General features: G+C 61.9%; 49 protein-coding genes, 1 tRNA gene and 1 pseudogene (1 of these 51 running past the window's edge). 27 read left to right on the forward strand and 24 right to left on the reverse strand.

Translation table 11 applies throughout. The features are described from left to right. Nucleotides 1-249: 249 nt before the first annotated feature. Nucleotides 250-1,449, reverse strand: coding sequence for a tyrosine--tRNA ligase (gene tyrS / locus R6G97_RS00005; RefSeq protein ID WP_043210472.1), 1,200 nt, complete (start codon nt 1,447-1,449; stop codon nt 250-252). 213 nt (nt 1,450-1,662) lie between these two features. Between tyrS and R6G97_RS00010 the strand changes: the two genes are divergently transcribed. Together R6G97_RS00010 and R6G97_RS00015 are read left to right on the forward strand one after the other, a co-directional pair. Beyond that, complete coding sequence (locus tag R6G97_RS00010; RefSeq protein ID WP_090346178.1) at nt 1,663-3,093, forward strand: peptidoglycan DD-metalloendopeptidase family protein; 1,431 nt, start codon at nt 1,663-1,665, stop codon at nt 3,091-3,093. 3 nt (nt 3,094-3,096) lie between these two features. Then, a complete protein-coding gene (locus R6G97_RS00015) occupies nt 3,097-4,188 on the forward strand; it encodes an anhydro-N-acetylmuramic acid kinase (RefSeq protein WP_197852635.1) in 1,092 nt (363 codons plus the stop codon). Between the two features lie 61 nt (nt 4,189-4,249). Here the strand turns inward: R6G97_RS00015 and erpA are convergent, their stop codons facing one another. Together erpA and argC are read right to left on the reverse strand one after the other, a co-directional pair. Beyond that, complete coding sequence (erpA, locus tag R6G97_RS00020; protein WP_043210464.1) at nt 4,250-4,600, reverse strand: iron-sulfur cluster insertion protein ErpA; 351 nt, start codon at nt 4,598-4,600, stop codon at nt 4,250-4,252. Between the two features lie 166 nt (nt 4,601-4,766). Next, nucleotides 4,767-5,801: an N-acetyl-gamma-glutamyl-phosphate reductase gene (gene argC, locus R6G97_RS00025; protein ID WP_090346183.1), complete on the reverse strand. Its 1,035-nt coding sequence runs from the start codon at nt 5,799-5,801 to the stop codon at nt 4,767-4,769. Nucleotides 5,802-5,942: 141 nt separating this feature from the next. Between argC and hemJ the strand changes: the two genes are divergently transcribed. The 5 genes from hemJ to R6G97_RS00050 all read left to right on the forward strand — a co-directional run bounded on the left by hemJ (nt 5,943) and on the right by R6G97_RS00050 (nt 9,439). Continuing rightward, nucleotides 5,943-6,368, forward strand: coding sequence for a protoporphyrinogen oxidase HemJ (hemJ, locus tag R6G97_RS00030; RefSeq protein WP_043210459.1), 426 nt, complete (start codon nt 5,943-5,945; stop codon nt 6,366-6,368). 120 nt (nt 6,369-6,488) lie between these two features. Further along, nucleotides 6,489-7,271, forward strand: coding sequence for an SDR family NAD(P)-dependent oxidoreductase (locus R6G97_RS00035; protein ID WP_043210455.1), 783 nt, complete (start codon nt 6,489-6,491; stop codon nt 7,269-7,271). A gap of 64 nt (nt 7,272-7,335) precedes the next feature. Then, on the forward strand, nt 7,336-7,674 hold the full coding sequence (locus tag R6G97_RS00040; protein ID WP_009408519.1) for a histidine triad nucleotide-binding protein: 339 nt from the start codon (nt 7,336-7,338) through the stop codon (nt 7,672-7,674). 65 nt (nt 7,675-7,739) lie between these two features. Further along, nucleotides 7,740-8,387 carry a 2-polyprenyl-3-methyl-6-methoxy-1,4-benzoquinone monooxygenase gene (gene coq7 / locus R6G97_RS00045; RefSeq protein WP_043210450.1) on the forward strand — a complete coding sequence of 216 codons (648 nt, stop codon included), beginning with the start codon at nt 7,740-7,742 and terminating at the stop codon, nt 8,385-8,387. An 11-nt stretch (nt 8,388-8,398) separates the two neighbouring features. After that, nucleotides 8,399-9,439, forward strand: coding sequence for a DUF2157 domain-containing protein (locus tag R6G97_RS00050; RefSeq protein WP_182941893.1), 1,041 nt, complete (start codon nt 8,399-8,401; stop codon nt 9,437-9,439). A 37-nt stretch (nt 9,440-9,476) separates the two neighbouring features. Here R6G97_RS00050 and R6G97_RS00055 read toward each other — a convergent pair whose 3' ends face one another. Further along, a complete protein-coding gene (locus tag R6G97_RS00055; protein ID WP_317847670.1) occupies nt 9,477-9,899 on the reverse strand; it encodes an OsmC family protein in 423 nt (140 codons plus the stop codon). Nucleotides 9,900-10,089: 190 nt separating this feature from the next. Here R6G97_RS00055 and crp point away from each other — a divergent pair, with 190 nt between their 5' ends. Then, nucleotides 10,090-10,734 (forward strand): cAMP-activated global transcriptional regulator CRP, encoded by a 645-nt coding sequence (gene crp, locus R6G97_RS00060; protein ID WP_043210445.1) that lies wholly within the window; start codon nt 10,090-10,092, stop codon nt 10,732-10,734. Here crp and R6G97_RS00065 read toward each other — a convergent pair. The 4 genes from R6G97_RS00065 to R6G97_RS00080 all read right to left on the reverse strand — a co-directional run bounded on the left by R6G97_RS00065 (nt 10,731) and on the right by R6G97_RS00080 (nt 14,049). Beyond that, the gene (locus R6G97_RS00065) at nt 10,731-11,435 is read right to left on the reverse strand and encodes a lipoate--protein ligase family protein (protein ID WP_090346190.1); all 705 of its coding nucleotides are present in this window, start codon (nt 11,433-11,435) and stop codon (nt 10,731-10,733) included. The two genes, crp and R6G97_RS00065, sit on opposite strands and share 4 nt — an antisense overlap. A gap of 128 nt (nt 11,436-11,563) precedes the next feature. Continuing rightward, nucleotides 11,564-12,400: an indole-3-glycerol phosphate synthase TrpC gene (trpC, locus tag R6G97_RS00070; RefSeq protein ID WP_043210439.1), complete on the reverse strand. Its 837-nt coding sequence runs from the start codon at nt 12,398-12,400 to the stop codon at nt 11,564-11,566. Continuing rightward, nucleotides 12,397-13,446 carry an anthranilate phosphoribosyltransferase gene (trpD, locus tag R6G97_RS00075; protein ID WP_070571925.1) on the reverse strand — a complete coding sequence of 350 codons (1,050 nt, stop codon included), beginning with the start codon at nt 13,444-13,446 and terminating at the stop codon, nt 12,397-12,399. Before trpD ends, trpC begins: the two co-directional genes overlap by 4 nt. 9 nt (nt 13,447-13,455) lie before the next feature. Beyond that, a complete protein-coding gene (locus R6G97_RS00080) occupies nt 13,456-14,049 on the reverse strand; it encodes an aminodeoxychorismate/anthranilate synthase component II (protein WP_043210433.1) in 594 nt (197 codons plus the stop codon). Nucleotides 14,050-14,424: 375 nt separating this feature from the next. On the opposite strand from R6G97_RS00080, the gene estP reads away from it, so the two are divergent. Continuing rightward, entirely contained in the window at nt 14,425-16,290 is a 1,866-nt protein-coding gene (gene estP / locus R6G97_RS00085) for an esterase EstP (protein ID WP_317847671.1), read from the forward strand. Between the two features lie 193 nt (nt 16,291-16,483). Here the strand turns inward: estP and trpE are convergent, their stop codons facing one another. The 9 genes from trpE to R6G97_RS00130 all read right to left on the reverse strand — a co-directional run bounded on the left by trpE (nt 16,484) and on the right by R6G97_RS00130 (nt 27,390). Then, nucleotides 16,484-17,965 carry an anthranilate synthase component I gene (gene trpE / locus R6G97_RS00090; RefSeq protein WP_043210427.1) on the reverse strand — a complete coding sequence of 494 codons (1,482 nt, stop codon included), beginning with the start codon at nt 17,963-17,965 and terminating at the stop codon, nt 16,484-16,486. A gap of 70 nt (nt 17,966-18,035) precedes the next feature. Next, nucleotides 18,036-18,854 carry a phosphoglycolate phosphatase gene (locus R6G97_RS00095; protein ID WP_043210424.1) on the reverse strand — a complete coding sequence of 273 codons (819 nt, stop codon included), beginning with the start codon at nt 18,852-18,854 and terminating at the stop codon, nt 18,036-18,038. Further along, nucleotides 18,851-19,525: a ribulose-phosphate 3-epimerase gene (gene rpe / locus R6G97_RS00100; RefSeq protein WP_043210423.1), complete on the reverse strand. Its 675-nt coding sequence runs from the start codon at nt 19,523-19,525 to the stop codon at nt 18,851-18,853. Before rpe ends, R6G97_RS00095 begins: the two co-directional genes overlap by 4 nt. Nucleotides 19,526-19,704: 179 nt before the next feature. Beyond that, nucleotides 19,705-20,532: an ABC transporter permease gene (locus R6G97_RS00105; protein ID WP_043210420.1), complete on the reverse strand. Its 828-nt coding sequence runs from the start codon at nt 20,530-20,532 to the stop codon at nt 19,705-19,707. A gap of 11 nt (nt 20,533-20,543) precedes the next feature. Further along, the gene (locus R6G97_RS00110; RefSeq protein ID WP_043210418.1) at nt 20,544-21,791 is read right to left on the reverse strand and encodes an ABC transporter permease; all 1,248 of its coding nucleotides are present in this window, start codon (nt 21,789-21,791) and stop codon (nt 20,544-20,546) included. Between the two features lie 66 nt (nt 21,792-21,857). Next, a complete protein-coding gene (locus R6G97_RS00115) occupies nt 21,858-22,892 on the reverse strand; it encodes an ABC transporter substrate-binding protein (RefSeq protein ID WP_090346198.1) in 1,035 nt (344 codons plus the stop codon). Nucleotides 22,893-22,932: 40 nt separating this feature from the next. Continuing rightward, nucleotides 22,933-24,057, reverse strand: coding sequence for an ABC transporter ATP-binding protein (locus R6G97_RS00120; RefSeq protein WP_043210413.1), 1,125 nt, complete (start codon nt 24,055-24,057; stop codon nt 22,933-22,935). A 303-nt stretch (nt 24,058-24,360) separates the two neighbouring features. Beyond that, nucleotides 24,361-24,990, reverse strand: coding sequence for a response regulator (locus R6G97_RS00125; RefSeq protein ID WP_043210412.1), 630 nt, complete (start codon nt 24,988-24,990; stop codon nt 24,361-24,363). 12 nt (nt 24,991-25,002) lie between these two features. Further along, a complete protein-coding gene (locus R6G97_RS00130) occupies nt 25,003-27,390 on the reverse strand; it encodes a PAS domain-containing sensor histidine kinase (RefSeq protein ID WP_317847672.1) in 2,388 nt (795 codons plus the stop codon). 95 nt (nt 27,391-27,485) lie between these two features. On the opposite strand from R6G97_RS00130, the gene R6G97_RS00135 reads away from it, so the two are divergent. Then, on the forward strand, nt 27,486-28,484 hold the full coding sequence (locus R6G97_RS00135) for an alpha/beta hydrolase family protein (protein WP_090346203.1): 999 nt from the start codon (nt 27,486-27,488) through the stop codon (nt 28,482-28,484). A gap of 57 nt (nt 28,485-28,541) precedes the next feature. Here R6G97_RS00135 and R6G97_RS00140 read toward each other — a convergent pair whose 3' ends face one another. From R6G97_RS00140 to R6G97_RS00150, 3 genes are read right to left on the reverse strand one after another with little or no spacing between them, the layout of a single operon-like run. Further along, nucleotides 28,542-29,306: a TerB family tellurite resistance protein gene (locus R6G97_RS00140; protein ID WP_043210406.1), complete on the reverse strand. Its 765-nt coding sequence runs from the start codon at nt 29,304-29,306 to the stop codon at nt 28,542-28,544. 1 nt (nt 29,307) lies between these two features. Beyond that, the gene (gene murU / locus R6G97_RS00145; RefSeq protein ID WP_182941895.1) at nt 29,308-29,979 is read right to left on the reverse strand and encodes an N-acetylmuramate alpha-1-phosphate uridylyltransferase MurU; all 672 of its coding nucleotides are present in this window, start codon (nt 29,977-29,979) and stop codon (nt 29,308-29,310) included. Next, nucleotides 29,976-30,995: an aminoglycoside phosphotransferase family protein gene (locus R6G97_RS00150; protein WP_090346209.1), complete on the reverse strand. Its 1,020-nt coding sequence runs from the start codon at nt 30,993-30,995 to the stop codon at nt 29,976-29,978. Before R6G97_RS00150 ends, murU begins: the two co-directional genes overlap by 4 nt. 130 nt (nt 30,996-31,125) lie before the next feature. On the opposite strand from R6G97_RS00150, the gene R6G97_RS00155 reads away from it, so the two are divergent. The 11 genes from R6G97_RS00155 to R6G97_RS00205 all read left to right on the forward strand — a co-directional run bounded on the left by R6G97_RS00155 (nt 31,126) and on the right by R6G97_RS00205 (nt 45,153). After that, nucleotides 31,126-33,951: an LPS-assembly protein LptD gene (locus tag R6G97_RS00155; protein WP_317847673.1), complete on the forward strand. Its 2,826-nt coding sequence runs from the start codon at nt 31,126-31,128 to the stop codon at nt 33,949-33,951. Further along, nucleotides 33,932-35,251, forward strand: coding sequence for a peptidylprolyl isomerase SurA (gene surA / locus R6G97_RS00160; RefSeq protein ID WP_043210397.1), 1,320 nt, complete (start codon nt 33,932-33,934; stop codon nt 35,249-35,251). Before R6G97_RS00155 ends, surA begins: the two co-directional genes overlap by 20 nt. Then, a complete protein-coding gene (pdxA, locus tag R6G97_RS00165; RefSeq protein WP_317847674.1) occupies nt 35,248-36,237 on the forward strand; it encodes a 4-hydroxythreonine-4-phosphate dehydrogenase PdxA in 990 nt (329 codons plus the stop codon). The genes surA and pdxA overlap by 4 nt, the downstream gene beginning before the upstream one ends. Further along, nucleotides 36,234-37,040 (forward strand): 16S rRNA (adenine(1518)-N(6)/adenine(1519)-N(6))-dimethyltransferase RsmA, encoded by an 807-nt coding sequence (gene rsmA, locus R6G97_RS00170; protein WP_043210394.1) that lies wholly within the window; start codon nt 36,234-36,236, stop codon nt 37,038-37,040. The genes pdxA and rsmA overlap by 4 nt, the downstream gene beginning before the upstream one ends. Nucleotides 37,041-37,200: 160 nt before the next feature. Then, a complete protein-coding gene (apaG, locus tag R6G97_RS00175; RefSeq protein WP_043210391.1) occupies nt 37,201-37,581 on the forward strand; it encodes a Co2+/Mg2+ efflux protein ApaG in 381 nt (126 codons plus the stop codon). After that, on the forward strand, nt 37,581-38,420 hold the full coding sequence (locus R6G97_RS00180; RefSeq protein WP_043210389.1) for a symmetrical bis(5'-nucleosyl)-tetraphosphatase: 840 nt from the start codon (nt 37,581-37,583) through the stop codon (nt 38,418-38,420). The genes apaG and R6G97_RS00180 overlap by 1 nt, the downstream gene beginning before the upstream one ends. Before the next feature lie 40 nt (nt 38,421-38,460). After that, nucleotides 38,461-38,790: a thiosulfate sulfurtransferase GlpE gene (glpE, locus tag R6G97_RS00185; RefSeq protein WP_043210386.1), complete on the forward strand. Its 330-nt coding sequence runs from the start codon at nt 38,461-38,463 to the stop codon at nt 38,788-38,790. Between the two features lie 286 nt (nt 38,791-39,076). Continuing rightward, nucleotides 39,077-40,999, forward strand: coding sequence for a PrkA family serine protein kinase (locus tag R6G97_RS00190; protein WP_043210384.1), 1,923 nt, complete (start codon nt 39,077-39,079; stop codon nt 40,997-40,999). 133 nt (nt 41,000-41,132) lie between these two features. Continuing rightward, a complete protein-coding gene (locus tag R6G97_RS00195; RefSeq protein WP_043210382.1) occupies nt 41,133-42,404 on the forward strand; it encodes a YeaH/YhbH family protein in 1,272 nt (423 codons plus the stop codon). Beyond that, nucleotides 42,401-43,969 (forward strand): SpoVR family protein, encoded by a 1,569-nt coding sequence (locus R6G97_RS00200; RefSeq protein WP_043210380.1) that lies wholly within the window; start codon nt 42,401-42,403, stop codon nt 43,967-43,969. Before R6G97_RS00195 ends, R6G97_RS00200 begins: the two co-directional genes overlap by 4 nt. Before the next feature lie 56 nt (nt 43,970-44,025). Beyond that, a complete protein-coding gene (locus R6G97_RS00205) occupies nt 44,026-45,153 on the forward strand; it encodes a multifunctional CCA addition/repair protein (RefSeq protein ID WP_317847675.1) in 1,128 nt (375 codons plus the stop codon). Nucleotides 45,154-45,238: 85 nt separating this feature from the next. Here R6G97_RS00205 and folK read toward each other — a convergent pair whose 3' ends face one another. After that, nucleotides 45,239-45,757, reverse strand: coding sequence for a 2-amino-4-hydroxy-6-hydroxymethyldihydropteridine diphosphokinase (gene folK, locus R6G97_RS00210; RefSeq protein WP_043210376.1), 519 nt, complete (start codon nt 45,755-45,757; stop codon nt 45,239-45,241). Beyond that, on the reverse strand, nt 45,748-46,104 hold the full coding sequence (gene folB / locus R6G97_RS00215) for a dihydroneopterin aldolase (RefSeq protein WP_317847676.1): 357 nt from the start codon (nt 46,102-46,104) through the stop codon (nt 45,748-45,750). Before folB ends, folK begins: the two co-directional genes overlap by 10 nt. A gap of 74 nt (nt 46,105-46,178) precedes the next feature. Here folB and plsY point away from each other — a divergent pair, with 74 nt between their 5' ends. Continuing rightward, nucleotides 46,179-46,748, forward strand: a complete 570-nt coding sequence (gene plsY, locus R6G97_RS00220; RefSeq protein ID WP_043210374.1) for a glycerol-3-phosphate 1-O-acyltransferase PlsY — start codon at nt 46,179-46,181, stop codon at nt 46,746-46,748. Between the two features lie 23 nt (nt 46,749-46,771). Here plsY and tsaD read toward each other — a convergent pair whose 3' ends face one another. Then, nucleotides 46,772-47,797, reverse strand: a complete 1,026-nt coding sequence (gene tsaD, locus R6G97_RS00225; RefSeq protein ID WP_043210373.1) for a tRNA (adenosine(37)-N6)-threonylcarbamoyltransferase complex transferase subunit TsaD — start codon at nt 47,795-47,797, stop codon at nt 46,772-46,774. A 206-nt stretch (nt 47,798-48,003) separates the two neighbouring features. Between tsaD and rpsU the strand changes: the two genes are divergently transcribed. From rpsU to R6G97_RS00250, 5 genes are all read left to right on the forward strand, one after another. Further along, entirely contained in the window at nt 48,004-48,219 is a 216-nt protein-coding gene (rpsU, locus tag R6G97_RS00230; protein WP_003255575.1) for a 30S ribosomal protein S21, read from the forward strand. A gap of 284 nt (nt 48,220-48,503) precedes the next feature. Then, on the forward strand, nt 48,504-50,486 hold the full coding sequence (gene dnaG, locus R6G97_RS00235) for a DNA primase (RefSeq protein WP_090346221.1): 1,983 nt from the start codon (nt 48,504-48,506) through the stop codon (nt 50,484-50,486). A gap of 67 nt (nt 50,487-50,553) precedes the next feature. Beyond that, on the forward strand, nt 50,554-52,407 hold the full coding sequence (rpoD, locus tag R6G97_RS00240) for an RNA polymerase sigma factor RpoD (RefSeq protein WP_250034119.1): 1,854 nt from the start codon (nt 50,554-50,556) through the stop codon (nt 52,405-52,407). Between the two features lie 123 nt (nt 52,408-52,530). Beyond that, a complete protein-coding gene (locus tag R6G97_RS00245; protein WP_317847677.1) occupies nt 52,531-56,274 on the forward strand; it encodes an EAL domain-containing protein in 3,744 nt (1,247 codons plus the stop codon). A 15-nt stretch (nt 56,275-56,289) separates the two neighbouring features. Next, a tRNA-Ile gene (locus tag R6G97_RS00250) sits at nt 56,290-56,366 on the forward strand. Nucleotides 56,367-56,463: 97 nt separating this feature from the next. Here R6G97_RS00250 and R6G97_RS00255 read toward each other — a convergent pair. Continuing rightward, nucleotides 56,464-57,671, reverse strand: a pseudogene (locus R6G97_RS00255) (CDP-glycerol glycerophosphotransferase family protein) (its annotated part continues 10 nt past the right edge of the window); the annotation flags it as partial.

Genomic DNA, 57,671 nt, shown 5'->3' on the forward strand with positions numbered 1-57,671 from the left:
AACTGCCTTTTTCACCACTGCCGATCAGAAGACCGAAGCCCTTCCGATATTACCTGAAGCGTTCAACTCGTTGATTATCAAGGAGTTTTGCGTTTCGACTGCGTCGGAAGTGGGGCGCATTATAAGGAGATTCGAAACCCCGTCAACACTTATTTTCAAAAAACCTTAATCCGGCTGAAAAGCAAAACGGGGAGGCCTGACGGCCTCCCCGCTTCTATATAGCTACTCCCAAAAATTTGGAAGCCGCCCTTACTCGGCTTTCAAGGTAATGCGAGCGAAAGCTTTCTTACCCGCCTGGCAAACATGGGTCGCCCCGATGGCAAAGACGAAACCACGATCGACAACCACGCCATCCACCTTCACCCCACCTGCATTGAGCAGATCGCGAGCAGCGGCAGAGTTTTTCACCAGCCCCGCCTTGTTCAGCACCGCGGCGATCGGCATGTCTTCTGGTGCGGCCACCTCGATCTCTGGCAGGTCCTCCGGCAGCTCGCCATCCTTCATGCGGTTGCCCGCAGCACGATGGGCATTGGCCGCAGCCTCTTCACCATGGAAGCGCGCCACAATCTCTTCGGCCAGCTTGATCTTGATGTCGCGCGGGTTGGCACCCTTCTCCACATCGGCTCGGAACTGGTTGATCTCTTCCATGGAGCGGAAGCTCAGCAGCTCGAAATAACGCCACATCAAGGTGTCCGGAATGGAGACCAGCTTGCTGTACATCACCCCCGGAGCTTCCTGGATGCCGACATAGTTGCCCAGAGACTTGGACATCTTCTTGACGCCATCAAGCCCTTCAAGCAAAGGCATGGTGACAATGTTCTGCGCCTCCTGGCCATAGGCACGCTGCAACTCGCGCCCCATCAGCAGGTTGAACTTCTGATCGGTACCACCAAGCTCCACGTCCGCCTTGAGCGCAACCGAGTCGTATCCCTGCACCAGCGGATACAAGAATTCATGGATCGCAATCGGTTGGTTGCTGCTATAGCGCTTGTCGAAGTCATCGCGCTCGAGCATGCGCGCAACAGTGTACTGGGAGGCCAGTCGAATGAAGTCGGCCGGCGTCAGCTTGTCCATCCAGGTAGAGTTGAACGCGACTTCGGTCTTGGCCGGATCAAGGATCTTGAATACCTGCTGCTTGTAGGTCTCGGCGTTATCCAGCACCTGCTCCCGGGTCAACGGCGGGCGGGTCGCGCTCTTGCCACTCGGGTCACCGATCATGCCAGTGAAGTCACCGATCAGGAAAATGACCTGATGCCCAAGGTCCTGGAACTGGCGCAGCTTGTTGATCAGCACAGTATGGCCCAGATGCAGGTCCGGCGCAGTCGGGTCGAAGCCCGCCTTGATACGCAGGGGCTGGCCGCGCTTGAGCTTCTCCACCAGTTCCGACTCGACCAATACCTCTTCCGCACCGCGCTTGATAAGCGCCAGCTGCTCTTCAACCGACTTCATAGACAGACCCGCAAGGCTCAGATTCAAGGGGAGCCAACCATACAAGATCGGCCATCAATTACAAGTTTCGCAAAGGAATGTGACCCGGATGACGCATTGCGGCGTCTACGCGCCCTTGCGCGAAACCGGATTTGGTTATATTTTATACAGTTATTTCATCTTCATCATGTCATTCATCTTTTCCATTTCACCTTTTTCAAAGTCACCTCACCTATGACCAACGAGACGCCTAAAGCGCCCCCGCTTTATCCGAAAAGCCATTTGTTGGCCGCCAGCGGCATTGCCGCCTTGCTCAGCCTGGCTTTGCTGGTATTTCCCTCCAGCGAAGTCGAAGCCAAGAAGACCACCCTCAGCCTGGAGCTGGAAACGCCGGCCGAGCAGTTGAAGGACGAGTCCAAGGCCGCCCCGCTGGTTCAAGCCGAGAACGACGAAGGCTCTCCTTTTGCCCAAGTCGAAGAGGGCGAACCACCCACCAAGCAGGCTGAGCAACAAGCGCCAGCTACCGAGGAAAAAGCCAAGGAGACCGCCGAGGCCAAGCTGCCCGGCCATCGTGAAGTCGCGGTCGCGCGCGGCGATACCCTCTCCACACTGTTCGCCAAGGTTGGTTTGCCAGCCAACGTAGTCCATGACGTCCTGGCAAGCGGCAAGCAGGCCAAGCAGTTCAGTCAGCTAAAGCATGGGCAGGTCCTGCAGTTCGAACTCGACGAAGACGGCCAACTGGCCAGCCTGCACAGCAAGATCAGCAACCTCGAGACCATACGCCTGACCAAAACAGCCAAGGGCTACAGCTTCAACCGGGAAATCAGCAAGCCGGTGGTGCGCACTGCCTATGCCCATGGCGTGATCAAAAGCTCGCTGTCGGCTTCCGCCAAGCGCGCCGGCCTGTCCCACAGCATGACCATGGACATGGCCCGCGTCCTTGGCTACGACATCGACTTCGCCCAGGACATCCGCCCTGGCGATGAATTCGACGTGGTGTACGAGCAGAAGGTCATGGACGGCAAGGTGGTCGGCACCGGCAACATCCTGTCCGCGCGCTTCACCAACCGCGGCAAGACCTATACCGCTGTGCGCTACACCAACAAGCAGGGCAACACCAGCTACTACACCGCCGACGGCAACAGCCTGCGCAAAGCCTTCATCCGTACGCCGGTGGATTACGCCCGCATCAGCTCGCGCTTCTCCGCTGGCCGCAAGCACCCGATCCTCAACAAGATCCGCGCTCACAAGGGTGTGGACTACGCCGCACCACGGGGCACGCCGATCAAGGCCGCCGGCGATGGCAAGGTACTTCTGGCAGGCCGCCGCGGTGGCTATGGCAATACCGTGATCATCGCCCACGGCAACTCCTACAAGACCCTTTATGGTCACATGCAGGGCTTTGCCAAGGGCATCAAGACCGGCAGCTCGGTCAAGCAAGGCCAGGTGATCGGTTACATCGGCACCACCGGCCTGTCCACGGGCCCACATCTGCACTACGAGTTCCAGGTCAATGGCGTTCACGTCGATCCGTTGAGCCAGAAGGTGCCCATGGCCGACCCGATTGCCCGCTCCGAGCGCCAGCGCTTCCTGCAGCAGAGCCAACCCCTGATCGCCCGCATGGATCAGGAAAAGGCCACCCTGCTCGCCGCCAACAAGCGCTGAACCATGGCGCTTTATCTGGGTGTGATGTCCGGAACCAGCCTAGATGGTTTGGACATCGCACTGATCGAACAACGCGAGCAGACCCACCTGCTCGCCACTCACTACACCCCCATGCCTTCTGATCTTCGTCAGGCGCTGCTTGCCCTCTGTGCCAGCGGCCCTGACGAGATCGCGCGTGCCGCATTGGCGGAGAACCGCTGGGCTAGCCTCGCCGCCGAAGGCATAAAACAGCTCTTGGCACGCCAAGGCCTGGACGCCAGCGCCATCCGTGCAATCGGCAGCCACGGTCAGACCATCCGCCACGAGCCGGCCCGTGAATTCACTGTACAGATTGGCAATCCGGCGTTGCTGGCCGAGCTGACGGGCATCTGCGTTGTCGGTGATTTCCGCCGTCGTGACGTGGCCGCGGGAGGCCAAGGCGCCCCGTTGGTGCCTGCATTCCATGAGGCGCTGTTCAGCCACCTGGGGCAACGCGTGGCCATTCTGAACGTGGGCGGGTTCAGCAACCTCAGCCTGATCGAGCAAGACCAACCGGTCCGTGGTTTCGACTGCGGCCCAGGCAACGTGCTGCTGGACGCCTGGATCGAACGCAAGCGCGGCCAAACCTATGACGCCGATGGCGCCTGGGCCGCCAGCGGCCAGATCATCGATACGTTGCTGGACAAGCTTCTGGCGGACCCCTTCTTTGCAAGCAGCGGCCCCAAGAGCACCGGCCGTGAAGTGTTCAACCTTCCCTGGCTGGACGCCCATCTGGCAGCGCTGCCAGCCTATCGGGACGAAGATGTACAGGCCACGCTGCTGGAACTGACCGCCCGCAGCATCATTGACTCGCTGCTTGGCGCCCAATCAGGCACCGAGGCCCTGCTGGTCTGTGGTGGTGGTGCTCGCAATAGCGCATTGATGGGTCGCCTGGCAGCGCTGCTGCCTTGTGCCCAGGTCAGCAGCACAGCCGCCCATGGCGTGGACCCGGACTGGGTCGAAGCCATGGCCTTCGCATGGCTGGCCCATTGCTGCCTCGAACGCATCCCGGCCAACCGCCCCAGCGTGACCGCCGCCCGGGGGCTGCGCGTTCTCGGGGCGATCTATCCAGCCTGACGAACCTGCACAACGCAAAACGCCGCGCAATTGCGCGGCGTTTTCGTTGCAGGGCCCGGCCTCAGATCGAGAACGAGGAGCCGCAACCGCAGGTGGTGGTGGCATTGGGGTTCTTGATCACGAAACGCGAACCTTCAAGGCCTTCTTGGTAGTCCACCTCGGCGCCTGCCAGGTATTGGAAGCTCATCGGGTCCACTACCAGGGATACACCCTCGCGCTCGACGATGGTGTCGTCCTCGGCCACTTCTTCATCGAAGGTGAAGCCGTACTGGAAGCCAGAGCAACCGCCGCCCGTCACGAACACACGCAGCTTCAGGCGATCATTGCCTTCCTCGCTGACCAGGGTCTTCACCTTGTTCGCAGCACCTTGGGTAAATTCCAAAGCCGTGGGGGTGAAGGTTTCGACGCTCATGTTGACTCTCCCGGCGCAGTGTCGCCATAAAACTCGATGACGCGCATTATCCGCTTCTCCGAGAAAATTGGTCAACAATACGAAAGCTGCAAGTGACAAGCTACAAGCGGAAAGCCAATCCCGGCGTGCTCACTTGTAGCTCGAGGCTTGCAGCTTACCGCTGCGCTTAGGGCAGCAGACCCGCATGGGAGAGCCCCATGCGCTCGTCCAGACCGAACAGGATATTCAGGTTCTGTACCGCCTGGCCGGAAGCCCCCTTGACCAGGTTGTCGATCACCGACAGCACCACCACCAGGTCGCCCCCCTGAGGACGATGTACAGCGATGCGGCAGACATTGGCACCACGTACGCTGCGGGTCTCAGGATGGCTACCAGCCGGCATCACATCGACGAACGGCTCATCGGCATAGCGCTTCTCGAACAGCGCCTGTAGATCGACGGAAGTGTCGGCGACGGTCGCGTAAAGGGTCGCGTGAATACCGCGAATCATCGGCGTGAGATGCGGCACGAAGGTCAGCCCGACTTCCTTGCCAGCGGCTTGACGCAGCCCCTGGCTGATCTCCGGCAGATGGCGATGGCCCTTGACCGCGTATGCCTTCATGCTTTCGCCTGCTTCACAGAACAGTGAACCTACGGCTGCGCCACGCCCCGCCCCGCTCACCCCGGACTTGCAGTCCGCAATCAGTCGCGATGGATCAGCCAGGCCTGCCTCCAGCAGCGGCAGGAAACCCAGCTGAGTGGCGGTCGGATAGCAACCGGGCACTGCGATCAGGCGGGCCTGGCGGATCTTCTCACGGTTGACCTCTGGCAGGCCATACACCGCATCCTTGAGCAATTCCGGCGCACCATGGGGCTGGCCGTACCACTTGCCCCACTCCACGGCATCCTGCAGACGGAAATCCGCGGACAGGTCGATGACCTTGGTCCCGGCAGCCAGCAATTCGCCAGCCAGTGCGTGGGCAACCCCATGGGGCGTGGCGAAGAACACCACGTCACAGGCGCCCAAGGTCTTGCTGTCCGGCACGCTGAAGGCTAGGCCATCATAATGACCGCGCAGGTTCGGATACATGTCGGCGACCGCGACGCCCGCCTCGGAGCGCGACGTGATGACAGCGACCTCGGCCTGTGGGTGCTGTGCCAGCAGGCGCAACAGTTCGACACCGGTGTAACCCGTGCCGCCAACGATACCGACCTTGATCATAACGCTTGCCCCTTCTTCAACGAGCCCACTGGAAAGCGCACGATAATAGGGGTGCGGGGCCTCTGTAACAACTCTTCGGATGCCCCATTGGACGCTTGACCGTTACTATCTGACGACCGTGAATCCTGAAGGAACTCCCCCATGCTTTATCTATGGATCAAGGCCCTGCATATCGTCAGCGTGGTCTGCTGGTTCGCCGGGCTGTTCTACCTCCCGCGCCTGTTCGTCTACCACGCCCAAAGTCAGGACAGCCTCAGCCTGGACCGCTTCGTCACCATGGAACGCAAGCTGTATCGCGGCATCATGAACCCAGCGATGATCGCCACTTACGTCTTCGGCGCCTGGATGCTCTACCTCAATCCTGGCTGGCTGAGCCAGGGCTGGCTACACGCCAAGCTCACCCTGGTGGCGCTGTTGACCGTCTACCACCATATGTGCGGCGCCCAGCGCAAACGCTTCGCTGCTGGCACCAATACTCGCGGGCATGTGTTCTACCGCTGGTTCAACGAAGTGCCGGTGCTGTTTCTGCTGGGCATCGTGATCCTGGTAGTGGTCAAGCCGTTCTGAGCCCGAAGGATCATGTGCTGGCAGGCCCCTGAGGCTCGGGGCTGAGCCGGTAGCAAAAGGCAACACCTTCTCCGGCCACGCTGTACACTAGTCGCCCTTTTTCGGCCTCAGGAGCCTTGCATGACCCGTTACGCCATGATTACCGGTGCTTCCAGCGGCCTAGGGCTTGCCCTGGCGGAAGCCCTGGCACGGCGTGGGCGCAACCTGATCTTGGTGGCACGCCACCGCGAGACCCTGGAGCCGGTCGCCATCGAGCTGACCCAGCGCTTCGGCGTCGAAGTGCTGTTCCGGGCTTGCGACCTGAGCCAACCCCTACGCCTGTCGGGCTTCGTCCTGGAGCTCGAAGAAGGCGAGCGACACATCGACCTTTTGGTCAATTGTGCCGGCCAGCGGACCTATGGGCCGTTTCTCGCCCATGAATGGGCCGACGAACAAGACCTGCTGGAGGTCAACGTCCTCGCCCTGAGCCGCCTGTGTCATGCCATTGGCAACCTGATGGCTTTGCACGGAGGCGGACAAATCCTCAATGTCGCAGCCCTGGCCAGCGCCGCGCCCGGCCCGTGGATGGCCACCTACGCAGCCAGCAAGGCCTATGTGGTGAGTTTCTCCGAGGCGCTTCGCGAGGAGCTCAAGCGCACCGGAATCAAAGTCTCGGTCCTGTGCCCCGGGCCTGTGCGATCCTCGCGCCGACGCATCCCTCGGCTGGACGACAGCGCGCGCTGCCTGAGCCCGGAAGAAGTGGCGCTCTATACCGTACGCGCGCTGGACAAGAACCGCGCCCTGATCATGCCTGGACGACGCAACCGCTGGCTGGCGGCGATGCCTCGCCTGATGCCACGCTGGCTCACGCGCAAGCTGGCCGGCGTCATCCATCGGCGCTACTGCCCGGTCGGCGTCGAATAGCCACTGGGCGAGCGTCGTCGTGCTGGGTACACTCGGCCCGGACACTCACCATGGAGTACGAGCTGTGGAGACTATCTTCACCAAGATCATCAACCGGGAGATCCCGGCGAAGATCATCTACGAGGACGACCAGGTTCTGGCCTTCCACGATATCGCCCCGCAGGCACCTGTGCATTTTCTGGTCATCCCGAAAAAGCCCATCCGCACCCTCAACGACCTGACCGAGGAAGACAAAGGCCTGGCCGGCCATATCCTGTTCACGGCCCAGCGCCTGGCCAAGGAACTCGGCTGCGAGGATGGCTTCCGTGTGGTCATGAACTGCAATGAGCTGGGCGGCCAGACGGTCTACCACATCCACATGCACGTGCTCGGCCAGCGCCAGATGCACTGGCCGCCGGGCTGATCCAGGGCAACCGTCCCCTTCCCGATTGCGGTAAACTGTCGGGCACACTCTAGCGGAGGTGCCCGATGGCTACCGAACGTCACTACTCGCCGCTCGACCGCTTGTTGCTGCAGGCCGATACTGCCATGCGCACCTTGCTGCCCTTCAGCGGCCAACCTGCCCGCCCATCCCCGGCCATCGTCCAACCCGATGCCGAACTGGACGAAAGCCAAACCCGCCATATTGCCGGCCTGATGCGGATCAACCATACCGGTGAAGTCTGCGCCCAGGCGCTGTACCAAGGCCAAGCCTTGACCGCCAAGTTGCCTGAGGTGCGTAAGGCCATGGAGCATGCCGCCGAAGAAGAAGTCGACCACCTGGCTTGGTGCGAGCAACGCATCCGCCAGCTTGGCAGCCACCCGAGCGTGCTCAACCCGCTGTTCTATGGCATGTCCTTCGGCATCGGCGCCCTTGCCGGCCTGGTCAGCGACAAGGTCAGTCTCGGCTTCGTCGCAGCGACCGAACACCAGGTATGCAAGCACCTGGACGAGCACCTTGAGCAACTGCCCCAGGAGGATGAAAAGTCCCGGGCCATTCTCGAACAGATGCGTGTCGATGAAGAACAGCACGCCGAGTCTGCACTCGAAGCCGGCGGCTACCGCTTCCCAGCCCCTGTGCGCTTCGGCATGAGCCTGATGGCCAAGGTGATGACTAAAAGCACCTACCGCATCTGAAGGGCACGAACATGACGGAACGTTTCGACGCCAAGGACCTGGCTCGCGCGGTGGACGCAGGTGTTCTTCAACCGGGCCAGGACCAGGCCTTGTTAGCCTTCCTGCGCCAGCAACCGCATACCCGCGGTACTTTCCAGCTTGCCCATGTGGCGTTCTACTTCGGCGCATTACTGATCATGGGCGCCATGGGCTGGCTGCTCACCGAAGCCTGGATGAGCATCGGCGATTCGGCGCTGCTGGGCGTTTCCTCGCTCTACATCGCCTTGTTGACGCTGTTCGCCCTTAGGCTGCAACGCCGGGAGCAACCCATTGCCGCTGGCGTGCTGGCCGCAGTCGCCGTGAGCATCGTGCCCTTGGCAGTGTTCGCCATCGAGCGCCTTGCCGGTTGGTGGCCACTCGACGATACCCAAAGCGAGTATCACCAGTACTACACCTACGTACAGGGCGGCTGGGTACTGATGGAGGCGGCCACGGTGGTGGCGGGCTTGTTGATGCTGCGCCTGGTCCCCTTTCCCTTCATCGTGATGCCGATGGCCGTGGCCCTGTGGTTCATGTCCATGGACCTCAGCGAATGGTTCTTCGGTTCACCGTTCAGCTGGGAACAGCGTCGCACGGTCTCGTTGTGGTTCGGTCTGACGCTACTGGCGGTCTTCATCGTGATCGATGGGCGAACCCGCCGGGACTACGCAGGCTGGGGCTATCTGGCGGGACTGGCGGCATTCTGGGGCGGACTGACGCTGATGGACAGCGGCAGCGAGCTGGGCAAGGCGTTGTATTGCGTGGTCAATCTTGGCCTGATGGGCTTGGCGGTACTGTTGCGTCGGCCGGTGTTCATGGTTTTTGGTTCCATGGGCGTAGCGGCCTACCTGGGCTACCTCTCCTATGACGTGTTCGCCGAGTCGCTGCTCTTCCCGCTGGTGCTGACCGTGATCGGCCTGGGCGTGATCGGGCTGGGTTTGCTGTACCAAAAAAAGCGTGAGCAACTGAGCCAGTCGCTACGGGCACACCTGCCAAGATGGTTGCAGCAAGCGCTGCCCGCACTTCGTAACTGAACAGGCTTGGGGCTGCAAAGCAGCCCCGACCGGTCATTCAACCCAGCTCGACGATCTCGTAGCCGTGTGTGATTTCCACGCCAGCGCGATCGAGCATGATCGAGGCCGAGCAGTACTTCTCCGCCGACAGTTCCACCGCGCGCTTGACCTGAGCTTCCTTAAGCCCGCGCCCCTTGACCACGAATTTCAGGTGGATCTTGGTGAATACCTTGGGGTCTTCGCTGGCGCGCTCGGCTTCCAGGAAGGCCTCGCAGCTCTCCACGGCCTGGCGGGACTTCTTGAGGATGCTCACCACATCGAAGCTACTGCAGCCGCCCAGGCCGAGCAGCAACATTTCCATGGGGCGTACGCCCAGGTTGCGTCCGCCTGCCTCGGGCGGGCCATCCATGACCACGACATGGCCGCTCCCCGATTCGCCGAGGAACATCGCTTCACCGGCCCACTGGATGCGTGCCTTCATGTATCTGGACTCCAAGATGCTTGAGAAAGGTCGTCAGCTTAGTCTTTGTGGCGCTATCGGAAAAGCGCAATGCGAGCGCCATTAAAGCCATTGCAAGCGGCAGTGTCTGATAAGCTGACGCCAAATGACTGGCGCTCGTCGCCAACGTCCTATAAAAAGTGCAATGCCTCGCCCCGAACAGGATTTCGTGATGGTTGCCTCCGCTCTACCTGCCAAGATCAAGAATATCGACAAGCTGCTCGCCCACTGCCAGCGCCGCCGTTACGCCGCCAAAAGCAACATCATCTGCGCAGGCGACCGGGCTGAAACGTTGTCCTTCATCATCAAGGGTTCGGTGACCATCTTGATCGAGGATGACGATGGCCATGAAATGATCATCGCCTACCTCAATAGCGGGGATTTCTTCGGTGAGCTGGGCTTGTTCGAGTCCGCAGGACAAGAGCAGCAGCGCAGCGCCTGGGTCCGCGCCAAGACTGAGTGCGAGGTAGCTGAAATCAGCTACGACAAGTTCCGTGAACTGGCCCGCCAGGATCCAGACATCCTCTACGCCCTGGGCAGCCAGATGGCCCAGCGCCTGCGAAATACCACCCGCAAGGTGGGCGACCTGGCTTTCTTCGATGTCACCGGCCGCGTGGCCCGATGCCTGCTTGACCTGTGCAAGCAGCCCGATGCCATGACCCACCCGGACGGCATGCAGATCAAGATCACCCGTCAGGAGATCGGCCGCATTGTCGGCTGCTCACGGGAGATGGTCGGCCGCGTACTCAAGGACCTTGAAGAGCGCAGCCTGGTGCAGGTCAAGGGCAAGACCATGGTGGTCCACGGCACCCGTTAGTCGCGAGGGATCGCCGCGATCACCTCATTGTAGGCCTGACTCAGGCGCTCGAACCACGGCGCCTCGGGCACCACTTCGTGCAGAGCGATATGGCTGTCGGCACGGCAACGCTGCTCCAGATCACAGCATTCATTGAAACGGTTGACCGCCGCGACCATCGATTCTCGCTCGTTGTCCAGTAACAGCGCGCCGTGCACCAGCACCACCGCACGCTTTCCGCCTAAGCCCTGGCGCCAGCGCTGGGCAGTACCGACCAGCTTGCGACCATTGAGATTGACGTTATACCGACCGTCGCAGAACGCGCCGTCGATCTCGCCGACCGAAGCCACGCCGCCCCACTCGCGCAGCACATCGCACAGTGGTAGGCACAGGCGCTCATAGGCATTTTCGATGCGCCCGTGATCTCCTTCACTGCGCGGCGCAACGTAGACCAACGCCACATTCACTGTCGAATGGGACTGAGGCACCGGCTCGCCGCCCGTTTCGCGCAAGAGCACAGGCCACCCGGCAATGGCCAGCTCAGAGCAGGCGGCCTCGAAGTTGTCCAGGCGGCTCATGCGTCGAGGCATCACCAGGGCGTGGTCGGTCGGGCGCCAGAACAGCACACCCGCGTCACGCTCGCCACGGCATACCGCCGCCAGCAGCTCCTGCTCGGCGTGCAGGCCTTGTTCGACGGTCAGCGCCAGCGGTCGTTCGGTCATTGATCCACCTAAAGATGTTGGTTGCACAAACCCTTTCATGGGCAAACCCGCTCCCATGGGATTTTCGTTGCGTTCAGGCTGCGAAGAGCAGGCATACAAAAAAGCCGGCAAACGCCGGCTTCGATCGATCAGTCCAGTTCCTGAACCACGGTTTTCACCGCGCGCTCGGGGAAGAACAGTCGCTGCAGCTCCAGCCCAGGCTGCTCGGCACGCATGAACGCCTCACCGACAAGGAACGAATAGACCTCGTTGATTTCCATCAGCTCCACATCGGCACGGTTGAGGATACCGCTCTCGGTAATCGCCAGGCGGTCACGCGGAATGCGTGGTAGCAGGTCCAGCGTGGTCTCCAGGCTGACCTCGAAAGTATGCAGGTTGCGGTTGTTGACCCCGACCAGCGGAGTATCGAGGGTGTTCAACGCGCGCTCCAGCTCAGCAGCGTCGTGCACCTCGACCAGAACATCGAGCCCGACAGACTTGGCGGTAGCAGCCAGTTCAGCCATGCGTACGTCATCCAGCGCGGCGACGATCAGCAAGACGCAATCGGCGCCCAGGGCCCGGGCCTCGACCACTTGGTAAGGGTCGATGAGAAAGTCCTTGCGGATCACCGGCAGCTTGCATGCCGCGCGGGCCTGCTGCAGGTAGGCATCGCCGCCCTGGAAGTAATCCACATCGGTCAGTACCGAAAGGCAGGTCGCCCCGCCCTTTTCATAGCTGACGGCGATGTCGGCCGGAACGAAATGCTCGCGGATCACGCCTTTGCTGGGCGAGGCTTTCTTGATCTCGGCAATCACTGCCGGCTGCTTGCGCTTGGCCTGTGCGAGCATGGCGTTGGCAAAGCCTCTCGGGGCGTCGGCCGCCTTGGCCATTCGCTCCAGCTCGGCCAGGCCGACGCGGGCACTGCGTTCGGCCACTTCCTCGACCTTGCGGGCAAGGATCTTCTCCAGCACCGTCGGTACGCTCATGCTTCGTTCTCCTGCTTGAATACCGCGGTAAAAGCGCCCAACTCTTGCAGCTTCTCCCAGGCAAGGCCTGTGTGCAGCACGTCATGGGCAAGTTCTACACCGCTCTTGAGGCTCATGGCGTGGTCGGCGGCGTACAGCGCCGCGCCAGCATTGAGCACGATCATCTCGGCGGCCTTCTGGCCATTCTCGGTCTTGCGCCGGCCTAGGGCGTCACGGATCAGCTCCAGCGAGGCCTGCGGACCTTCGACAGCCAGACCGTGCAGGCTCTGGCTCTTCATGCCAAGGTCTTCGGGCTCGACCCAATATTCGGAGATCTGGTCATTCTTCAGTTCGGCCACGAAGGTCGGTGCAGCCAGGCTGAACTCATCCAGACCGTCCTTGGAGTGCACCACCAGCACATGCTTGCTGCCCAGGCGTTGCAGCACTTCGGCCAACGGGCGGCACAGGGCCTGGGTGAACACCCCGACCACCTGGTGTTTCACACCGGCCGGATTCGTAAGCGGGCCCAGCATGTTGAACAGGGTGCGCAGCCCCAGATCACGGCGCGGGCCGGCAGCATGCTTCATGGCGCTGTGGTGGGTCTGGGCGAACATGAAGCCGATCCCCAGGCTGTCGATGCAGCGGGCGACCTGCACGGGCGTCAGGTTCAGGTAGATTCCAGCGGCCTCCAGCAGGTCGGCACTGCCACTCTTGCCGGATACCGCGCGGTTGCCATGCTTGGCCACCGGGCAACCCGCTGCCGCGAGGACAAACGCCGACGCGGTGGACACGTTGAAAATATTGGCACCATCGCCGCCGGTGCCGACGATGTCGACCACACCGTCGAGGGTTTGCAGTTCTACCTTGCTGCACAGCTCACGCATCACCGATACGGCACCGACGATCTCGTCGATGCTCTCGCTCTTCATGCGCATGCCCATCAGGAAGGCACCGATCTGCGCCTCACTGCACTGGCCCGTCATGATCTGGCGCATGACAGCGCGCATTTCTTCGGTGGACAGATCCAGGTGGCCGACGATACGGCTCAACGCGCTCTTGATATCCATGTTCGCTCCTTAGCGATGGCCGCCGGTCTGCTTGAGGAAGTTGGCGAACAGTTCGTGGCCCTGCTCGGTGAGGATCGACTCGGGGTGGAACTGCACCCCTTCGATGTTCAGCGTCTTGTGGCGCAGGCCCATGATCTCGTCGACCGAGCCATCGGCATGGGCCGTCCAGGCAGTGATTTCCAGGCACTCGGGCAGGGTTTCGCGCTTGACCACCAGCGAGTGGTAACGGGTCACGGTGAGCGGGTTGTTCAAGCCGGCGAACACGCCCAGGTCGCGATGATGGACCGGGCTGGTCTTGCCGTGCATCACCTGGCGGGCGCGAACCACATCACCGCCAAAGGCCTGACCGATGGACTGGTGGCCCAAGCAGACGCCGAGGATCGGCAGCTTGCCGGCGAAGTGCAGGATGGCCTCGATGGAGACCCCGGCCTCGCTCGGCGTGCAAGGGCCAGGGGAGACGACGATGCGCTCGGGCTTGAGGGCTTCGATCTGGGCGATGGTCATTTCATCGTTGCGAATGACCTTGACCTCGGCGCCCAGCTCGCCCAGGTACTGGACGACGTTGTAGGTAAAGGAGTCGTAGTTGTCGATCATCAGTAACATCGGGCTGAACCTCTTGAATCTACTGACTTTGAATTCGAACCTTCCAATGCCGGTGCAAGCGCGGGCTGTCCCGCAGCGAGCGGTGGATGAAGCGACTGGAAGGCAAACGGGGGCGGGCCGGACGGGCCGGCAGGAGATAAAGTCAGGCGCGCCAACGCCAACGGGCGTGGGCCTTGATAACGCGCATCAAGAGTTTGCTGACGATCAACACAGAAGTAGGTCTCGCTTGTACGTCACGGCACAGTAGCCTACCGGGCCGGCGGGTGCAATATGCCCGTAAATACGGAGAAACGAATCCACTTGGATCGAATTCCCTCAGCTTTGTTAAGGTCAATCGGGCTGTTCCGACAAAAATAAAGAAAAGGACCTTCTCCAATGCGCAAAACACGCTTCATTCGTCCCCTGATGGGGCTTCTGGCCCTTTCCTGCAGCCAGGCCATGGCAGCGCCCTCGCCCTACTCCTCGCTCATCGTGTTCGGCGACAGCCTCAGCGATGCCGGACAGTTCGGGCTGCGCTTCACCAACCGCAATGCCGATGGCAGCTATGCACCGGTCACGCCGATGATCCTGGGGAACCGGCTGGGTGTACCCACCGACGAGCTCAACCCCTCCACTTCCATCGGCACCCGCCCCGACGGCAACAACTGGGCGGTCGGAGGCTACACAACGCAGCAGATACTCGACTCGATCACCGAGACCTCACGCACCATCATCCCGCCGGGACGTCCGGGTGCGGGTACGGTGCTGCGCGAGCGTGACGGCTACCTGGCCAATGGTTTGCGCGCCGACGCTAACGCTTTGTACTACCTGACCGGCGGCGGCAACGACTTCCTTCAAGGGCTGGTCAACACCCCGGGCGACGCCGCTGCCGCCGGCGCGCGCCTGGCAGCCAGTGCGCAGGCCCTGCAACAGGGTGGTGCGCGCTACATCATGGTCTGGCTGTTGCCGGATCTGGGGCAGACACCCAACTACAGCGGCACGCCATTGGAAGGCCCGCTGTCGCAATTGTCTGGCGTGTTCAATCAATCATTGCTGAACCAGCTCGGCCAGATCGACGCACAGATCATCCCTCTGAACATTCCAGCCCTGCTTCAGGAGGCCTTGGCGAATCCAGCCGACTTCGGGCTGGCCACCGGCCAGAACCTGGTCGGCACCTGCTACAGCGGCGAAGGCTGCGTGGGTAACCCGGTGTACGGGGCCAACGGCATCACACCGGATCCCACCAAACTGCTGTTCAACGATTCGGTGCATCCGACCATCGCCGGTCAGAAACTGATCGCCGACTACGGCTATTCGATCCTTGCTGCACCCTGGGAGCTGACGCTGCTGCCGGAAATGGCCCACGGCAACCTACGGGCCCATCAGGACGAGCTGCGCAACCAATGGCAGACACCCTGGCAGGCCGTTGGCCAATGGCAGCCCTTTGTCGCCACGGGCGCTCAGGACCTCGACTTCGACGACCAGCGCGGTGCCGCCAGCGCAGATGGACGCGGTTACAACCTGACCCTGGGCGGCAGCTACCGCCTCGACGACGCGTGGCGCATCGGCTTGGCGGCTGGCGTGAACCGGCAGAAGCTCGAGGTCGGAGAATACGACTCGGACTACAAGCTCGACAGCTATCTCGCCACGGTATTTGCCCAATATAGCCAGCACCGCTGGTGGGCCGACGCGGCATTGACCGCAGGGCACCTGGACTATCACGACCTCAAGCGTACCTTCGCGCTCGGCGTGGGGGAGCGCAGCGAGAAAGGCGACACGGATGGCGAGGCGTGGTCGGTCACCGGCCGGCTGGGTTACAACCTGGCGAGCGAGCACAGTGTCTGGCAGCTGTCACCCTTCCTCAGCGCCGACTATGCCCGGGTCAAGGTCGACGGTTACGAGGAAAAGAGCGGGCGCTCCACAGCCCTGGCCTACGATGACCAGGAACGCAGCTCGCGGCGTCTGGGGATAGGCCTGCAAGGTGGCTATCAGTTTGCGGCAGGTACCCGGTTATTTGTCGAAATCGCCCGAGAGCACGAATTCGAAGACGACCGCCAAGACCTGAGCCTGCACCTCACCAGCCTGCCAGCCCATGACTTCACACTCACCGGCTACACGCCGGACAGCAACCTGACCCGTGCCAGCCTGGGGCTGACCCATGAACTGGTGCCCGGTGTGCACCTGCGGGGCAACTACAATTGGCGCAAGAGCGATGCGCTGACCCAGCAAGGCGTCGGCCTGGCGCTGAGCTTGGACTTTTGAACGGAACTGGCGCCCTGCGGCAGATCCCGTTGCCTGTTTTGTGGGTAATCCCGCTCCTGCAGGACAGCGGACTCGTCAAAAGCACTCGAGAACCCGCGAAACAGGCCTGAGCGCCGCTGTCGCAACAGGCTCCGCACAGGCCCTCCAAAGAAGAACGGCGCCCCCAGGGCGCCGTTCACTCATCTACTGCCCGTCAGGCTTGTGGCGTCTGCTCCGCCAAGGCCACCGCGCGGAACATGGCCCGACGCTTGTTGATGGTTTCTTCCCACTCAAGCGCCGGTACCGAGTCAGCGACGATGCCGCCACCAGCCTGCACATGCAGCTCGCCGTCCTTGATCACCGCGGTGCGGATGGCGATAGCGGTGTCCATGTTGCCATTCCAGGCAAGGTAGCCCACGGCGCCGCCATAGACGCCACGCTTGACCGGTTCCAGCTCGTCGATGATTTCCATGGCACGGATCTTTGGGGCGCCCGACAGGGTGCCAGCCGGCAGGATCGCGCGAAGCGCGTCCATCGCGGTCAGGCCTTCACGCAGTTGACCTGTGACGTTGGAGACGATGTGCATGACGTTGGAGTAGCGCTCGATAACCATTTTCTCGGTCAGGCGCACGCTGCCGGTGGACGATACCCGGCCCACATCGTTGCGACCCAGGTCGATGAGCATCAGGTGCTCGGCGATTTCCTTATCATCGGACAGCAGATCGTCTTCCAGTGCCCGGTCGGCTTCTTCGGTGGCGCCGCGTGGACGGGTTCCGGCGATCGGTCGCACGGTGACCAGATTGTCCTCGACACGCACCAGCACTTCTGGCGAGCTGCCCACTACATGGAAGTCACCGAAGTTGAAGAAATACATGTAAGGCGTCGGGTTGAAGCAGCGAAGCGCTCGGTACAGGTCGATCGGCGCGGCCTTGAAGTCGATGGACATACGCTGGGACGGCACCACCTGCATGCAGTCACCGGCCAGGATGTATTCCTTGATGCGCCCGACCGCGTTCTCGTAGTCCTCGCGGGTATAGCTGGAGCGGAATGCGGGCTCGGCGGCGAGCGGGCCGCTCAGGTCCAGGCCGCGACGCGGGGTGATCGGCTCGCGCAGCTTGGCCAGCAGCTCCTGCAGCCGCGCCTGGCCTTGCTCGTAAGCCTGTTCCTCGGCCGGGTCCACTAGCACGATCGCGTGCATCTTGCCCGCGAGGTTATCGAACACCACCACGGCATCGGAGACCATCAGCAGGATGTCCGGTACACCCAGCGGGTCCGGGTTCGGGCAGGCACCCAGGCGCTTTTCCACGTAACGCACGCAGTCATAGCCGAAGTAACCGACCAGACCACCGTTGAAGCGTGGCAGGCCCGGGATGTCAGCGACCTTGTAGCGATCCTTGAAGGTCTCGACGAACGCCAAGGGGTCCTCTACGTCATGGCTTTCCACCTGCACGCCGTCCTGCAGGACGCTCGCGTGGTAGCCATGCACACGCAGCACGGTGCGCGATGGCAGGCCGATCATCGAATATCGCCCCCACTTCTCGCCGCCCTGAACGGACTCGAGCAAATAGGAGTTGGGTTGGTCGGCAAGCTTCAGGTAGATCGACAGCGGCGTGTCGAAGTCAGCCAGGGTTTCGCAGGCCAGGGGAATGCGGTTGTAGCCGGCAGCGGCCAGGCGCAGGAATTCTTCGCGGGTCATGGGTAGCCTCGTGGCAAGCGGCAATGGGGTCGGGCAAGCGGACGGGCCGGCAGGCGCCGGCGGGCAGAAGTCAGGCGCGCCAGCGCCAGCGGGCCAGGGCCTTGATGACTTTCATCCAGAATTTGCCGATGACCGCCACGGTGGACTCTCTGTCTTGTGAGGCTTGAAGGTCCGCCAACGTTATCCCAGTGGCCGGGACTAAGCAACCTGGCAGCAAGGCACGCAGATCGTCGATGACCAGGCTGGGCGACTCCTCGTCGATCGGCCGGCCATGGTTGTAGCCATAGCTCAGTCCTACACACTTGACGCCCGCCGCCTTGGCCGCCAGCACATCGCTGCGCGAGTCGCCCACGAACAATGCCTGCTCGGGGCGCACGCCGGCCATCTTCATGACGAACAGCAACGCGGCCGGATCGGGTTTTTTCTGAGGCAGGGTGTCGCCGCCGATGATCCAGCGGAAATAACGACCGATCTTCATCTGATCGAGCAGTGGCCCGACGAAGCGCTCGGGCTTGTTGGTGATCAGCGCCATTTCCACGCCGCGCTTGCGCAGCCAGCGCAAGGTGTCGCGTACACCGGGGTAGATCACCGTCAGGTCATGGCTTTGCCCATAGGCCTCCATGAACAGGGCCAGGCCCTGTTCGGCCAACGCATCGTCCACGGCATCGTGGTCCAGGCCACCGGCCAAGGCCCGACGGACCAGGACCTGGGCGCCATTGCCGACCCAGTGGCGTACGGCCTCCAGGCCCGCGGGTGGGCGCCCCATCTGGAGCAGCATGCGATCCACGGCGGCGGCAAGGTCAGGGACCGAATCGATCAACGTGCCATCCAGATCGAACATCACCAGCCTTGGCAGCGCTCCCGGGAACAGCTGCTCGAAGCCGCTCATGGGCGCGCCTGGGCCAGTTCGGCGCGCATTTTACCGATGACTTCCTGGTAGTCCGGCGCATTGAAGATCGCCGAGCCGGCCACGAAGGTATCGGCACCGGCGGCGGCGATTTCGCGGATATTGTTGACGTTGACGCCACCGTCGATCTCCAGGCGGATATCACGGCCGCTGGCGTCGATCAGCGCGCGGGCTTCGCGCAGTTTGTCGAGGGTGCCAGGAATGAACTTCTGGCCACCGAAGCCTGGGTTGACGCTCATCAAGAGCACCATGTCGACCTTGTCCATTACGTATTTGAGGGCATCCAGGCTGGTGGCCGGGTTGAACACCAGGCCGGCCTTGCAGCCGCCATCGCGGATCAGTTGCAGGGAGCGGTCGATGTGCTGGGACGCTTCAGGATGGAAGGTGATGTAAGTGGCGCCTGCCTCGATGAAGTCGCCGATGATGCGATCGACCGGGCTGACCATCAGGTGCACGTCGATCGGCGCGGTCACGCCGTACTTGCGCAGGGCGCTGCAGACCATCGGGCCGATGGTCAGGTTGGGCACGTAGTGGTTGTCCATCACATCGAAGTGAACGATGTCGGCCCCGGCGGCCAGCACCTTGTCGACGTCCTCGCCCAGACGGGCAAAATCGGCGGAGAGGATGGAGGGGGCAATAGCGTAGGGCTGCATGGCGCACCTGTTGGCAGAAATCACGGTGGCGCGCATTGTAACTCAGGCAAGCCAATGAAGGCTGATTGGTATCAATGGGTGTCGACCAGTTGCTTCAATGCGGTGCAAACGCTTGGCGGGTGAACCCGCTCCCACAGTTTCAGCGTAGCCCTGTGAGAGCGGGTATTGATTCGGAACCGTCAGGTCGGCTGCTGGGTCCTCAGCTTCTCGCTGCGCCCGCGCAGCCACTCAAGGGTGAGCAACAGCACCACAGAGAAAGCGATCAGCAAGGTCGCGGCCGCGGCGATGGTCGGGCTGAGGTTCTCGCGAATGCCGCTGAACATCTGCCGTGGCAAGGTCGCTTGCTCAGGGCCGGCCAAAAACAGCGTCACCACCACTTCGTCGAAGGAGGTGGCGAAGGCGAACAGCGCGCCGGAGATCACACCTGGGGCAATCAACGGCAGGGTCACCCGACGGAAGGTAAGCAGCGGCGAGGCACCGAGACTGGCGGCAGCCCGCACCAGGTTCTGATTGAAGCCCTGCAGCGTGGCCGACACCGTGATGATGACAAAGGGCACGCCCAGCACCGCATGCACCAGGATCAACGAAACGAAGCTGTTGCCCATGCCCAGTGGCGCGAAGAACAAGTAGCTGGCCACACCAATGATCACCACCGGCACCACCATCGGCGAAATCACCAGGGCCATGACCAACGACTTGCCCGGGAAGTCCCCGCGGGTCAGGCCGATGGCGGCCAGGGTGCCGAATACCATCGCCAGCACGGTGGCGGCCGGGGCGACGATGATGCTGTTCTTGAGTGATCGCATCCATTCGGCCGAGGCGAAGAAGTCCTGGTACCAGTGCAGCGAGAAGCCTTGCAATGGGTACACCAGGAAGCTGCCGCTGTTGAATGACAACGGCACGATCACCAGCACCGGCAACACCAAGAACAACAGAATCAAACCGCAGAGAATACGCAGGCTGTAGAACCAGACCCGCTCCACGGGCGACATGTAAGGGCTCAGCATGACAGGGCTCCTCAGCTCAGACGCAGGCGGCTGGCGCCGACCAGCCAGCTATAGATCAGGTACAGCACGACGGTGGCCAGCAGCAACAGTCCGCCCAGGGCGGTAGCCATGCCCCAGTTGATACTGGTGTTGGTGTAGAAGGCCACGAAGTAGCTGACCATTTGGTCGTTCGGGCTGCCCAGCAGCGCCGGGGTGATGTAGTAGCCGATGGAGATGATGAACACCAACAGGCAACCGGCCCCCACACCCGCATAGGTCTGCGGGAAGTACACGCGCCAGAAGCTGGCGAACGGATGGCAGCCCAGGGAGATCGCCGCACGCATATAGCTGGGCGAGATACCTTTCATGACGCTGTACAGCGGCAGGATCATGAACGGCAGCAGGATGTGCACCATGGCGATGTACACACCGGTGCGGTTGAACACCAACTCCAGCGGCTCATCGATGATGCCCATGGCCATCAACGCACTGTTGATCAAGCCACCGGACTGCAACAGCACGATCCAAGCAGCCACCCGCACCAGGATCGAGGTCCAGAACGGCAGCAGCACCAGGATCATCAGCAAATTGCTCTGCCGGGTCGGCAGGTTGGCCAGCAGGTAGGCCAACGGGTAGGCCAGCACCAGGCAGATTGCGGTGATGACCACCCCCATCCAAAGGGTTCGGGTGAAGATGTCCAGATAGATGGCCTGGTCTGGCGTGGCCTTGGCCAGTTCGCCCAGGTCGTCGATGCGATGGTCCAGCGCCGCCAGAAGGTAGAACGGTGTCACTGCACTGGTATTGCGACGGATCGCCTGCCAGTACGCAGGGTCGCCCCAGCGCTCGTCGAGCGTCTGCAGGGCATCTTTATAAGAACTAGGCTCGGCCTTGAACGGCAACGCCCGTGCAGTCTTCGCCAGCAGGCTGCGGTAGCCGGCCAACTCCATGTTCAGGCGTTTGGAGAGATCGCCCAGGGTCTGTTTCTTGCGTGACTCCGCCAGGTCCTGGCTGAGCACCTTGTACACGTCCTCGCCCGGCAGGCCCTTGCCATCCCATTGCGCGATGGCCTCGACGGTGCGCGGCAGGCCGTTGACCACCTCGGGGTTGCCGACGCTCTTGTACAGCAGTGCCGCAATCGGCACCAGAAACACCAGCAACAGGAACAGCGCCAGCGGCGCGATCAACGCCTGCGCCTTCCAACGGTTGACCCGCTCGGCATGCTTGAGGCGCTGCTTGAGGCTTTTACCTGCGCCTTCGTTCAGGGGCACTGCAATGGCCATGGCGAACTCCGAAAATCTGGGGAACGATGAGCGCCGCCTTAAAGGCCGGCGCTCCGTCAACGCGGCTTACTTCTTCGCCGCCCAAGCGTTGAAGCGTTGCTCCAGCTGCTCGCTGTTGTCGGCCCAGAAGGCCACGTCGATCTGCACCTGGTTGGCGATGTTCTCAGGGGTAGTCGGCATGTCCTTCTTCACCGCGTCCGACAGCAGGCTGACAGCCTTGGTATTGGCCGGGCCGTAGGCGATGTTCTCGGAGTAGGTCTTCTGCTGCTCGGGCTGGACGCTGAAGGCGATGAACTTCTTCGCCAGATCGGTATCCTTGGCGCCTTTCGGGATGGCCCAGGCGTCGAAGTCGTAGATGCCGCCGTTCCAGACGACCTTGAGGTTGCTCTCTTTCTGCACCGCGGCGATCCGGCCGTTGTAGGCCGAGCTCATGACTACGTCACCGGAGGCCAGATACTGTGGCGGCTGGGCGCCCGCCTCCCACCACTGGATGCTTGGCTTGATCTGGTCGAGTTTCTTGAAGGCGCGATCCTGGCCTTCTTTGGTGCCCAGCACCTTGTACACATCCTTGGGCGCCACGCCGTCGGCCATCAGGGCGAACTCAAGGGTGTACTTGGCGCCCTTGCGCAGGCCACGCTTGCCCGGGAATTTCTGGGTATCCCAGAAGTCAGCCCAGCTGGTAGGTGCGGTCTTGAGCTTGTCGGCGTTGTAGGCCAGCACCGTGGACCACACGAAGAAGCCCACGCCGCACGGCTGGATGGCGCCCGGCACGTAGTCGGCCTCGTTGCCGAACAAGGCCGGGTCCAGCTCCTCGAACATGCCCTCGTCACAACCGCGGGCCAGTTCCGGCGACTCCACTTCCACCAGGTTCCAGGAGACGCTGTTGGTGTCGACCATGGCTTTGACTTTGGCCATCTCGCCGTTGTATTCACCGGCGACAATCTTGCCTTTGCCTGCCTTCTCCCATGGCTCATAGAACGCCTTGACCTGGGCAGCCTTGTTGGCACCGCCGAAGGACACCACGGTCAGATCCGCAGCCAGGGCTTGGCCGGCGGCGAACAAGCCGAGGGCCAGGGCGGTCAGTTTCAACTGCTTGTGCATTATTGTTCTCTCCACAGTTAAGGGTTGGTGAAGCAAACCATCAATGGGCTTCGGCAATCGGATCGAGCGCGCGGGCGTGCTCCACCTCCCAGCCAAGCGGTACCACATCGCCCACAGCCAGGGCCGGGTCGAGTTCGGCGATCGGCTGCTTCACGAAGAAGTCACCCTTGCCGCAGACTTCCAGGCGAACCCGCACGTGGTCGCCCAGGTAGATGAATTCGGCTACGCGGCCGGAGAAGCGATTGACGCAACTTTCGCTGTGGCCGTTGAGGCGCACGCGCTCGGGGCGGATCGACAAAGTCACAGGATCACCCGCCTCGCCGACGTTCACCGCCAAGGCCTCGACCCGCTCCCCACGGGCCAGCTGAACCTGGCAGCGTTCGCCATCACGGGACAGCAAGGTGCCGTTGAGGCGATTGTTCTCGCCGATGAAGTTGGCCACGAAGGTATTGCGCGGCTCTTCGTAGAGGGTGCGCGGCGGGGCGATCTGCTGGATCTCGCCTTGGTGGAATACCGCTACCCGGTCGGACATGGTCAGCGCCTCGCCCTGGTCGTGGGTCACGTAGACCACGGTCACGCCCAGACGCTGGTGGATGTGCTTGATCTCCATCTGCATGTGTTCACGCAGCTGTTTGTCCAGCGCGCCGAGCGGTTCGTCCATCAACACCAATTGCGGCTCGAACACCAGTGCGCGGGCCAGGGCCACACGCTGCTGCTGGCCACCGGATAACTGGCCCGGGTAGCGCTTGGCGAAAGCATCGAGCTGGACCATCGTCAGCACGCGCTTGACCCGCTCGCTGATGTCGGTCTTGCTGAGGTTGCGCACGGTCAGAGGAAACGCCAGGTTCTCCTCCACGGTCATGTGCGGGAACAGCGCGTAGTTCTGGAACACCATGCCGATGTCACGCTTGTGCGGCGGCACGTTGTTGATCGAGCGCCCGGCCAGCTGGATTTCACCCGCGGTAGGAGTCTCGAAACCGGCCAGCATCATCAGGCTGGTGGTCTTGCCCGAGCCGGACGGACCGAGCAGGGTCAGGAACTCACCCTTGCGGATGTCCAGGTTGAGGTCTTTGACGATCAGCGATTCGCCGTCGTAGCTTTTCTGCACACCGCGGAAGCTGACCAGGATCTCGCCGGTGGCAGCGTTCGAATTCGCCTCGCTCATGCCTGCACCTTCTTGTTGGAATGACTGCGTAGGCAAAGACTAGAGAAGGCGCAAGCCCGGGAAAATCGGGGGTGCTGAGAGAATGCCATCATCCGGATGGAAGATTTGTTGTAGGGCGACCCCTACAAGAGTGGCGGGATTGGGACAGTGCGCCAGCCCAGCATCCCCCGCTCTGGGAGCGGCTATACCCCCGACGAGATCAGCCCAGGCAACGCGAATCGCAGGCCCAGCCCTTTCATGGGCAAACCCGCTCCCACAAGCGAAGGGCCGGGCATAAGAGCACAGCTGTCGCAACCAGAACACTCACACCAGTTTGTGCTCCATCGCGTACTTCACCAGCTCCGCCAGGGAGTTCACCTTGAGCTTCTGCATCAAGCGCGCCTTGTGGGTGCTGATGGTCTTGCTCGAGAGCGCCAGCTGCTGGGCGATGTCGTTGACGTTGGCGCCTTGGGCAAGGCGTTCGAATACCGAGAACTCGCGCTCCGACAGCAGCGTATGCAAGGGCCGGGTCTCGGTCAGACCGACCTCGAAGACCATGCGGTCCGCCAGCGCCGGGTCGATGTAGCGTCCGCCAGCGGCCACCCGCCGGATAGCGGTGAGCAGTAGGGCCGGGTCGCTGTCCTTGGTGGCATAGCCTGCGGCGCCGGCCTTCAGGGCTCGGGCGGCCATCTGCGCTTCGTCATGCATGGACAGCATCAGGATCGAGGGCGGGTTGTGCTGCGCCCGAATACGCGGGATCGCCTCCAGGCCGTTCACCCCAGGCATGGAAATATCCAGCAGCACCACCTCACAGGGCGTATGACGCAGGGTCTCGAGCAGTTGCTCGCCGTTGCCGGCTTCGCCCACCACCTGCATGTCCTTGGCCAGGCCGATCAGCTGTTTGATGCCCTCGCGGACAATCGTGTGGTCTTCGGCCACTAGCACGCGTATCACAGTCGTTCTCCCCTACCCCAACGGAATGGTCACACTCAGGCTACAACCTTCACCCGGCTCGCTGTCCAGCGTCATGCCGCCGCCCAGCATCAGGACCCGCTCGCGCACGCCCACCAGGCCGAAGGACGTTGGCCTGGCCTGATCGCAGCTGAACCCCACACCATCGTCGATGACCGTCATGCGCAGACAGCCCTCCTCGCGCGCCAGCTCGATCTGCACGGTATGGGCCTGGGCGTGGCGCATGACATTGGTCAGTGCCTCCTGCAGGATCCGGAACAGGCCGATGGCCTTGGCGTCACTCAATGCTGGCAGATTGTCCGGCACCTGGACCAGACAGGGAATCTGCGTACGCGCCTCGAAGCGCCGTGCCTGCCATTCGATGGCCGAGGCGATGCCGGCATCGAGGATCGGCGGACGCAAGGCCGTGGCCACGTCGCGCACCAGCTGGAACAACTGCGCGATCAGGCGCTTCATGCTGTCCAGACGCTCATTCAGGCCAGGGTCGAGTTGGGCATAGGCCAGCTCGCACATGGACACTTCGAGCTTGAGCACGGTGAGCATCTGCCCCAGTTCATCATGGACTTCCCGGGCAATCCGCGCTTTTTCCTCTTCACGCACGCTCTCCAAGTGCGCCGAGAGCTCACGTAACTGCTCCTGGGACCGCGCCAGCTCCAGCTCGACCCGCTTGCTCTGGGTGATGTCCCAGACAATGCCGTCCCACACCACCCGGCCGTCGGCCAGGCGCCGGGTGCTGGCCTTGATGTCGGCCCAGCGCTGTTCGCCCTGACGGGTGAGGATCCGCCCCTGCCAGGACCAGTCTTGGTCGGTGGCCAGTGCCAAGTCCTGGACCCGGTGGTAATCGGCACGGTCCTCGGGATGGACCAAGTTGCGAAGGCCCATATCCGGATGCTGGATCTGGGCTGGCGCATAGCCAACCAGCGCTTCGCTGCCCTCACTGATGTACGGAAACTCCAGATCACCTTCGGCCGGATCGCGCTCCAGACGGAACACCAGCCCAGGGACGTTGCCTGCGATGCCCTTGAGCCGGGCGTCGCTTTCGCGCAACGCCGCCAGGGCGCGGCGGCGCTCGGTAATGTCGGTGATGAACATCACCAGGTACTCGGCATCGCGAAAACGCAGAAAGCTCAGCGACAGCTCCACCGGTAACAGGCTGCCGTCGCTGCGCAGGCATTGGGTCTCGAACGGCTCGACCCCTCCATCGCCGGTGCGCACGCGTTTCCACAACTGCAACCAGCGGCCCATGTGCAGGTTGGGCTCGAAGTCGATCAGCGGCCGGTCCAGCAACTCGCCCTCACCCCTGCCGAGCATGCGCTCGGCGGCGTGGTTGGCGTAGCGCACATGGCTGTCCCAGTTGACCCAGAGAATGCCGACCGTGCTCTGGTCGATGGAAAACTGGCTCAGGCGCAGCGCCTCTTCGCGCGTCTGGCGTTCGGCCAGGGTTTCCCGCGTGGCCAGCAGGTTGCGCTCAAGCTGGTGCTGCTGACGCCGTTGCCAGAGCAGCGTGACCACTGCACAGATGAGCAACAGGCCGAACAACGACGCCAGGTTCTGCCAGAATCCTGCGGTGTCGCTCAGCCGTGGGTATTTCGGTTGCAGCCAGCGCTGATGCAGCTGCTCCAGCTCCTTGGCAGGAATGCCCTGCAAGCCGCGCTCCAGGACATCGGCCAGGATCGGCCAGTCGCGCCGCGAGCCGACCCGAAGCAGTTGCGGCAGGCCAATGTCACCGACCACCGCCAGTTCGCCGAACTCGCTTTCCCGAGACAACCCGCTCAGGCGTGCTTCATCCATGACCGCGAAACTGGCCTGGCCACCCAGCACCAATTGCAGGGCCTGGCGCTCGTTGGGCACGCCCTGCAGGTTAAGGTTGACGTAGTTGGCCCGCAGGTAATCGGCCAAGGCGCTGGGCATGCGCACCGCCACCCGGTCGTTGGCGCCCAGGTTTTCCAGCTCGACCGCCACCGCTCCGGTGCGCAGCCCGACGACCATTTGCGGCACACGCATGTAGGGATCGCTGAACGACCAGAGGCGCAAGCTGGCCGGGGTCTGGGTCAGACCGGGCGCGAAATCGATCTCACCGGCTTGCAGGGCATGTTCGAGTGCTGCCTGATCCGGGAAGTTGCGCCACGTCAGGTCCAGCCTGAGCAGCCGCGCCAGCGCATTCACGATCTCGACATTGGCACCATAGAACTGCTGCAGCCGACGATCGAACTGGGCATAGGGCGCCTGCAGCACCAGGCCGACCCGCAGGTTGCGATGGTCATCCAGCCATTGCTGCTGAGCCGGCTCCAACACCACCGAAGGCTCAGGCGCGGGCCTTGCCAAGGCGATCAAGGGCAGCAGCAACCAGCCGATAACCAACAGGCAACGCATTCGCTTCATCTACACGCTCGTCTGGGCAAGGACGGCCGATGCGCATGGCCGTCACGGACAAATACTATTAGGCTGCCGGTATCATTCTGGCCTTGGGTTGATTCATGTTCACACTTTATCGCACGACGCTGGCCATTTGCTGCCTGGCCACGATCCTACCGCTCGGCACACAGGCCGCCGAACCTCAAACACCTCCCGCCGCCGCAGAGTCGCCCACGGCGCCCGCACCTCGCCCACCCCTGGCCGAACGCAGCCAGGAAGATGCCCAGGCGCTCGAACGTACCGTGCCCAAGGCCGAACAGCAAACCTTGCAGGCGGGCGCCGAAAGCTTCCTCGCTTTGTGGAAGCCGGCCAACGATGCCGACCCCAAGGGCGCTGTGATCATCGTCCCGGGTGCCGGTGAAAACGCCGACTGGCCCAATGCTGTCGGGCCGCTGCGGCGCAAGTTTCCCGATGTCGGCTGGCACAGCTTGAGCATCAGCCTGCCGGACCTTGTCAGCGAGAGCCCGCAGCCGCGAGCCGAGAGCAAGCCTGCCCCCGAACCTGAAAAGGGTGAAGGCGAGTCGGCGCCCGCCAAGGACACGCCGGAAGATGCCAACGCCAACGTTGCCCAGGCCACGGCCGCCGAAGCCGATGCGGCCGACAGCACCGATGCCAAGGAAGCCGCCGAGCAAAACGATCCGGCCGATGCCGAGCGCATCTTCGCCCGCCTCGACGCCGCAGTGGCCTTTGCCCAGCAGCACAACGCGCGCAGCATCGCCCTGGTCGGCCATGGCAGCGGCGCTTATTGGGCCGCGCGTTACCTCAGCGAGCGACAGCCGCCACAGGTGCAAAAGCTGGTGATGATCGCCGCGCAGACACCGGCCCAGGTGGAACAGGACCTCGAAGCTCTGGCGCCCACCGTGAAGGTGCCGACCGCCGACGTCTACTACAGCACGCAGCCGCGTGACCGCCGTGCTGCCGAGCAGCGCCTGCAGGCCAGCAAGCGGCAGAAGGACAGCCAGTATCGGCAGCTGTCGCTGATTGCCATGCCGGGGAATGCGGCGGCGCAGCAGGAGCAGCTGTTCCGCCGGGTACGTGGGTGGCTGATGCCTCAGGAGTGATCGGAGGGGCTGCCTTGCAGCCCATCGCGGCCGCGCGCCCGCCCCAGGTCAGAGGCGTCAAAGCCCGCGCCGCTTGCGCACCAGGGCATAGGCCTGGTGCAGCTCACGGGTGCGCTCGGTCGCCTCGCGCACTTGCGCGTCGCTGGCCCCGCTGCCGGCGAGCTTGTCCGGATGATGCTTGCTGACCAGCCGGCGATAGGCTTGTTTGACGTGCTCGATCTCGCTGTCCGCCTCGACCCCGAGTAGGCGCAGGGCTGCTGCGTAGGTCAACACGGCGCCCTCCGGAGCCGCCTTGCGCGGTTCGTATTCAAGAGCCAGCGCCTGGATCTGAGTCCGCGACAGGCCTAGCCGGCGCCCCCACTCCAGCAGCAGCTCGCGCTCACGCATCCCCGCCTTGCCATCCGCCCAGACCATCCGCCAGCAGGCGCGTAGGGTGCCTTCAGCGGCATGGGGCTGTTGCTTGATCCGCTGCAAATAGCGCCCCACACGCACCTTGCCCGACTTGCCACGATTGAAGGCGGCGATTGCCCGTAACCGAGCCGGCTCGGCCATATCCAGACGGGTCATTTCCTGGCGGGCCTGCTGGATGTGCCCATCCACGACACGGCCATCGCTCTTGGCCAGTCGCCCGAGCAGGACGAATAGCAATTCCTCGTCACGCAATGCCGGGCGTCCGCCCAGACGCTCACGCAGGTCTTCCCAGCCCTCCAGACGCAAGCGCCGGTCCATGGCCTGGCCAAGCAAGGCCCCGAGCAACGCACCGGGGATGCTGGCCACGGCGAAACCGGCGCCGGCACCTATCAATGTGCTTGGCCACCACATATCAAACGCGCTCGCCGATCAAACGCTCGACCTCGGCCAGGCGCTCTAGGGTGCCGACATCGACCCAGCGCCCCTGGAAGTGCTCACCGCTCACCCGCCCCTTGGCCATTGCATGGCGCAGCAATGGCGCGAGCTTGAACGCGCCGGGCTCACAGCCTTCGAACAATGCAGGATCGAGTACGGAGATGCCGCTGAAGGTCAGGGTGCCAGGTGCCTCGTCGCCATCGACAACCGAATCGCCATCCAGACGAAAGTCACCACGGCCGTGATGGCCTGGATTGTCGACCAGTACCAGGTGCGCAAGCCGCCTCATGGGCACGCGCAGCCGGGCGAAGTCGTAGTCGGTCCAGATATCGCCGTTGACCAGCAGAAACGGCGCATCGCCCAACAACGGCAGCGCCTTGAAGATCCCGCCACCGGTTTCCAGCGGTTCGCCCTCGGGCGAGTAGCGAATGTGCAGGCCGAACCGGGCACCGTCGCCCAGGTGATCCTCGATCTGCTGGCCCAGCCAGGCGTGGTTGATCACCACCTCGGTGAAGCCCGCCTTGGCCAGCGCCTGCAGGTGATATTCGATCAATGGCTGGCCTGCCACTGGCACCAGTGGCTTGGGAGTATGCAAGGTCAGGGGACGCATGCGCTCGCCCTTGCCCGCTGCCAGGATCATAGCCTTCATGAACGCGCTCCGGCCTTCAGCTCGGCGATCAGTTGCCCCAGTTCGGCCAGCTCGGGACGACGGCTGATCACTTCATCTATATAGGCGAAGAATCGCGGCACGTCAGACAGATATCGCGGCTTGCCGTCGCGGTGGCAGATACGGGCGAAGATGCCGATGACCTTCAGGTGACGCTGCACGCCCATCAGGTCACTGGCGCGGTGGAAGTCCTCGAAGTCGGCCTGCACGGGGATGCCGGCCGCTTGGGCTTTCTGCCAGTAATCGCGTAGCCAGCCCTCGACTCGCAGCTGGGGCCAACTGACGAACGCGTCTTTGAACAGGCAGGTGATGTCATAGGTCACCGGGCCGTAGACGGCGTCCTGGAAGTCCAGCACGCCAGGGTTCGGTGTGCTCTGCATCAGATTGCGCGGCATATAGTCGCGATGCACCAGGACTTTGGGCTGGGCCAGGGCACTGTCGATCAGCAACTGACTCACCCGCTGCCAGGTCGCCTGCTGCGAATCGGTGAACGCCAGGCCCAGCTCGCGCCCGACGTACCATTCGGGGAACAGCTCCACTTCGCGGCGCAGCAGGGCGACATCGTAGCTGGGCAACGGCGCATCCATCGGCAGGCGCTGGAAGGCCAGCAAGGCGTCGATGGCATCGGCGAACAGGGCATCGGCATTGCCGGCATCGATGACATCCAGGTAGGTCTGACGGCCCAGATCCCCCAGCAACAGGAAGCCACGCTCCAGATCCTGGGCGTGGATGGCCGGCACGTGCACGCCGGCCCTGGCCAGTAGATGATCGATGTCGACGAAGGGCCGGCAATTCTCTTGTGGCGGCGGCGCATCCATGATCACGAAGCTGCGTGCGCCCCCCTGCCAGCGGAAGTAGCGACGGAAGCTCGCGTCGCTGCTTGCGGCGGTCAGGGCGCCTTCTGGCACCTCGCCCCAGGCGTTTTCACGGAAAAGACGGTCAAGCTGCTCATCGAGCCAAGCGGTCAGTTGTTGCAGGCGTACATCGTGATCGGGCATTACAAGGGTCTCCGACGGCCCTAGCCGTCAAGCGGGTCATGCTTTATTATCCAGCATCTTTTTCAGACCATCGAGAGGCGTGCGGCCCCACACGCGGGCAGATGGCACGCAGGAAGCCCGGACTAATAAGATGGCATTGAAATCCCCCGCGTTTCGTAGAAAGTTTCCGTTGCTGGTGACTGGCGGTCTGCTGGCTCTGCAACCTCTGGCCACGTCATACGTGGTGGCAGCCGAGCAGTTCGACTGCCAAGTGTCCGCCTCCGGTGGTTGGGACTGCAAGCCCAAGACCACGGCCAACAACCTGCCGCCGCGCCCAGTGCATGAAGGCGCCGCGCTGAGCTCGGGCGGTGACGCCCAGGTCGCCGAGACCGACGCCGATGGCGAACCCAAGCCGGTGCTGGTCACCGAGAGCAAGGGCCGCGGCCTGAAGTCGCGTAGCGAAGACTACAGCCACCTTGACTGGGTTCCCCGCGACAAACTCACCGCCGCCCAATTGGCTGAGACCGGTCCGTACTGCGGTGGCGCCTACATCGAGCCGTCGCGTCCTGGCATGGATGACACCACGCCCAAGGACGAAGCGCCGACCTACCTGAACGCCAAGGTCTCCCGCTACCAGCAGGAGCAGCAGATCGCCACCCTCGCCGGTGACGTGGTCATGCGCCAGGGCAGCATGCAGGTCCAGGCCGACGAGGCCAACCTGTACCAGGCCGAGAACCGCGGCGAGCTCAAGGGCAACGTCAAGCTGCGCGACAATGGCTCGCTGGTCGTCGGCGACCAGGCCGAAATCCAGCTGGATACCGGCGAGGCCAAGGTCGACAACGCCGAATACGTGATGCACAAGTCGCACATTCGCGGCAACGCGCTGTACGCCAAGCGTGGCGAAAACGCCATCATCCGCCTCAAGGACGGTACCTACACCACTTGTGAGCCGGGCAGCAACGCATGGCAGCTCAAGGGCAACAACATCACCCTGAACCCGGCCACCGGCTTCGGTACCGCGACCAACGTCACCCTGCGGGTCAAGGATTTCCCGGTGTTCTATACACCGTACATCTACTTCCCGATCGACGACCGTCGCCAGTCCGGCTTCCTGCCGCCGTCGTTCAGCACCAGCAGCGACACCGGCTTCATGCTGGTCACGCCGTACTACTTCAACCTGGCGCCAAACTACGACGCCACGCTGTACCCGCGCTACATGGCCAAACGCGGCATGTTGATGGAAGGCGAATTCCGCTACCTCACCAAGTCCAGCGAAGGCCAGCTCGGTGCTGCGTACCTGAACGACAAGAACGACGATCGTAAAGATCAGACCGACTACAAAGAACAGCGCTGGATGTACAACTGGCAGCACAAGGGCGGGCTGGATTCGCGCTTGATGAGCGAGGTTGACTACACCGACATCAGCGACCCGTTCTACTTCCAGGATCTGGAAACCGGTCAGATTGGTGTTGAAAGTCGGGATGTGGTTAATCAGCAGGGTGCGCTTACCTACCGTGGTGATAGCTATCAGGCGCGGTTGAACCTACAAGCCTATGAAATGGCGACCATCTCGCGCGTCACCCCGTACGACAAGCTGCCGCAGATCACCTTGAACGGCATGTTGCCGTACCATCCGGGCGGGTTCGACTTCAGCTATCAGACTGAAGCAGTTCGCTTTGATCGCGACTTGAAGAATGATTTTGTAACGGACGAAGACGGTAACCCTGACTTCTCCGCCGGTGCCGCAGGCCGGCGACTGGACCAGAACGTCTTCGGCTTGGCGCGTGCCAACGGCACCCGCCTGAATGCAGCCCCCGCCATCAGCTTGCCGATGGAGGCCAGCTATGGCTTCCTCAAGCCGAAGCTGAAGTACGTCTATACCCACTACGACCTCGACCTGGACAGCAAGGGTAAAAGTGACATTGCTAATCTTGCAGTCAGAAACCCGGCGGCGCTTGATTTGCGTGGCGACTTTTCCAACACTCAAAACCGCAGTGTTCCGGTCTTCAGCGTCGACAGCGGCCTGTACTTCGACCGCAACACCCAATGGTTCGGCAAGAACTACCGCCAGACCCTCGAACCGCGCCTGTTCTACCTCTACGTGCCGTATGAGGATCAGAAGGACATCCCGGTCTTCGACACTGGAGAAACTTACTTCAACTACGCCTCGCTGTTCCGCGACAACCGCTTCAGCGGCTCCGACCGCATCGGCGACGAGAACAAGCTGTCGCTGGGCGTGACTAACCGTTGGATCGAGGAAAACGGCTTCGAGCGCCAGCGCTTGAGCGTCGGCCAGGCCCTGTACTTCCGCGACCGCAAGGTGCAGATGCCAGGTATCGACTGGCGGACCCGTGCCGACTCGCAGTCGGACGTTTCCCCGTACGCCTTGGAATACCAGTACGCCTTCAACCGCGACTGGCGCTTCAACTCTGACTACAACTGGGACCCGGACAGCCGCAAGCCACGCTCCGGCAGCGCCATGTTCCACTACCAGCCGGAAGACAACCCGAACAAGGTCATCAACGCAGGCTACCGCTACCGCAACGACCTGGTTCGCTACGACTCGCTCACCGGCACCTGGCAGGTGGGTGGTGGCGACTACGGCACCCCGGGCAGCCCGAACTACGTCAAGGACTACTACAAGATCCAGCAGCACGACTTCTCGGTCATCTGGCCGATCGTTCCTCAGTGGAGCGTGATCGGTCGCTGGCAGCATGACTACAACCGCAACCGCACCCTGGAAGCCATGGGTGGTTTCGAGTACGACAACTGCTGCTGGAAGCTGCGTCTGATCAACCGTTACTGGATCGACTACGACGACTTCAGCCAGGCACTGCCGCAAAACGAGAAGGGCGACCACGGCGTCTTCTTGCAAATCGTCCTCAAAGGCCTCGGCGGCGTTGTGGGCAACAAGGTCGAGACGTTCCTCGACGAAGGCATTCAAGGTTACCGTACACGTGAAGACCAAGCTTATTGATCGACTGCGCCCGCTGCTGCTGGGCGCTGCATTGCTGAGTGGCGCGGTGCATGCCGCGGTACAACCTCTGGACCGCGTGGTGGCCATCGTCGACAACGACGTGGTCATGCAAAGCCAACTGGATCAACGCATCCGCGAAGTGCAGCAGACCATCGCCAAGCGCGGCGGCGGCGTGCCCCCGGCCGGAGCCCTGGAGCAGCAAGTGCTGGAGCGCCTGATCGTCGAGAATCTGCAACTGCAGATCGGCGAACGTTCGGGCATCCGCATCACTGACGAAGAGCTCAACCAGGCCATCGGTACCATTGCCCAGCGCAACGGCATGAGCCTCGATCAGTTCCGTGCCGCCCTGGCCCACGATGGCCTGTCGTTCGACGACGCCCGTGACCAGGTCAAGCGCGAGATGATCATCAGCCGCGTGCGCCAGCGCCGTGTGGCCGAGCGTATCCAGGTCTCCGAACAGGAAGTGAAGAACTACCTCAACTCCGACCTGGGCAAGATGCAACTGTCGGAAGAGTACCGCCTGGCCAACATCCTGATCCCGACCCCGGAAAGCGCAAACTCCGAGGCGATCCAGGCGGCCGCCCGCCAAGCCGGTGACGTTTACCAGCAGCTCAAGCAAGGTGCGGACTTCGGCCAGATGGCCATCGCCCGCTCCGCCAGCGAGAACGCCCTGGAAGGCGGTGAGATGGGCTGGCGTAAAGCCGGCCAACTGCCGCCTGATTTCGCCAAGATGTTGAGCAGTATGGCCGACGGCGACATCACCCAGCCAATCCGCATCCCCAACGGCTTCATTATCCTCAAGCTCGAGGAAAAGCGTGGGGGCAATGCCAGCGTGCTGCGTGACGAAGTCCATGTTCGCCATATCCTGATCAAGCCAAGCGAGATCCGCAGCGATGCGGCCACCGAGCAACTGGCCGAGCGCCTGTATGAGCGCATCAAGAACGGCGAAGACTTCGGCGAGCTGGCCAAGAGCTTCTCGGAAGACCCAGGTTCGGCCCTCAACGGTGGCGACCTCAACTGGGTTGATCCCAACAGCCTGGTGCCGGAATTCCGCGAACAGATGGCCAACGCCCCCCAGGGCGAAGTGACCCGTCCGTTCCGTACCCAGTACGGCTGGCACGTACTGGAAGTGCTGGGCCGCCGCGCTACCGACAGCACCGAGCAAGCGCGTGAACAGCAGGCCCTGAGCGTGCTGCGCAACCGTAAGTACGATGAAGAGCTGCAGACTTGGCTGCGTCAGATCCGCGACGAAGCCTACGTTGAAATCAAGCTGCCTGGCGCCGACCAGGCCGCCCAGTGAAGCCCCTGCGCTTCGCCGTCACGCCCGGCGAGCCGGCCGGCATAGGTCCAGACCTGTGCCTGCTGCTGGCCGCCGAGGCTCAGCCTCATCCCTTGATCGCCATCACCAGCCGTGACCTGCTCGCCGAGCGGGCCACGCAGCTGGGGCTGGCTGTCAATTTGCTGCCGGTCATCCAAGGCGCCTGGCCCGACCAACCCGCCCCCGCCGGCAGCCTGTATGTCTGGGATACGCCATTGGCCACCCCGGTTGTACCCGGGCAGTTGGACAAGGCTAATGCCGCGTTCGTGCTGCAGACCTTGACCCGCGCTGGCCAAGGCTGTCTGGATGGGCATTTCGCCGGCATGATCACCGCACCGGTGCACAAGGGCGTGATCAATGAAAGCGGCATCGCTTTCTCCGGCCATACCGAATTTTTGGCTGACCTTACCCACACCAACCAGGTGGTGATGATGCTGGCCACCCATGGATTGCGCGTGGCGCTGGTGACTACCCACCTGCCCCTACGTGACGTCGCCGACGCCATCACCGCCGAGCGCCTGGAGCGGGTCACGCGGATCCTGCATGCCGACCTGCGCGACAAGTTCGGTATCGCCCAGCCCCGCATCCTGGTTTGCGGTCTCAACCCGCATGCCGGCGAAGGCGGTCACCTGGGCCGCGAAGAAATCGACATCATCGAGCCCGCCTTGCAGCGCCTACGCAGCCAAGGCATGGACCTGCGTGGTCCGCTACCGGCCGATACCCTGTTTACCCCCAAATATCTGGAGCACTGCGATGCGGTGCTGGCGATGTACCACGACCAGGGCCTGCCGGTACTCAAGTACAAAGGCTTTGGCGCCGCAGTCAACGTGACCTTGGGCCTGCCGATCATCCGCACGTCGGTCGACCACGGCACCGCCCTGGACCTGGCTGGCAGCGGCAAAGTCGACACCGGCAGCCTGCGTGTCGCCCTGGAAACCGCCTACCAGATGGCCGAGAACCGACCATGACCGAGCAATACCAACACCGGGCGCGCAAGCGCTTCGGCCAGAACTTCCTGCACGACGCCGGCATCATCGACCGCATCCTGCGTGCCATCAATGCCAAACCCGGCGAGCATCTGCTGGAAATCGGCCCGGGCCAAGGCGCCCTGACCGAAGGCCTGCTGGGCAGCGGCGCCCAACTGGACGTCGTCGAGCTGGACAAGGACCTTGTGCCGATTCTCCAGCACAAGTTTGCAGACCGGGACAACTTCCGCCTGCACCAGGGCGATGCCTTGAAGTTCGACTTCAATCAGTTGGGCGTGCCTGAGCGCAGCCTCAAGGTGGTGGGCAACCTGCCCTATAACATCTCCACCCCGCTGATCTTCCACCTCTTGGAACACGCCAACCTGATCCGCGACATGCACTTCATGCTGCAAAAGGAAGTGGTCGAGCGTTTGGCCGCCGGCCCAGGAGGCGGCGACTGGGGCCGCCTGTCGATCATGGTGCAGTACCACTGCCGCGTGGAACACTTGTTCAACGTCGGCCCTGGCGCCTTCAACCCGCCGCCGAAAGTGGACTCAGCCATCGTCCGCCTGGTACCGCATGAAACCCTGCCGCACCCGGCCAAGGATCCACGCCTGCTAGAACGCATCGTGCGCGAGGCCTTCAACCAGCGTCGCAAGACCCTTCGCAACACCCTTAAAGGGCTGCTCGACAGCCAGGCCATCGAGGCAGCGGGTGTCGATGGCAGCCTGCGTCCAGAACAACTGGATCTCGCGGCGTTCGTACGCCTGGCCGACAAGCTGGCCGAGCAGCCAAGCGCCAGCTAAGCACACGCCATTGGTGTGGCCCCATCGCGCAGACAAACCCGCGATGGGGCCGATAATGTCTACAAGCGACGCCAGGCCCTGCATAACTGGCCTCAAGCCCCGTCCATGGCCTAGACTGCAACCATTGCAGTATTTGCGTCCGCTCGTCCAAGGCCTTTGCATGTCAGACCCCCGCTATCAGATCGACGTCAGCGTCGTGACCCGTTACCTCAAAGAACAATCCGATCCCGACAACGACCGCTTTGCCTTCGCCTACACCATCACTGTGCAAAACAACGGCACGCTCAAGGCCCGCCTGGTCTCACGCCACTGGCTGATCACCAACGGTGACGGGGAAGTCGAAGAGGTTCGCGGGGCGGGTGTGGTCGGCCAGCAACCGCTCATCGAGCCAGGCGACAGCCACACCTACAGCAGCGGCGCGGTGCTCACGACCCGTGTCGGTACCATGCAGGGCAGCTACCAGATGTTCGCCGAGGACGGCAAACACTTCGATGCGCCTATCGCGCCGTTCCGCCTGGCCGTGCCTGGAGCATTGCACTGATGGCGGTGTACGCGGTCGGCGACCTGCAGGGCTGCCTGCAGCCGCTCAAGTGCTTGCTCGAACGCGTGCACTTCAACCCCGCCGTGGACCGCCTGTGGCTGGTAGGCGACTTGGTCAACCGCGGCCCCGAGTCCCTCGAGACCCTGCGCTTTCTGTATTCGATCCGCCAGTCGCTGGTGTGTGTGCTGGGCAACCATGACCTGCATCTGCTGGCAGCCTGGTACAACGTCGAGCGCTTGAAGAAGAGCGACACCCTGCGCGAGATCATCGAAGCACCAGACGCCGACCAGCTGTTCGACTGGCTGCGCCAGCAGAAGCTGCTGCACTATGACGAGGCACGCGGTATCGCCATGGTCCACGCCGGCATCCCGCCCCAGTGGACCCTGGGCAAGGCGCTCGAACTGGCGGCCGAAGTGGAGGAAGTGCTGCGCGACGACACTCGCCTGCAGCTCTTTCTCGATGGCATGTACGGCAACGAGCCGAACAAATGGAGCAAGAACCTGACCGGCGTCGAACGCCTGCGGGTCATCACCAACTATTTCACCCGCATGCGCTTTTGCACTGCCGAGGGCAAGCTCGACCTCAAGAGCAAGGAAGGCCTGGACAGCGCCCCCAAGGGCTATAAGCCCTGGTTCGCCCACAAGGACCGCCGCTCACGTCATGTGAAGATCCTCTTCGGCCACTGGGCCGCCCTGGAAGGTCGTGTCGATGTCCCCGATGTCATCGGCCTGGACACCGGATGCGTCTGGGGTGGCGCCATGACGCTGTACAACGTCGACAGCGGCGAATTCCACCGCTGCGAGTGCGCCGACGATGGCACCCCACGCCAATCGGCATAACCGACTAGACTTAACGATCAGCCCCGAAGGAAACCGACCCATGAGCGAATTCAAGCGCATCCCTCCCGAGCAGGCCCTGGCCTTGCGTGAGCAAGGTGCGGTGGTCGTCGACATTCGCGACCCACAGGCGTTTGCTGCCGGCCATATCAGCGGCGCCACACATCTGGATAACCATTCGGTCGCGGAGTTCATCCGCAATGCCGACCTCGATGCACCGACCCTGGTGGTCTGCTACCACGGCAATTCCAGCCAGAGCGCCGCGGCCTATCTGGTGGGCCAGGGCTTTTCCGAGGTGTACAGCCTCGATGGCGGCTTCGAGCTGTGGCGCAACACCTACCCGGCTGAAACCGCTCAAGGCGGCGCCGAATAAAATTTTTCATTTTCCCGCAGCCCGCGCCACGTGCGGGCTTGGGCCTTTCCTGACGAACGGTCGTGAGTATCTTCTCGGCCTCGCGCCCTTGACCTCCCGTATAACCAACTATCCTTAAGCCCAGGCCATCCAAAAAAGGGGAGAGCCGGTACACCGGCGTGCGGGTCATCGGTAGCGTTTCTACGGGTGTTCTGGGGGGTATACAGCAATCGGCCAGCCCGGTTGCATGCCAGCATCATGCTGACTGATCCGGCGTCGGCTCCAACGTATCGAGCGAGGTGACGTCATGAGCATTTTTAGCCACTTCCAACAACGTTTCGAGTCAACCCGCCAGGAAGAATTCTCGCTGCAGGAGTACCTCGAGCTGTGCAAAGAGGATCGCAGTGCCTATGCATCGGCGGCCGAACGGCTGTTGCTGGCCATAGGCGAACCAGAGCTGGTCGATACCTCAACGAATTCCAGGCTGTCGCGAATCTTCTCCAACAAGGTAATAAGGCGCTATCCGGCCTTTGCCGACTTCCACGGCATGGAAGAATGCATCGACCAGATCGTCTCGTACTTCCGCCATGCCGCACAGGGCCTGGAAGAGAAGAAACAGATCCTGTACCTGCTGGGCCCGGTGGGTGGCGGCAAATCGTCCCTGGCCGAGAAGCTCAAGCAGCTTATGGAGAAGGTCCCTTTCTACGCCATCAAGGGCTCCCCGGTGTTCGAATCGCCCCTGGGGCTGTTCAATGCCAGCGAAGACGGCGCCATTCTTGAAGAAGAATTCGGCATCCCGCGCCGCTACCTGAATACCATCATGTCACCGTGGGCCACCAAGCGCCTGCAGGAGTTCGGCGGCGACATCTCCAAGTTCCGGGTGGTCAAGCTCTATCCTTCCATCCTCAACCAGATCGCCATCGCCAAGACCGAACCAGGCGATGAGAACAACCAGGACATTTCCGCCTTGGTCGGCAAGGTGGATATCCGCAAGCTCGAGGAATTCCCGCAGAACGACGCCGACGCCTACAGTTACTCGGGCGCGCTGTGCCGGGCCAACCAGGGCCTGATGGAGTTCGTCGAGATGTTCAAGGCGCCGATCAAGGTCCTGCACCCGCTGCTCACCGCCACCCAGGAAGGCAACTACAACAGCACCGAAGGCCTCGGAGCGATCCCCTACTCCGGGATTCTGCTGGCCCACTCCAACGAATCGGAATGGCACACCTTCCGCAACAACAAGAATAACGAGGCGTTCATCGACCGGATCTACATCGTCAAGGTGCCGTACTGCCTGCGTGTCAGCGACGAAGTGAAGATCTACGACAAACTGTTGATCAACAGCTCGCTGGCCAAGGCCCACTGCGCACCGGACACCCTCAAGATGCTCGCGCAGTTCACCGTGCTGTCGCGCTTGAAGGAGCCGGAGAACTCCAACATCTACTCGAAGATGCGCGTCTACGACGGTGAGAATCTCAAGGACACCGATCCGAAGGCCAAGTCGATCCAGGAATACCGCGACGCCGCCGGTGTCGATGAAGGCATGAACGGCCTGTCGACCCGCTTCGCCTTCAAGATCCTCTCCAAGGTGTTCAACTTCGATCCGCATGAAATCGCCGCCAACCCGGTGCACCTGCTCTATGTGCTCGAACAGCAGATCGAACAGGAGCAGTTCCCTGCCGAAGTACGCGAGCGTTACCTGCGTTACCTCAAGGAATACCTGGCTCCCCGCTACATCGAGTTCATCGGCAAGGAGATCCAGACCGCCTATCTGGAGTCCTACAGCGAATACGGCCAGAACATCTTCGACCGCTACGTGCTGTACGCCGACTTCTGGATCCAGGACCAGGAGTACCGCGACCCGGAAACCGGCGAGATCCTCAACCGCATTGCCCTCAACGAAGAGCTGGAGAAGATCGAGAAGCCGGCCGGGATCAGCAACCCGAAAGATTTCCGCAACGAGATCGTCAACTTCGTGCTGCGGGCGCGAGCCAACAACAACGGCAAGAACCCCAGCTGGCTGAGCTACGAGAAGCTGCGCGTGGTGATCGAGAAGAAAATGTTCTCCAACACCGAAGACCTGCTGCCGGTCATCAGCTTCAACGCCAAGGCCAGCAAGGAGGATCAACAGAAACACAACGACTTCGTCACCCGGATGGTGGAGCGTGGCTACACCGACAAACAGGTTCGCCTGCTGTCGGAATGGTATCTGCGGGTCAGGAAATCGCAATAAAGCGGCAAGCGACAAGCCGCAAGCTGCAAGCTGTCCGGCGCCAGGCCACGTCTCGCGCCACAGCTTGCAGCAGCGGTGGCTGCTCATTCTTGCAGCTTGAGGCTTGCAGCTGCATCCAGTCACCGGAGGGACCATGAGCTACGTAATCGACCGACGCCTGAACGGCAAGAACAAGAGCACGGTCAACCGCCAACGCTTCTTGCGGCGGTACCGTGAGCACATCAAGAAAGCCGTCGAAGAGGCCGTGAGCCGCCGCTCCATCATGGACATGGAGCATGGCGAGCAGATCAGCATTCCGGGTCGTGATATCGACGAACCCGTGCTGCACCATGGTCGTGGCGGCAAACAGACCATCATCCACCCCGGCAACAAAGAGTTCACCGCAGGCGAGCATATCCCCCGGCCACAGGGTGGCGGAGGGGGTGGCGGCCGCGGCAAGGCCGGCAATTCCGGGGAGGGCATGGATGATTTCGTGTTCCAGATCACCCAGGAAGAATTCCTCGAATTCATGTTCGAGGACCTGGAACTGCCTAACCTGGTCAAGCGTCACCTGACCGGCGCCGACACCTTCAAGACCGTGCGTGCAGGCATCGCCAACGAAGGTAACCCCTCGCGCATCAACATTGTCCGCACCCTGCGCTCGGCCCACGCCAGGCGTATTGCCCTGACCGGCAGCAGCCGTGCCCTGCTACGCGAGGCCCAGGCTGAGCTCGCCCGCCTCAAGGTCGAGGAGCCGGACAACTTCACCGATATCCAGGCCACCGAGGCCGAGATTGAACGCCTCAAGGCACGCATCAACCGCCTGCCCTTCCTCGACACTTTCGACCTCAAGTACAACCTGCTGGTCAAGCAGCCCAACCCCAGCTCCAAAGCGGTGATGTTCTGCCTGATGGACGTGTCCGGCTCCATGACCCAGGCCACCAAGGACATCGCCAAACGGTTTTTCATCCTGCTGTACCTGTTCCTCAAGCGGAACTACGATCGCATCGAGGTGGTATTCATTCGCCACCACACCAGCGCGCGCGAGGTGGACGAAGAAGAGTTCTTCTACTCCCGTGAAACCGGCGGCACAATTGTTTCCAGCGCACTCAAGCTGATGCAGGAAATCATGGCCGAACGCTACCCGGCCAGCGACTGGAACATCTATGCCGCCCAGGCCTCGGACGGCGACAACTGGAACGACGACTCGCCGATCTGCCGCGACATCCTCTCCAAGCAGATCATGCCGCATGTGCAGTACTACACTTACGTCGAGATCACCCCTCGCGAACACCAGGCGCTCTGGTATGAATACGAGCGCATCGGCGAGGCTTTCCCAGATACCTTCGCCCAGCAGCAGTTGGTATCGGCCGGTGATATCTACCCGGTCTTCCGTGAACTCTTCCAGCGCAGGTTAGCCACATGACCGCCAGAGAGCAGAGACGCCAACCCATCTCCACCGGGTCCGAGTGGACGTTCGAGCTTATCCAGGCCTATGACCGCGAAATCAGCCGCCTGGCCGAGCGCTACGCCTTGGACACCTACCCCAACCAGATCGAGGTGATCACTGCCGAGCAGATGATGGACGCCTATGCCTCCGTCGGCATGCCGCTGGGCTATCACCATTGGTCCTACGGCAAGCAGTTCCTCAGTACGGAGAAGTCCTACAGCCGTGGCCAGATGGGCCTGGCCTACGAGATCGTGATCAACTCCGATCCGTGCATCGCCTATCTGATGGAAGAAAACACCATGTGCATGCAGGCGCTGGTAATCGCCCATGCCTGCTATGGCCACAACAGCTTCTTCAAGGGCAACTACCTGTTCCGCACTTGGACCGACGCCAGCTCCATCATCGACTACTTGGTGTTCGCCAAGCAGTACATCGCCCAATGCGAGGAGCGCCACGGCATCGATGCCGTCGAAGACCTCATTGATTCCTGTCACGCCCTGATGAACTACGGCGTCGACCGTTACAAGCGCCCCTACCCCATTTCTGCCGAGGAAGAGCGTCGGCGGCAGAAAGAGCGCGAGGAGCACCTGCAACGGCAGATCAACGACCTGTGGCGCACCATCCCGAAGGGTTCGGAAAAAGGCAATGAACGCGATGATGTGCGCTTCCCCGCCGAACCGCAGGAAAACATCCTCTATTTCATCGAAAAACACGCGCCGCTGCTCGAGCCCTGGCAGCGCGAAGTGGTGCGTATCGTGCGTAAGATTGCCCAGTACTTCTACCCGCAGCGACAGACCCAGGTCATGAATGAAGGCTGGGCGACGTTCTGGCATTACACCCTGATGAACGACCTCTACGATGAAGGCCTGGTGACCGAAGGCTTCATGATGGAGTTCCTGCAGTCGCACACCAGCGTGGTGTTCCAGCCGGGCTTTGACAGCCCTTACTACAGCGGTATCAACCCTTATGCTCTGGGTTTTGCGATGTACACGGACATCCGTCGCATGTGCGAACACCCTACGGAAGAAGATCGACGCTGGTTCCCTGACATCGCCGGCAGCGACTGGCTTTCCACCCTCAAGTTCGCCATGAGCAGCTTCAAGGACGAAAGCTTCATCCTGCAATACCTCTCGCCCAAGGTGATCCGAGACCTCAAGCTGTTCAGCATCCTGGATGACGACCAGCGCGACGACCTGTTGGTACCGGCGATCCACGACGAAGCTGGCTACCGGATCATCCGAGAGCAACTGGCCGCCCAGTACAACCTGGGCAATCGCGAACCCAACGTGCAGATCTGGAGCATCGACCGTCGCGGCGACCGCTCCCTGACCCTGCGCCACCAGCAGCACAATCGCAAGCCGCTGGGCGACTCCACCGAGGAAGTGCTCAAGCACCTTCATCGTCTGTGGGGCTTCGATATCCACTTGGAAACCGTGCAAGGCGACCAGGTCATGAAGACCCATCACATGCCTCCCCGGGGCGACCAGAGCGAAGCGGGAGAGTACGGTCGCATGGACCTGGCAGTGGTCCACCACCTCTAGAGCCCCCTTCCGTAGCTGTCGACAGGGTATCCTGTCGGCAGTCACGGAGGTTTTTCATGCAGATCTATAAAGTCGGTGGCGCGGTACGCGATCGCCTGCTCGGGCGCCCGGTCAGCGATATCGACTGGCTGGTAGTCGGCGCTACGGTCGACCAGATGCAGGCCCTGGGCTACCGCCCGGTCGGGGCTGATTTCCCGGTGTTCATTCATCCGCGCACGGGCGAGGAGTACGCCTTGGCGCGTACCGAACGCAAGAGCGGGCGGGGTTATGGTGGGTTTACCTTCCATGCCAGCCCCAATGTAACCCTCGAAGAGGACCTGATCCGCCGGGACCTTACCATCAACGCCATGGCCGAAGACGAACTAGGCAATTTGTACGATCCCTATCATGGCAAGAAGGATCTGGAGCAGCGCTTATTGCGTCATGTTTCCCCGGCTTTCGCCGAAGATCCGCTGCGCGTACTGCGGGTGGCCCGCTTCGCCGCCCGCTATGCGCCGCTGGGGTTTCGGGTCGCCGACGAAACGCGCGAGCTGATGCGCCGGATCAGCGCATCCGGCGAATTGCAGGCGCTTACCGCCGAGCGCAGCTGGAAGGAGATAGAGCGCGCGCTGATGGAGGATCAACCCCAGGTATTCATCCAGGTGCTGCGCGACTGCGGCGCCCTGAAGGTCCTGATGCCAGAGGTGGACGCACTGCTGGACAAGCAGCAAAGCCATACCCTGCAAGCACTGGAACAGGCCGCCGGCGAGCAGTTACCGCTCCACGTACGCTGGGCCTGCCTGCTGCATGAACTTACCGACCTGGACCAGGCCAAGGCCCTCAACCGGCGGTTCAAGGCGCCCCGGGAGTCCCAGGAACTGGCCTTGCTGGTCGTGGAATGCCAAACCCTGTGCCATGGTGCTCTGGAACTGAGCGCTGCTGAGCTTCTGGAGTTACTGCAGAAGTTCGATGTGTACCGTCGTCCCCAGCGTTTGGAGGACTTCATCGCCGCCTGCCAGGCACAAGCGCGAAGCCGAGGCGAGAACCAGGCCTATCCACAAGCTGACTACCTACGCGGCGCGGCAGCAGTGGCCAAGGCGGTCGATGTGAAGGGGTTGGTGGAAAAAGGCCTGACCGGACAGGCTCTGGGCGAGGCGCTGAAGGAGGCCCGGCTGACGGCGCTTGAGGCCTACAGGCAACGCTGAATGGCTGGCCATGGGAGCGGGCGCAACGATGAGCGCTGGGTTAATACCGCATTCACCGGGTGCCCTCGCTCCCACGCAGATGGCTTCAGATCGGCTGCAGTGGCGTCAGCTGCAACCCGCGCCACTCGAACGGTACCGGCGCCAGCACCTGCTCGATCCGCGCCTCCTGCCACAGCTGAGCCATGCTTTTGCCTTCACCGGGATGCACCAGTTGCGGCGCGATCAGCGACAGCGGCCACAACACGAACGCGTTCTTCAGAATCTCGGCCCGTGGTAGCACCAAGCCATTGAACGTCCCCAACAAGTCGTCATACATCAGCACATCGATATCCAGCGGCAGGCCTTTGCGCTCAGGCGCATAGCGACCATTGTCCGCCTCGATGAACTTGAGCCGACGGTCCAGCTCCAGCAGCGGCAAGTCGGTCTTGCCGGTCACCACCAGGTTATAGAAAGGCCCACTCTTGATGCCCACCGCCTGGCTCTCGAACACTGGAGAGCAGTGCATGCCCTGCAGAAAGCTCGCCAGCGCATCGAGCCCGGCGCACAGGTGCGCCTCCCGGTCGATATTGCTGCCCAGGCCCAGGTAAACCGTGCTCAAAGACATCCGCGCTCAATCTCCACGCCAACACCACCGCGGGCAGCCGGCACGGCGCCGGGCTTGGTCAGCTTCAGGCGTACCCAAGGGATGTTGAACTCTTCCATCAGCGCCGCAACCAAGCGTTCGGCGAAGGTCTCCACCAGCTCATAGCGCGACTGTTCGGCGAACGCCTGAACACGCGCGCTCACACTGGCGTAGTCCAGGGCAAGGCTCAGGTCGTCGCCTGCTGCCGCCGGGCGGTTGTCCCAGGCGAAACTCAGGTCCAGGCGCAGGCACTGGCGAATATCCCGCTCCCAGTCATAGGCACCGATGACGGTCTCGACTTCCAGGCCTTCGATGAACACTCTGTCCAAGCACTTCTCTCCACAGCACGACAAGGGCGACTGGCGCCGTTAGAATCAAGGCGTCCTCGCCCGGAATAGTTAGCATGTTTTGGTTATTGGCGCTGCTTGCCTACCTGCTCGGCTCTCTGTCCTTCGCCATCGTCCTCAGCCGCCTCAGCGGCAGCCCGGACCCGCGTTCGAGCGGCTCAGGCAACGCCGGCGCGACCAACATGCTACGCCTGGCGGGCCGCAAGCTGGCGATCCTGACCCTGCTCGGCGACCTGTGCAAGGGGCTGTTGCCTGTGCTGCTCGCCCAACTGGCCGGCCTCGGCCTTCAGGAGCAAGCCTGGATCGGCCTATGCGCGGTCATCGGTCATCTGTTCCCGCTTTACTTCTGCTTCAAGGGCGGCAAGGGCGTGGCCACCGCAGCCGGCATGCTCATGGGCCTGTACTTTCCGGCCGCCTTGCTGGCCATCGCCGCCTGGCTGCTGACCTTCTACCTGACCCGCACCAGTTCCCTCGCCGCATTGATTGCCACACCGCTGACACTGCCATTGCTGGCCTGGCGCGAACCTGAGGCACTGCTGCCAATCACCGTGCTTACAGTACTCATCGTCTGGCGCCACCGCAGCAATCTACGCGACCTGTTTGCCGGGCGCGAACGACATTTCTAACGCCTGCCCGGCAACACCCCGCCTCATAAGGCCGACAACTGCTCCATCGGCCAGCGCGCCTGCACGCTGATCGCCAGGTCCTGGCGTTGCCCGGCCAGCAGCCGCTGGCAACCGGCATAGGCGATCATCGCGCCGTTGTCGGTGCAGAACTGGGGACGTGCGTAGTAAACGTTGCCATGGAGACTGGCGAGCATGGTTTCCAGCGAGGCGCGCAAGGCCTTGTTGGCGCTCACACCACCGGCGATGACCAGGCGCTTGAGGCCAGTCTGCTTGAGCGCGCGCTTGCACTTGATGGTCAACGTCTCGACCACCGCCTGCTGGAACGCCAGCGAAAGGTCGCAGCGGGTCTGATCGCTATCATCGCCGGCATCCCGGCATTGCTGCCAAGTATTCAGGGCGAAGGTCTTCAGACCACTGAAGCTGAACTCCAGGCCTGGGCGGTCGGTCATCGGCCGTGGGAACACGAAGCGGCCCGGCACGCCTTTTTCGGCCAGACGGGCGATTTCCGGGCCTCCGGGGTAATTCAGGCCGATCAGCTTGGCCGTCTTGTCGAACGCCTCGCCTGCCGCATCGTCCAGACTTTCGCCTAGCAGCTCGTACTGGCCGATGCCATCGACCCGCACCAGCTGGGTATGACCGCCGGAGACCAACAAAGCGACGAACGGGAACTCTGGTGGGGTTTCTTCCAGCATGGGCGCCAACAGGTGACCTTCCATATGGTGTACGCCGATCGCCGGGATGTCCCAGGCGAACGCCAGCGCCTGGGCGCAGGAAGCGCCGACCAGCAGCGCGCCGACCAGCCCGGGGCCAGCGGTGTAGGCGATCGCATCGATCTCGGTGGCGACACAGCCGGCCTCGGCCAGTACCTGGCGGATCAAGGGCAGCATGCGCTTGACGTGATCACGCGAGGCCAGCTCCGGCACCACGCCGCCATAGACGCGGTGCAGGTCGATTTGACTGAACAGCGCATCGGCCAACAGGCCACGTTCGCTGTCGTATAATGCGACGCCGGTTTCGTCGCAGGATGTTTCCAATCCCAGTACTAGCATGGGTCCGTGCCTTGTCGAGGCTGAATTCGAAGGCGCGCATGATAGTCCTCGTACCCCATGCCGACCAGCGGTTTTCGATCAGAGGCTTTGCATTCCGGCCAGCTAAGGGTTAACATCCGCAACCCTTGAAAACCGACGTTCTCCAGCACACCTTTTTGTTTTGCCAGGAGCACGTCTACCCCGGTAATGAATGAAGGTAGCCCTGGATGCCAGCCGTCAAAGTTAAAGAGAACGAACCCTTCGACGTAGCTCTGCGTCGTTTCAAGCGCTCCTGCGAAAAAGCCGGTGTACTGGCTGAAGTTCGTAGCCGCGAGTTTTATGAGAAGCCGACTGCCGAGCGCAAGCGCAAAGCTGCTGCCGCTGTAAAGCGTCACGCCAAGAAGGTTCAGCGCGAACAGCGCCGCGCCGTTCGTCTGTACTAATACAGACGTTCTACGCAAAGCTTCTGCCCCGCCCGGCCCTGTGCCGGGTTGATGGCAGCGGTTGTTTCAAACCTCAGACTCACGTCCGAGGCGCCCCTCGCAACAACCCCGGGGCAACCTGCCTGAACACGTCAGAGCTGGTCCTCGACCAGTCGTGCACGTCCTGACTGACGAGCCCTCCGTGGCTGACGAGCACATTTTTCTCATACTTCCCGCACCGCACTACTCGCCCCTAACCCGCGCGTAGCGATTAGACTTGCCAGCTGCCAGATGACGAGACTGCCATGGCCGGGCTGATTCCCCAAAGCTTCATTGATGACCTGCTCAACCGCACCGATATCGTCGATGTGGTGAGTTCGCGTATCCAACTGAAGAAAACCGGCAAGAATCTCTCCGCCTGCTGCCCGTTCCACAAAGAAAAAACCCCCTCTTTCACCGTCAGCCCAGACAAACAGTTCTATTACTGCTTCGGCTGCGGCGCTGGCGGCAACGCGCTCGGCTTCGTCATGGACCACGACAACCTGGACTTCCCCCAGGCCGTGGAAGAACTGGCACGCGCCGCTGGCATGGAAGTGCCGCGAGAAGAAGGCCGCCGAGGTCAGAAGCCCCGTCAGCCCACCGATTCACCCCTCTACCCGTTGCTCGAGGCCGCTGCCGAGTTCTATCGCCAGGCCCTGCGCGCTCACCCGACCCGCAAGGCAGCGGTGGACTACCTCAAGGGCCGCGGGCTGTCCGGCGAGATCGCCCGCGACTTCGGCCTGGGCTTCGCGCCGCCGGGCTGGGACAACCTGCTCAAACACCTGGGCGCCGATAGCCTGCAACAGAAAGTGATGATCGACGCAGGCCTGCTGATCGAGAACGCCGAGAGCGGCAAGCGCTACGACCGCTTCCGCGACCGGGTGATGTTCCCGATCCGTGACAGCCGGGGGCGGGTCATCGCCTTTGGCGGCCGGGTCCTGGGCGATGACAAGCCCAAGTACCTGAACTCCCCGGAAACCCCGGTCTTTCACAAAGGCCAGGAACTCTACGGCCTGTTCGAAGCGCGAAAGCACAACCGCAACCTCGATGAGATCATCGTGGTCGAGGGCTATATGGACGTCATCGCCCTGGCCCAGCAAGGCCTGCGCAACGCGGTGGCAACCCTCGGCACCGCAACCAGCGAGGAACATCTCAAGCGCCTGTTTCGCGTGGTGCCGAGTGTCCTGTTCTGCTTCGACGGTGACCAGGCTGGTCGCAAGGCTGCCTGGCGCGCCTTGGAGTCCACCCTGGCCAGCCTGCAGGATGGGCGCCGGGCGCGCTTCCTGTTCCTGCCCGAGGGCGAAGACCCGGATAGCCTGGTCCGCGCCGAAGGCACCGACGCTTTCATGGCCCGCATCAACCAGCACGCCCAACCGCTGGCGGACTACTTCTTCGAGCAACTGAGCAACGAGGCGGACCCTCGGTCGCTGGAAGGCAAGGCGCACATGGCTACATTGGCCGCACCGCTGATCGAAAAGATTCCGGGCGCCAATTTGCGTCAGCTCATGCGCAATCGCTTGAAGGAAATTACCGGCCTCGATCCTCAGCAGGTCGAGCAGTTGGCACAGCACGCGCCAGCACCCAACGTGCCCGACTACGACCCAGGCTATGACTACGACGCCATGGCCAGCTACGCCCCTGACTACAGCGACGCGCATCAGCCCGACTACGCGCCCGCCCAGCAGGAGCAGCGCCCATGGACCCCGAACAAGGGCGCGAAGAAACCGTGGGATGGCAAGCCCTGGGACAAAAAAGGCGGCAAACCCTGGCAACGCGATGGCCAGCGCGGCGAAGCACCACCGCGTGTCCCCGCCCCGGTCGAGCCGCCGACCCTGTCGGCCCTGCGCACCCTGCTGCATTACCCGTTGTTGGCCGGAAAGGTGGAAGATGCCAGCCATTTTGCCGACGAAGAGCATATCTACAGCCAGCTGTTGGTCGCACTGATCGAGGCCGCGCAGAAGAATCCTAAGCTAAGCTCAATGCAGTTGATCGCACGTTGGCACGGCACCGAACAAGGCCGCCTGCTGCGGGCTCTGGCGGAAAAGGAATGGCTGATCGATGCCGATAACCTTGAACAACAGTTTTTCGACACTATAACTAGCTTGTCCGCCCGCCAACGCGAGCGCAGCCTGGAACATCTGCTCAGGAAAGCACGTCAAAGCGAGTTGAGCACCGAGGAAAAATCGCAGCTCCTCGCACTGCTGAGCCGGAATGTTCCCGCACAAACCCCGACCTCATCTGGCGCGTGAGGTCCATGCTCGGGTATAATCCTCGGCTTGTTTTTTGCCCGCCAAGACCTTCAGTGGATAGGGTGTTATGTCCGGAAAAGCGCAACAGCAATCTCGTATCAAAGAGTTGATCACCCGCGGTCGTGAGCAGGGCTACCTGACTTACGCGGAGGTCAACGACCACCTGCCTGAGGATATTTCAGATCCGGAACAGGTGGAAGACATCATCCGCATGATCAACGACATGGGGATCAACGTATTCGAGAGTGCTCCGGATGCGGATGCCCTGCTGTTGGCGGAAGCCGACACCGACGAAGCCGCAGCCGAAGAAGCCGCCGCAGCGTTGGCGGCAGTCGAAACCGATATCGGCCGCACGACCGACCCGGTGCGCATGTACATGCGCGAAATGGGTACCGTCGAACTGCTGACCCGCGAAGGCGAGATCGAAATCGCCAAGCGTATCGAGGAAGGCATTCGCGAAGTCATGGGCGCCATCGCCCATTTCCCGGGGACTGTCGACTACATCCTCAGCGAATACGATCGCGTCACTACCGAAGGTGGCCGTCTGTCCGATGTCCTCAGCGGTTACATCGACCCTGACGACAACATTGCCGCGCCGACCGAAGAAGTCCCGATCCCGGGCGCCAAGGCCGCAGCTGCCAAGGAAGAAGAGGACGAAGACGAAGAGAGCGAAGAAAACAGCGACGACAGCGAGGACGAGGGCGAAAGCGGCCCGGATCCGGAAGTCGCCCGCCAGCGTTTCGGCGCCGTCGCCGACCAGCTCCAGATCACCGGCAAGATCCTGAAGAAACACGGGCGCAGCGGCAAGGAGAGCATCGAAGCCCTCCAGGCCCTGGCAGACCTGTTCATGCCGATCAAGTTGGTACCCAAGCAGTTCGACGTTCTGGTCGAGCGCGTGCGCAGTGCACTGGATCGCCTGCGCGCCCAGGAACGCGCCATCATGCAGTTGTGCGTACGTGATGCACGCATGCCTCGTGCCGACTTCCTGCGCCTGTTCCCAAGCAACGAGACCGACCAGACCTGGAGCGGTGACCTGTCCAAGCGCAACACCAAGTGGGCTGCCGCCCTGGGTGAGAAAGACGCTGCGATCGTCGCCTGCCAGCAGAAGCTGATCGACCTTGAGAACGAAACCGGCCTGACCGTCGCCGAGATCAAGGAAATCAACCGTCGCATGTCGATCGGCGAGGCCAAGGCCCGTCGCGCCAAGAAAGAAATGGTCGAGGCGAACCTGCGTCTGGTGATCTCCATCGCCAAGAAGTACACCAACCGTGGCCTGCAGTTCCTGGACCTGATCCAGGAAGGCAACATCGGTCTGATGAAGGCGGTGGACAAGTTCGAATACCGTCGCGGCTACAAGTTCTCGACCTATGCCACCTGGTGGATCCGCCAGGCGATCACCCGCTCGATCGCCGACCAGGCACGCACCATCCGTATTCCGGTGCACATGATCGAGACGATCAACAAGCTCAACCGTATTTCCCGCCAGATGCTGCAGGAAATGGGTCGCGAACCGACGCCGGAAGAGCTGGGCGAGCGCATGGAAATGCCTGAGGACAAGATCCGCAAGGTGTTGAAGATCGCCAAGGAACCGATCTCCATGGAAACGCCGATCGGTGACGACGAAGATTCGCATCTGGGCGATTTCATCGAGGACTCGACCATGCAGTCCCCGATCGACGTGGCCACGGTCGAAAGCCTCAAGGAAGCCACGCGTGACGTGCTCTCCGGTCTGACCGCACGCGAAGCCAAAGTGCTGCGCATGCGTTTCGGTATCGACATGAACACGGATCACACCCTCGAAGAGGTAGGCAAGCAGTTCGACGTGACCCGCGAGCGGATCCGTCAGATCGAAGCCAAGGCGCTGCGCAAGCTGCGCCATCCGACGCGAAGCGAGCACCTGCGCTCATTCCTCGACGAGTGATGACAAACCCCGGCCTAGGCCGGGGTTTTTCTTTTCAGGCACGCGACAAACCCCACTGATCGCCTCTCCCCTCGGCCATTGCCCGTCTACACTCGATTCAGACCACCTGAATGAGAGGCCGCTATGTCCTTTGTGCCGGCCCTTCTGTTGCTGATCCTGCTTGCGTGGAACGCAACGGCCGGCGCCCTGACCCTGACTGATGAAGAAAAAGCCTGGCTCAGCGCTCACCCACACGTGCGCCTGGGCGTCGATGCCTCCTGGCCGCCTTTCGAGTTTCGCGACCAGGAAGGCCGTTACCAGGGATTGGCCGCCGATTACGTTGCCTTGATCCAGGAGCGTCTGGGCATATCGCTCAAACCGATCGAGCCCAGCAATTGGACCGAGGTATTGCAGCAGGCTAGGGAAAAACGCATCGACCTGCTCCCCGGCATCATGTCGACGCCCGAACGCCAGCAATACCTCGCCTTCACCCGCCCCTACCTGGACTTCCCCATCGTCATCCTGGCACACAAGGGCGGCCCACAGCCCCGCACCCTCGAAGACCTGTATGGGCTGAAGGTGGCCGTGGTTGAAAACTACGCCCCCCATGAGCTGCTGCGCACTCACCACCCGGACCTGAACCTGGTGGCACTGCCCAACGTCAGCTCCTCCCTTCAGGCCCTGGCGACAGATGAAGTGGACGCAGTGGTAGGGGACCTCGCCTCGAGCATCTGGGCCCTGCGTCAGCTCAAGCTCGACGGCCTGTACGTTAGCGGTGAGACGCCCTATCGCTATCAACTGGCCATGGCGGCCCAGAAGGACAACAAGATACTGGTCGGCCTTCTCGACAAGGTCATGGCCGACATGACCACGGCAGAAATCAGCCACATCCAGCAACGCTGGGTCGGGAACGTCGTCGACCAGCGGTCGTTCTGGAGTGACATGCTGATCTACGGCCTGCCTGCGGTCTTGCTGCTGCTTGCCGGTCTGGCGGTGGTCATTCGCATCAACCGGCGCCTGAGTTCAGAAATTTCGCGGCGTATCGCCCTCGAACAGGAACTGCGCAGCAGCGAGTATCACTACCGCAGCCTGGTCGAAAGCCTGTCCGCCATCGCCTGGGAGGCCGATGCCAACGACTTCACATACAGTTATGTCTCCCCCCATGCCGAAGACCTGCTCGGCTACCCCTTGAGTGATTGGCTGCGCCCCGGTTTCTGGCGCAGCATCCTGCATCCTGAGGACGCGCTCTGGGCCCAGGCCTATTGCGACAGCGAAACCGCCGCGGGGCGCGACCACAGCCTCGACTATCGAGTGATCCGCGCGGACGGCCACGCCCTCTGGGTACGCAATATCGTCAGCATGATCGAACACGGCCACCGCCCGTTGCTGCGGGGCTTGATGATCGACATCAGCGAAACCAAACGTACGGAAGATGCCCTGCGCCTGTCGGAACAGAAGTTCGCCTCGGTGTTCCAGCAATGCCCGGACATCCTGGTGATTGCTCGCCATAGCGACGGTTGCCTATTGGAAGTCAACGAAGCCTTCGAGGAACAGATCGGCCTGAGCCCAGGCCAGGTGATCGGGCGCACCGCCACCGAACTAGACCTGTGGGCCTTGGCCGGCGCCGGCCCCGCTCTGCTCGAGCGCCTACAACAAGGCGGTATCCGCAACTTGGAAATGAGCTTTCGCCGCAGCAACGGCCAGGTGTTCACCGGCCTGACCTCGGCCGAGACGTTCAACCTCGACGGCACCCGGGCCATGGTCGTGGCGGTGCGCGACATCAGCCAACTGAAGGAAACCCAGCGACAACTGCAGACCTCCGAAGAAAAGTTCGCCAAGGCCTTCCATGCCTCCCCCGACGGCCTGTTGCTGTCGCGCCAGAGCGACGGCTTGTTGCTCGAAGTGAACGAAGGGTTCTGCCGCCTCACCGGCTATGACATCAATCCAGCCATGGACCAGACCTCCCTGGACCTGGGTATCTGGGTCGATCTCAACGAGCGCAAGCGCCTGATCGAGCAATTGCAGCGCGACGGTTTCGTGCGTGACTTCAGTTGTCATATCCGGCGCAGCGATGGGCAGATCCGCCTGTGTGAACTCTCCGCCAGGCCGCTGCCGATCGAAAGCACCGACTGCATGCTGACCATCGCCCGGGACATCACCGAGCGCCATCTGATGCAGGAAAAACTGCAACTGGCCGCCACTGTGTTCGAGAACACCGCCGAAGGGGTACTGATCACCGATCCCGACCAGCGCATCAGTGCCGTCAATCGCGCCTTCAGCGAGATCACCGGCTACAGCGAGATCGAAGCCCTTGGACAAACCCCACGCCTGCTCGCGTCCGGGCAGCACGACAGCGCGTTCTACGCGGCCATGTGGCATCAACTGACTGCCGAAGGCCATTGGCAAGGCGAAATCTACAACAAGCGCAAGAATGGCGAGCTCTACCCCGGCTGGCTGACCATCAGCGCCGTGCGCAACCGCGACCATGAAATCACCCACTTCGTGGCAGTGTTCGCCGATATCTCCAGCCTCAAGCTCGCCCAAGCCAAGCTCGATTACCAGGCCCACCACGACCCGCTGACGGGCCTACCCAACCGTGCGCTGTTCGAAAAGCGCCTGCAGGCCGCCCTTACTTGCCCGCAAGAGGCCAACCGACAGGGTGCGGTGCTGTTTCTGGATCTGGACCGCTTCAAGCACATCAACGACAGCCTCGGCCATCCGGTCGGCGACCTACTGCTCAAAGGCATCGCCCAACGCCTGAGAGAGCAGGTACGCGACTTGGACACCGTGGCGCGGCTAGGTGGCGATGAGTTCATCATCCTCCTGCCCGGCCTGCATCGCCCAAGCGATGCCAGCGCCATCGCCAACAAGCTGCTGACCTGCTTCCATGCCCCGTTCGAGGCCGGTGAACATGAGTTCTTCACCAGCGCCAGCATCGGCATCAGCCTTTATCCACAGGATGGCACCGACGTCGCCAACCTGATTCGCAACGCCGACGCGGCCATGTACCGCTCCAAGGCCAAGGGCCGCAACCGGGTCGAGGCCTATACCCGCGACCTGACCGCCCAGGCCAGCGAGCGCATCGCTCTGGAACACGAACTGCGTCGGGCCATCGAGCGCAACGAAATGAGCCTGTGCTTTCAGCCCAAGTTCAGCCTCAAGACCCAAAACCTGGTTGGCGCAGAGGCCTTGATCCGCTGGCGTCACCCCACCCTAGGCGACGTCCCGCCAGAGCAGTTCATCCACCTGGCCGAAGAGAACGGCACCATTTTGCAGTTGGGCGACTGGGTGCTGGAACAAGCCTGCCGGCAGATGTACAAATGGAAGAGCACCTACGAGCCGTTTGGCCCTTTGTCGATCAACCTCGCCGGCGCCCAGCTGCGCCAGCCCAACCTCGCCAGACGCATAGAACACCTGCTCAAGACTTACCAGCTCAAGGCCGGGGACCTGCAGCTGGAGATCACCGAGAACTTCATCATGAGCCAGGCCGAGGAAGCCTTGGCCATCCTTCATCAGCTCAAGGCGCTCGGCGTGCAACTGGCCATCGACGATTTCGGCACCGGCTATTCGTCCCTGAGCTACCTCAAACGTCTACCCCTGGACATTCTCAAGATCGATCAGTCATTCATTCGCGGCCTGCCCAGCGATCCCCATGACGTCGCCATCACCCGCGCAATCATCGCCCTGGGACGCAGCATGCAGTTGACCATCATTGCCGAAGGTGTCGAGAACCAGGCGCAGCAAAACTTTCTCGCCTGCGAAGGCTGCGAACAGATTCAGGGCTACATCGTCAGCCTGCCCCTGCCTGCGGAGGAATTCGCTGCCACCTTCCTTCGCATAGCACTATCAGATCTTTCAGATGGCACCCACCTCAAACCCTCGTTATAATCCCCGCCACCTCTGGGGCCTATAGCTCAGTTGGTTAGAGCAGAGGACTCATAATCCTTTGGTCCACGGTTCGAGTCCGTGTGGGCCCACCAGATACGACAAAGCCGCGCATTGCGCGGCTTTTTGCTGTCTGGACCTTAGCCCCAACAGCTTTTAGGGCAGAGCCTCAGCTCAGACTTGGGCAGCGAACCGTTGACCCAACCGCAGGGATGCATCGCCTGAATAAGTGCCCCAGAACAGTCGCCTCATCTCAGCGCGCCCTAACGCCCAGTCATCGTGGCGGTCGAACAGCGCATCTCGCAAGGCGGAGTAATCCATAACTTTTATTCCGGGAGTGTGACTCTCATAGTCCAAATACAATGAGCGGCAATCTCGCTGATACGCCGGCAAATCGAATGGGAAAAACACGATGGGTCGATCAAGCAGAAGGAAATCAAAGTAGATAGACGAGTAGTCGGTTATCAATACGTCGATCAAAGGCAGCAGCGGATAAACATCCAGATCCTTGTCCAGAACAGTGATGTTGCACAGCGAGGCCAAGGCTTTTGTATCAAGGCGAGTTGAGGGGTGAAATTTCAGGAACAATCCATAACCCTGCTCACCGAGGCGACGGTCCAGATCCTCAAAGTCAATGCCTGCGGCCTGCACGAAATCCTTACCATCATCTCGGAACGTCGGCATGTAGATGAATGTCTTTTGAAACTTTTGTAGCGAGTTGGCCATGCTGTTTACGTCGGATGTTTCGTACGCCTGGATATGCTCCAAAAGTTGCAGGCGCGAATAAAAGAAAAGATCGGTCCGAGGAAAGCCAAAGGGAAGACAGCGCGAAGCAGGTAATCCGAACGCCGACTTCATAGCGTAGTCTGCTACATATTCGGAGCTTGCCAATATATAGGAATACTCTGCGTATTTTTTGGGATTGAAAAATGCTCCCCAAGAGCCTCCCGACCTCTGCAATGTTCGACGGGCCGATTTTTTACTACGACGCTCATCGTCCATCTCGATTTTCTTAAGCGGAATGCCGTGCCATAAGTTTATGACTTCCACGCCCTTGGAGAGTGTGAAGCTAATATCTCGAAGTCCAACATTGATGAAATATCCCGAGGCCCGAAGACAACTCCACATGCCGCGCCAGGAGAATAAGTAGGCTGCATCCAAGCCTCTTGCCGTCATGGACTGAACCAACAGAGGATCACGACTGATCCAGACGCAACGAACTGCGCCTTGCAAACGCTTCCGGGCATCGAGGTAAAAGTACTTGGAGTTGCAAGAAAACAGCCGCCCACCATGGGCTCCGAACACCCACAAGTCCGAACGCCGCGGAATCAGCCCCGCCAGATGGTAAGCGATAACTTTCAGTCGAAGAGGATCCTTGCGTAAAAACCTCTCCACCAGTT

It is taken from the genome of Pseudomonas sp. HTZ2, from assembly GCF_033173945.1.
GTDB classification, from domain to species: domain Bacteria; phylum Pseudomonadota; class Gammaproteobacteria; order Pseudomonadales; family Pseudomonadaceae; genus Aquipseudomonas; species Aquipseudomonas guariconensis.

Excerpts from the sequence above, each read along its gene's own strand:
- tyrS (WP_043210472.1), bottom strand. The coding sequence starts at position 1,449 with ATGAAGTCGGTTGAAGAGCAGCTGGCGCTTATCAAGCGCGGTGCGGAA.
- R6G97_RS00010 (WP_090346178.1), top strand. The coding sequence starts at position 1,663 with ATGACCAACGAGACGCCTAAAGCGCCCCCGCTTTATCCGAAAAGCCAT.
- R6G97_RS00015 (WP_197852635.1), top strand. The coding sequence starts at position 3,097 with ATGGCGCTTTATCTGGGTGTGATGTCCGGAACCAGCCTAGATGGTTTG.
- erpA (WP_043210464.1), bottom strand. The coding sequence starts at position 4,600 with ATGAGCGTCGAAACCTTCACCCCCACGGCTTTGGAATTTACCCAAGGT.
- argC (WP_090346183.1), bottom strand. The coding sequence starts at position 5,801 with ATGATCAAGGTCGGTATCGTTGGCGGCACGGGTTACACCGGTGTCGAA.
- hemJ (WP_043210459.1), top strand. The coding sequence starts at position 5,943 with ATGCTTTATCTATGGATCAAGGCCCTGCATATCGTCAGCGTGGTCTGC.
- R6G97_RS00035 (WP_043210455.1), top strand. The coding sequence starts at position 6,489 with ATGACCCGTTACGCCATGATTACCGGTGCTTCCAGCGGCCTAGGGCTT.
- coq7 (WP_043210450.1), top strand. The coding sequence starts at position 7,740 with ATGGCTACCGAACGTCACTACTCGCCGCTCGACCGCTTGTTGCTGCAG.
- R6G97_RS00050 (WP_182941893.1), top strand. The coding sequence starts at position 8,399 with ATGACGGAACGTTTCGACGCCAAGGACCTGGCTCGCGCGGTGGACGCA.
- R6G97_RS00055 (WP_317847670.1), bottom strand. The coding sequence starts at position 9,899 with ATGAAGGCACGCATCCAGTGGGCCGGTGAAGCGATGTTCCTCGGCGAA.
- crp (WP_043210445.1), top strand. The coding sequence starts at position 10,090 with ATGGTTGCCTCCGCTCTACCTGCCAAGATCAAGAATATCGACAAGCTG.
- R6G97_RS00065 (WP_090346190.1), bottom strand. The coding sequence starts at position 11,435 with ATGACCGAACGACCGCTGGCGCTGACCGTCGAACAAGGCCTGCACGCC.
- trpC (WP_043210439.1), bottom strand. The coding sequence starts at position 12,400 with ATGAGCGTACCGACGGTGCTGGAGAAGATCCTTGCCCGCAAGGTCGAG.
- trpD (WP_070571925.1), bottom strand. The coding sequence starts at position 13,446 with ATGGATATCAAGAGCGCGTTGAGCCGTATCGTCGGCCACCTGGATCTG.
- R6G97_RS00080 (WP_043210433.1), bottom strand. The coding sequence starts at position 14,049 with ATGTTACTGATGATCGACAACTACGACTCCTTTACCTACAACGTCGTC.
- estP (WP_317847671.1), top strand. The coding sequence starts at position 14,425 with ATGCGCAAAACACGCTTCATTCGTCCCCTGATGGGGCTTCTGGCCCTT.
- trpE (WP_043210427.1), bottom strand. The coding sequence starts at position 17,965 with ATGACCCGCGAAGAATTCCTGCGCCTGGCCGCTGCCGGCTACAACCGC.
- R6G97_RS00095 (WP_043210424.1), bottom strand. The coding sequence starts at position 18,854 with ATGAGCGGCTTCGAGCAGCTGTTCCCGGGAGCGCTGCCAAGGCTGGTG.
- rpe (WP_043210423.1), bottom strand. The coding sequence starts at position 19,525 with ATGCAGCCCTACGCTATTGCCCCCTCCATCCTCTCCGCCGATTTTGCC.
- R6G97_RS00105 (WP_043210420.1), bottom strand. The coding sequence starts at position 20,532 with ATGCTGAGCCCTTACATGTCGCCCGTGGAGCGGGTCTGGTTCTACAGC.
- R6G97_RS00110 (WP_043210418.1), bottom strand. The coding sequence starts at position 21,791 with ATGGCCATTGCAGTGCCCCTGAACGAAGGCGCAGGTAAAAGCCTCAAG.
- R6G97_RS00115 (WP_090346198.1), bottom strand. The coding sequence starts at position 22,892 with ATGCACAAGCAGTTGAAACTGACCGCCCTGGCCCTCGGCTTGTTCGCC.
- R6G97_RS00120 (WP_043210413.1), bottom strand. The coding sequence starts at position 24,057 with ATGAGCGAGGCGAATTCGAACGCTGCCACCGGCGAGATCCTGGTCAGC.
- R6G97_RS00130 (WP_317847672.1), bottom strand. The coding sequence starts at position 27,390 with ATGAAGCGAATGCGTTGCCTGTTGGTTATCGGCTGGTTGCTGCTGCCC.
- R6G97_RS00135 (WP_090346203.1), top strand. The coding sequence starts at position 27,486 with ATGTTCACACTTTATCGCACGACGCTGGCCATTTGCTGCCTGGCCACG.
- R6G97_RS00140 (WP_043210406.1), bottom strand. The coding sequence starts at position 29,306 with ATGTGGTGGCCAAGCACATTGATAGGTGCCGGCGCCGGTTTCGCCGTG.
- murU (WP_182941895.1), bottom strand. The coding sequence starts at position 29,979 with ATGAAGGCTATGATCCTGGCAGCGGGCAAGGGCGAGCGCATGCGTCCC.
- R6G97_RS00150 (WP_090346209.1), bottom strand. The coding sequence starts at position 30,995 with ATGCCCGATCACGATGTACGCCTGCAACAACTGACCGCTTGGCTCGAT.
- R6G97_RS00155 (WP_317847673.1), top strand. The coding sequence starts at position 31,126 with ATGGCATTGAAATCCCCCGCGTTTCGTAGAAAGTTTCCGTTGCTGGTG.
- rsmA (WP_043210394.1), top strand. The coding sequence starts at position 36,234 with ATGACCGAGCAATACCAACACCGGGCGCGCAAGCGCTTCGGCCAGAAC.
- apaG (WP_043210391.1), top strand. The coding sequence starts at position 37,201 with ATGTCAGACCCCCGCTATCAGATCGACGTCAGCGTCGTGACCCGTTAC.
- R6G97_RS00180 (WP_043210389.1), top strand. The coding sequence starts at position 37,581 with ATGGCGGTGTACGCGGTCGGCGACCTGCAGGGCTGCCTGCAGCCGCTC.
- glpE (WP_043210386.1), top strand. The coding sequence starts at position 38,461 with ATGAGCGAATTCAAGCGCATCCCTCCCGAGCAGGCCCTGGCCTTGCGT.
- R6G97_RS00190 (WP_043210384.1), top strand. The coding sequence starts at position 39,077 with ATGAGCATTTTTAGCCACTTCCAACAACGTTTCGAGTCAACCCGCCAG.
- R6G97_RS00195 (WP_043210382.1), top strand. The coding sequence starts at position 41,133 with ATGAGCTACGTAATCGACCGACGCCTGAACGGCAAGAACAAGAGCACG.
- R6G97_RS00200 (WP_043210380.1), top strand. The coding sequence starts at position 42,401 with ATGACCGCCAGAGAGCAGAGACGCCAACCCATCTCCACCGGGTCCGAG.
- R6G97_RS00205 (WP_317847675.1), top strand. The coding sequence starts at position 44,026 with ATGCAGATCTATAAAGTCGGTGGCGCGGTACGCGATCGCCTGCTCGGG.
- folK (WP_043210376.1), bottom strand. The coding sequence starts at position 45,757 with ATGTCTTTGAGCACGGTTTACCTGGGCCTGGGCAGCAATATCGACCGG.
- plsY (WP_043210374.1), top strand. The coding sequence starts at position 46,179 with ATGTTTTGGTTATTGGCGCTGCTTGCCTACCTGCTCGGCTCTCTGTCC.
- tsaD (WP_043210373.1), bottom strand. The coding sequence starts at position 47,797 with ATGCTAGTACTGGGATTGGAAACATCCTGCGACGAAACCGGCGTCGCA.
- rpsU (WP_003255575.1), top strand. The coding sequence starts at position 48,004 with ATGCCAGCCGTCAAAGTTAAAGAGAACGAACCCTTCGACGTAGCTCTG.
- dnaG (WP_090346221.1), top strand. The coding sequence starts at position 48,504 with ATGGCCGGGCTGATTCCCCAAAGCTTCATTGATGACCTGCTCAACCGC.
- rpoD (WP_250034119.1), top strand. The coding sequence starts at position 50,554 with ATGTCCGGAAAAGCGCAACAGCAATCTCGTATCAAAGAGTTGATCACC.
- R6G97_RS00245 (WP_317847677.1), top strand. The coding sequence starts at position 52,531 with ATGTCCTTTGTGCCGGCCCTTCTGTTGCTGATCCTGCTTGCGTGGAAC.